The following is a 56,133-nucleotide window of genomic DNA, read 5'->3' on the forward strand; positions in this document are numbered from 1 at the left end:
CCGTAGAACAGCGCGAACATGCCCGACACCGCCATGGTGGGGCGCGGCTTGCGCGAGAAGAGGTACAGGATAAGGAACAGTGCCACGCCTTCCAACGCGAACTGGTAAAGCTGCGACGGATGGCGCGGCAATTGCGCCGGGTCGCTGAACGGCGGGAACACCATGGCCCACGGCACGTCGGTCGGCTTGCCCCATAACTCGGCGTTGATGAAGTTACCGATACGCCCGGCGCCCAGGCCAATCGGCACCATCGGAGCAACGAAGTCCATCAGTTGGAAGAACGACTTGCCGTTGCGGCGGCCAAACCACCAGGCGGCAATCATCACGCCGATGAAGCCACCGTGGAATGCCATGCCGCCCTTCCACACTTCGAAGATCAGCGTGGGGTTGGCGATGTACGCGGAAAGATCGTAGAACAGCACATACCCCAGGCGTCCGCCAACAATCACCCCCATCGACAGCCAGAAGACCATGTCGGAGAGTTTCTCCTTGGTCCAGGTCGGGTCGAAGCGGTTCAGGCGCCGGGAGGCCAGCAACCATGCACCGCCGATGCCGATCAGGTACATCAACCCGTACCAGTGGATTTTCAGCGGACCGATGGCCAGGGCCACCGGGTCGATCTGCGGGTAAGGCAGCATTGCGACTCCTCGTTAATCATTCGTTATTGCGCAGGACCATGCCCGGGCGCGATTAAGACTGTATTACTCAAGTTTTTCAAAGCAAAAAGTTTAGGCCGACACAGAACAACAACCCGGCGAACAACCGCTTGAGCATACGCGGCGACAACCGGTGCGCCAGGCGCGCGCCAAAACGCGCAAACACCATGCTGGTCAGGGCAATGCCCAGCAGCGCCGGCAAATACACGAACCCTAGACTATGAGCGGGCAACAGTGGGTCATGCCAGCCCAGAATCATGAAACTTGATGCACTGGCCAACGCAATTGGCAGGCCACAGGCCGATGAAGTGGCGACCGCCTGCTGCATCGGCACGCTGCGCCAGGTCAAAAACGGTACGGTCAGCGAGCCGCCGCCAATCCCGAAAATCGCCGAGGCCCAGCCAATCACGCTGCCGGCGAGGGTCAGGCCGACCTTGCCCGGCACCGTCCGGCTGGCCTTGGGCTTGACGTCCAGGGCCAATTGCAGGGCCACCAGCAAGGCAAACACTCCGATGATTTTTTGCAGGTGCGGGCCGGAAATCGCCTCGGCGGTCAATGCACCAAAGCCCGCGCCGATCAGGATCCCCAGGGTCATCCACACAAAGATCGGCCAACGCACCGCGCCACGCCGGTGGTGCTCACGCACGGCGTTCACCGAGGTAAAGATGATCGTCGCCAGGGACGTGCCCACGGCCAAGTGGGTCAGCACCTGCGGGTCGAAGCCCTGCAAGGTGAAGCTGAACACCAGCACCGGCACGATGATGATCCCGCCGCCCACGCCAAACAGCCCGGCGAGCACGCCCGCACAGGCGCCAAGCAGCAAATACAGCAGAAATTCCATGGGAGCCCCCGAACCAAGTCCGGCATGTTAACGGATGGAAGGCATGCGACCCAACTGGATACGATGGAACGCCGCTGCGGGTGTGGGTAGAGTGGGGGAAAACACAAAAGGGATCGCCTGATGTGCCTGATTGTTTTCGCCTGGCGGCCGGGCCACGCCCAGCCGTTGATCGTCGCGGCCAACCGCGATGAGTTCTACGCCCGCCCGAGCCTGCCGCTGGCCCAATGGGCGGATGCGCCTCACGTCTACGCCGGTCGCGACCAGGAAGCCGGCGGCACCTGGCTGGGGGTCAGTGCCGAAGGGCGCTTTGCCGCCCTGACCAATATCCGCGACCCTCACCAGCCGCCGGCCCGCAAGTCCCGTGGGGAACTGGTGGCGCGCTTTCTCAGCGGTTCACTGCCGATCGACGAGTATCTGGCCGACGTTAACGGCCGCTCGATTGAATACGCCGGGTTCAACCTGCTAGTGGGCACACGGGATGAGTTGTGGTACTACAACGCCAACCATACCGAACCGACACGGTTGAAGGCCGGGGTGTATGGGTTATCCAATGCAGGGCTGGATACGCCGTGGCCCAAGTTGCTCAAGGCCAAGGCGGCGCTGAGCGAAATACTCGAAAATCCTCAGCCGCACGCCTTGCTGGATATCCTGAGCGATCCCCAGACCGCGCCCTTTGCCGAATTGCCGGATACCGGCGTGGGGTTGGCGACCGAGAGCCTGCTGTCGAGCGTATTCATTGCCAGCCCCAGTTACGGGACTCGGGCGAGCACGGCGTTGATTGTGAATGCGGATGGATCGCGGCGGATGGTGGAACGCAGTTTTGGGCCGCTGGGTGGGCGGTTGGGCGAGGTAGAACTCACGATTTAGCGGTGTTTGGACTGAAGCCATCGCAGGCAAGCCAGCCCCCACATTTGAAATGCATTCCAATGTGGGAGCTGGCGTGCCTGCGATAGCCGCGCCTCGGTCTAGAGGGTTTTTGCCGACCCTGGGTTGATCATCCGCGTCAGCCCCAGGTTCTTCAGCGCCAATTGCAACGAGCTGTGGATGACTTGCGGGTTGTCGATGGTCATCAACTCCGCCAGCAGGTCCTTGGCCATGCTCAGTTCAACCTGGCGCAACATCCACTTCACCTTTGGCAAGTTGGTGGCGTTCATCGACAGGCTGTCAAAGCCCATCGCCATCAACAGCACCGCCGCCGCCGGGTCGCCGGCCATTTCACCGCAGATGCTCACCGGCTTGCCTTCGGCATGGGCGTCGCGCACCACATGTTGCAGCGCTTGCAGCACGGCCGGGTGCAGGTAGTCGTAGAGGTCGGCCACCCGTGGGTTGTTACGGTCCACGGCCAGCAGGTATTGGGTCAGGTCGTTGGAGCCCACCGACAGGAAGTCCACCTGCCGCGCCAGCTCCTTGGCCTGGTAGACCGCCGCCGGGATTTCGATCATCACGCCAATCGGCGGCATCGGCACGTCGGCGCCTTCGTCGCGTACCTCGCCCCAGGCCCGGTGGATCAGGTGCAATGCCTCTTCCAACTCATGGGTGCCGGAGATCATCGGCAGCAGGATGCGCAGGTTGTTCAGGCCTTCGCTGGCCTTGAGCATGGCGCGGGTCTGTACGAGGAAAATTTCAGGATGGTCGAGGGTGACGCGAATACCGCGCCAGCCGAGGAAGGGGTTGTCTTCCTTGATCGGGAAATAAGACAGTGACTTGTCGCCGCCGATGTCCAGGCTGCGCATCGTCACCGGCAACGGGTGGAAGGCTTGCAGTTGCTCGCGATAAATCGCCAGCTGCTCCTTCTCACTCGGGAAACGCTGGTTGATCATGAACGGCACTTCGGTACGGTACAGCCCCACCCCTTCGGCGCCGCGCTGCTGCGCACGGGCGACGTCGGCCAGCAGGCCGGTATTTACCAGCAGCGGCACACGATGGCCGTCGGTGGTCACGCACGGCAGTTCGCGCAATGAGTCGAGGCCCAGCGCCAGTTGCTTCTCTTCTTCAACCACTTCGGCGTACTGCTTGCGCAGCACTTCACTGGGGTTGGTAAACACTTCGCCGCGATGGCCATCGACGATCATGTCGATACCATCCACCTTGGAATACGGCAGGTCCACCAGGCCCATCACCGTCGGGATGCCCATGGCCCGGGCCAGGATCGCGACGTGGGAGTTACCCGAACCCAGTACCGACACCAGGCCGACCAGTTTGCCTTCCGGCACTTCGCCGAGCATGGTGGCGGTCAGTTCTTCACTGATCAGGATGGTGTTGTCGGGGTAGACCAGGTTGGTGGTGCGGTCTTCCTGCAGGTAGGCCAGCAGACGGCGACCGAGGTCACGCACATCCGAGGCACGCTCGCGCAGGTAGGCGTCGTCCATCAGTTCGAATCGGTTGACGTGATCGGTGACCACCTGGCGCAGGGCGCCCTGGGCCCATTGGCCGGTCTTGATCACGGTCTTGACTTCATTACCCAGCGACGCGTCATCCAGCATCATCTGGTACACGTCGAACAGCGCGCGCTCTTCGGGGCGCAGTTGCGTGGCCAGCTTGGTCGACAGGTTGCGCATGTCGGCGCGCACGCCTTCCAGGGCGGTCTTGAACAGTTTGATTTCAGCGTCGATGTCATCGACGGTCTTGTCCGGCACTACATCGAGATCGGCCGGCGGCAGCATGACCACGGCGGTACCGACCGCCGCACCCGGCGAACCCGGCACGCCGACGAACTTGGCTTCCTGGATCCCCTTGCCCTGGCGTCCCAGGCCGCGAATCGAGCCGGTGGCTTCGGCGTGGGCAATAACCCCGGCGAGCTGCGCGCTCATGGTCACGAGGAAGGCTTCTTCACCTTCGTCGAACTGACGGCGCTCTTTTTGCTGGATGACCAACACGCCGACGACGCGGCGGTGGTGAATGATCGGCGCGCCGAGGAACGAGGCGTAACGCTCCTCGCCGGTTTCGGCAAAGTAGCGATAACGCGGGTGATCGGCCGCGTTTTCAAGGTTCAGGGGTTCTTCACGCGTCCCCACCAGGCCCACAAGACCTTCATTGGGCGCCATGCTGACCTTGCCGATGGAGCGCTTGTTCAAGCCCTCGGTGGCCATCAGCACAAAACGGTTGGTCTCGGGGTCCAGCAGGTAAACCGAGCAGACCTGGCTGCCCATGGCTTCCTTGACGCGCAACACAATAATCCCCAACGCCGCCTTGAGATCCTTGGCGGAGTTAACTTCCTGGACGATCTTGCGCAGCGTATTGAGCATGGCTCGGGGTCGAACTCCGTCGTCAGTCGCGCGCTAAAAGGCGCGGGGCAAGCTCTTTGAGAGCGCGACGATAAACCTCGCGCTTGAATGTCACCACCTGGCCCAACGGGTACCAATAGCTGACCCAGCGCCAGCCATCGAACTCCGGTTTACCGGTCAAATCCATCCGCACCCGCTGCTCGTTGGAGATCAGGCGCAGGAGAAACCATTTCTGCTTCTGGCCGATGCACAGCGGTTGGCTGTGGGTACGCACCAGGCGTTGCGGCAAACGATAGCGCAACCAGCCACGGGTACAGGCCAGAATTTGTACATCTTCGCGCTCAAGGCCGACTTCTTCGTTCAACTCACGGTACAAGGCGTCTTCAGGGGTTTCGTCGGGGTTGATTCCACCTTGAGGAAACTGCCAGGCATCTTGGTTGATTCGGCGAGCCCATAGCACCTGTCCGGCATCATTCGTAAGAATAATCCCGACATTAGGACGGAAACCATCGGGGTCGATCACGGCAACAACCTCGCAAACGCATGTCGCCGCATTGTTCCACAAAGGTTGATGAAGCGGCAACGAGGCTTCTTACCTTATGTGCACTCTTGTGAAAAGACCGTATTCTGGACGCCTTTTTACAGACTTTTCAGCGAGTAACTGCAATGCGCCTGGCTTTATTCGACTTGGACAACACCCTTCTCGGCGGTGACAGCGACCACGCCTGGGGCGATTACCTCTGTGAACGCGGGATTCTCGACCCGGTTGCCTACAAGGCCCGCAACGACGAGTTCTATCAGGACTACCTGGCCGGCACGCTGGACAACGCCGCCTACCTGAACTTTTGCCTGGAAATCCTCGGCCGCACCGAGCGGGCCCAACTGGACGAGTGGCACAACGACTACATGCGCGACTGCATCGAGCCGATCATGCTGCCGCTGGCCTTGGAACTGCTGGCCAAGCACCGCGCCGCCGGTGACAAGCTGGTGATCATCACCGCCACCAACCGTTTTGTCACCGCGCCGATTGCGGCACGGCTGGGTGTGGAAACCCTGATCGCCACGGAGTGCGAGATGGAAAACGGCCGCTACACGGGGCGCAGCACCGATGTGCCGTGTTTCCGCGAAGGCAAGGTGACACGCCTGAACCGTTGGCTGGAAGAAACCGGCTACACCCTGGAAGACAGCTACTTCTACAGCGATTCGATGAACGACCTGCCGTTGCTGGAGCAGGTCACCCACCCGGTGGCGGTGGATCCGGACCCGAACCTGCGGGCCGAGGCCGAGAAGCGCGGCTGGCCAGTGATCACGCTGCGCAGCTGATGGCCCTAGCGCAGGCAAGCCAGCGCCCACCTTTGACGGTGTTCACCGTTCAAAATGTGGGCGCTCGCCTGCCTGCGATGAAGCCGACTCGGTCTTGAACCTTAAACCGGCTTGGCCCCCATCAACCCGGCAATCGCCACAAACCCGACGAGGCTGACCACCGCCAGCACCAGGGTAAAATTCAAGCTGCCGCCCTCGCCCTTGCGCAGGCGATTCAGCCGCGCCACCAGCCAGAACCACGCCAGCGCCGCCACGGTATAGAGGATGCTGGAACCCAGGATCCAGGTCTGCCCCAACGGCCAGCCAACCAGATGGACCAGCCACCAGCCGGTAAACGGCATGCTGACCACGCACAGTCCCATCAACAGCCATACAAACACCCACGGGCGTTGCACGGTCACCGCCGGGCCTGCACTGCGTTTGCGCCACGCCAGTAACGCCAGCGCCAGGCCGCTGAGCAGCAACAACACAGTGGCTGCGATGTGGATAACTTTCAGGGTTGCCAGGGTGGAGAGGGTTTCCATGTGTCGTCTTCCTTAAAGGCCGCCCCAATCAGCGTAGTCGCTCAACCGAGGAACAGTTTGTAGGCCGGGTTATCGCTTTCGTCCCAATACGGGTAGCCAATGGCCTCCAGGGCTGCCGGTACCAGGTGGCGCTCGTCCGCCGGCACTTGCAGGCCGGCGACCACACGGCCATCTGCGGCGCCGTGGTTGCGATAGTGGAACATCGAGATGTTCCAGCGCCCGCCCAATTTGTTAAGAAAGTTGAACAGCGCTCCCGGACGTTCCGGGAATTCGAAACGCAATACCACTTCATCGCTGACCTTGGCCGCATGCCCACCGACCATATGACGAATGTGCAACTTGGCCAGTTCGTTCTCGGTCAGGTCCAGCACCGGGAAGCCCTGGCTGGTGAGGCTGGCGATCAAGGCGCTGCGTGGATCGTTTTCCGGGTGGGTCTGCACGCCGACGAAGATGTGCGCCTCGCTGCCAGAGTGGTAGCGGTAGTTGAATTCGGTGATCTGGCGCTTGCCCACGGCCTCGCAGAACGCCTTGAAGCTGCCGGGCTTCTCGGGGATGGTCACGGCAATGATGGCTTCGCGGCCTTCACCCAGCTCGGCGCGCTCGGCGACATGGCGCAGGCGGTCGAAGTTGACGTTGGCACCGGAGTCGATGGCCACCAGGGTCTGCCCGGTCACGCCACGGGTCTCCACGTATTTCTTGATACCCGCCACGCCCAAGGCGCCCGCAGGCTCGGTGATGGAGCGGGTGTCGTCGTAGATGTCCTTGATCGCCGCACAGATTTCATCGGTGCTCACGGTGATCACTTCATCCACGTAGTCCTTGCAGATGTCGAAGGTGTGCTGGCCGATCTGCGCCACCGCCACGCCATCGGCAAACAGGCCTACGGTCGGCAACACCACGCGCTCGCCGGCGGCCATGGCGGCTTGCAGGCAGTTGGAGTCGTCCGGCTCGACGCCGATGACCTTGATCTCCGGGCGCAGGTATTTCACGTACGCCGCAATACCGGCGATCAGCCCGCCGCCGCCCACCGGCACGAAAATCGCGTCCAGCGGCCCCGGGTGCTGGCGCAGGATTTCCATCGCCACGGTGCCCTGCCCGGCAATGGTGTGTGGATCATCGTAGGGGTGGATGTAGACGTAGCCTTTTTCGTCGACCAGTTTCAGCGAGTAGGCGAGGGCTTCCGGGAAGGAATCGCCATGCAGCACCACTTTGCCGCCCCGGGAGCGCACGCCTTCGACCTTGATCTCGGGGGTGGTCTTGGGCATCACGATGGTGGCTTTGACCCCCAGCACCTTCGCCGCCAGGGCCAGGCCCTGGGCATGGTTGCCGGCCGACGCCGTGACGACGCCACGCGCACGCTCTTGCGCAGTCAATTGGGTCAGCTTGTTATAGGCGCCGCGAATCTTGAACGAGAACACCGGCTGCAAGTCTTCACGCTTGAGCCAGACCTTGCTGCCCAGACGCTCCGAGAGCTGGCGGGCGGTCTGCAACGGGGTTTCTACGGCAACGTCGTAAACGCGCGAGGTGAGGATCTTTTTGACGTACTGTTCAAGCATCGGCGGAAATCACTGGGCGAGTTGGGCAGGGCCAAGGAGTCTAACCCAGCGTTTGGGCGGGCGACCACACGAATCCCGAGGTTTTGTTGGGTTATACTCGCGCCCCTCTTTACTCCCCGCCCGTTCCGGAGCCCGCATGACCCAGGATCAACTCAAACAGGCAGTGGCCCAGGCCGCCGTCGATTTAATCCTTCCTAAACTCGACGACAAAAGCATCGTCGGTGTCGGCACCGGCTCCACCGCCAACTGCTTTATCGATGCGCTGGCCCAGCACAAGGGCGCATTCGACGGCGCCGTGGCCAGTTCCGAAGCGACTGCTGCACGGCTCAAGGGGCACGGCATTCCGGTGTACGAGCTCAACACCGTGAGCGACCTGGAGTTCTACGTCGACGGCGCCGATGAGAGCGACGAGCACCTGAACCTGATCAAGGGCGGCGGCGCCGCCCTGACCCGCGAGAAAATCGTCGCGGCCGTGGCCAAGACCTTTATCTGCATCGCCGACGCCAGCAAGTTGGTGCCGGTACTCGGGGCCTTCCCGCTGCCGGTAGAAGTCATTCCGATGGCCCGCAGCCACGTGGCCCGCGAGCTGGTGAAACTGGGCGGCGACCCGGTGTACCGCGAAGGTGTGTTGACCGACAACGGCAACATCATCCTCGACGTGTTCAACATGCAGATCACCAACCCGGTGGCGCTGGAGACTCAGATCAATGCGATCGTCGGCGTGGTCACCAACGGTTTGTTCGCTGCACGCCCGGCTGATGTCCTGCTGCTGGGCACCTCCGAAGGCGTGAAAACCCTCAAGGCTTGATGCACATGCCTGTGTTGCTTCAAGGCGTGGTTTTTTTGAACACGTAGAACAGGTTCGGCTCGCTGACGAGGTACAACGTGCCCTCGTCATCCATGGCGATCCCTTCGGCCTGCGGCACCCGCTTCGTCAGGCCATGGCGCCCGTTGAGCAGTGACAGACTGCTCAACGGGCGACCGTCGATATCCAGCTCCAGCACCAGGAACGACTCATCCGACAGCGCCAGCAAATGCCCGCTGCGCTCATCGTATTGCAGGCTCGACAGGTCACGCACAAACAAGCCGGCATCACGCTTGGGGTTGTTGACCACGTGCACCGAGTAGGTTTTTTCCGGTTTGAAATGCGGGAAGCCGTGGACCTCGTAGATCAGCATCGGGTCGCGCTCCTTGGCCACGAACAGGCGCTTGCCCACCGAGTCATAGGCCAACCCTTCAAACCCCTTGTTGCCACCGACGTGCAGGCCCAGGGTCATTTGCTCCGCATCGGCGGCGTCGAGGAATTGCGTGTCATCGTCCACATGCACCTTGATCAGCCGCTGCTGGCGCTCATCGCTGATGACATAAATGTTGTCGCTGATAAATTCCACCGCCTCGGCATCGCCAAAGCCCACCAAGGGGATACGCCGCAGGATCTTGCCCTGGAGGGACAGTTCGATCAGCTCGGCGTTTTTGTTGGTGACGGTAAACAGGCTTTTGCGCACGGGGTCGTAGGTCAGTGCCGACACATCGTCATCAAGCCCTTCGATGACCTGGGCCTCCAGGGTCACCCGGTAATCCGCCAGGCCGATGGAGCGCTGGTCCATCGGCTGGCGCCACGCCTGCCAGTTGAACCAGGCGCGCTCGAACAGGCGAAAATGCTGTGCAACGGCCCCGACGCTGACCAGGGCGATCAGCACAAGCATAAAGAAGAGCGGTTTGGGGCGGGCTAGTCGTTGCATCGGGCGGGCTCAAAGTCAAAAGTGGCGAATGAATATCACGCCTGTCTGAATTTAAACTTAAACATGCCCTGATGTCTGGCGAATGCCGCTCATGGAGAAATATCCGACGTAATTTGTCTGCTATTTCTGCTTTTCGAACCGATAGAACAGGTTGGGCTCACTGACCATGTACAACGTGCCGTCCTCGTCCATGGTCATTCCTTCGGCACGGGGAATCGTGTCTTTGAGGCCATTGAAGCCGCCAAGCAACGTCATGAAGCTGACTTGCTCGCCCTTCTCGTCCAACTCCAGCAACAGATGGGAGTCGGCCGACAACGCCAGCAGATGCCCAGTGCGCGGGTCGACGGCCAGTGCGGAGAGGTTGCGCATGTCCAGCTCGCTGCTGGCCAGCTTGACCTTATCGCCCACGAGGGTCGGGCCGCCGTCGCTTTTCCAGGTAAACAGCGCCGCTGGGCGCTCTTCGCCCAGGATCAACTGCTGATGACGCTTGTCCCAGGTGATGGCTTCAAAGGCTTTGTTCTGGTCTTTGGACGGGCCCAGGTCATAACTCGAGAAGTCAGCCTTGTTCAATGCCGTGGTAGTCGCGTCGATCTTGATGATCGTCAGGCTGTGCTGGCGCTCGTCGACCACGGCCATCAGGCCGTTTTCCATCACCGTCAGCCCTTCGGGGTTGTTCCAGCCATTGAGTGGCATCTTGCGCAGCACATCGCCTTGCAAGGTCAGCTCGACAAGGAACGGGTTCTTGCCCATGACGGAGAACAGCGTCTTGGTCTGGGGGTTGTACGCCAGGTCCGAGGCTTCGTCCTTTTCCATGCCCGGCAGCAACTTGGCGTCGATGACGGCGTGGTAGTCCGGTAGCCACACGCTTTCCTGGCGTTCGGCGGGCGTCTCAAAACGTTCCAGTACCCACAACATGCCGCGATCATCCCAGTGCATGGCCCAGGCAATGCCATACACAACGGCACCGGCGAGAAACAGCCAGGAATACCAGCGCAAGGCAAAACGGGAACGCAACTTGGGGGTGACGGTAGGCAGGGGCACGGCCATTGGGCACTTTATCCGGGAAATCAGCGTTGGGTGATAGCACAGGTTCCGCGGAACCGCGCGCTCGAGCCCGAAGGATTATCCGGATGGCGTGTGAAAAAAATGCAAAAGCACGGAATTTGCGGCTGCACGTACACCCCTGTGGGAGCCGGGCTTGCCCGCGATGCAGGCAACGCGGTGTGCTATTGACACCCCGCTGCTGCTATCGCAGGCAAGCCAGCCCCCACCTGTGAGCGGCGTGCTGCTTTTAGCGCACGCTGCTTTCGAAGCGGTTCACGCCCGACAGTTCCAGCACCAGCTCATCACCCACATTCAGCGGGCCCACGCCGGCTGGGGTGCCCGTGAGGATCACATCGCCGGCCTGCAGCGAGAAGCAGCCGGCCATGTACTGGATCATCGGGATGATCGGGTTGAGCATGATCGCGCTGTTGCCGTCCTGGCGGACTTCGCCATTGATGGTCAGGCGGATGCCGATGTCAGTGACGTCCGGGAAGGTGCTGCCCACCACAAACGGTGCAATCACCGCCGCGCCGTCGAACGACTTGGCGATTTCCCACGGCAGGCCCTTGGCTTTCAGCTCGGCCTGTTTGTCACGCAGGGTCAGGTCCAGGGCCGGGGCGAAGCCGGAGATGGCATCCAGCACTTCTTCACGGCTGGGCTTGGTCGACAGCGGTTTGCCGATCAACACCGCGATTTCCGCCTCGTAGTGCACCGAACCGCGTTCGGTTGGGATGCTGAAACCGCCTTCCAACGGCACCACGCAACTCCCCGGCTTGATGAACAGCAACGGTTCGTTCGGTACCGGGTTGTCCAGTTCCTTGGCATGTTCGGCGTAGTTACGCCCGATACACACCACTTTACCGACCGGAAAGTGGATGTTGGTGCCGTCGACATACTTGTGCTGGTAGCTCATGGAACGACTCCTTCAGGGGCGATTAAACAGCGAAGATCTTGCCTGGGTTCATGATCCCGTTCGGGTCGAACACCGCTTTAACTGCCTTCATGTATTCGATTTCAACCGGCGAGCGACTGTAGGTCAGGTAATCCCGCTTGGTCATGCCCACGCCGTGTTCAGCCGAGATCGAACCGTTGTACTTCTCGACGGTTTCGAAGACCCACTTGTTCACGGTGGCGCACTTGGCGAAGAACTCGTCCTTGCTCAGGTTTTCCGGCTTGAGGATATTCAGGTGCAGGTTGCCGTCGCCGATGTGGCCGAACCAGACAATTTCGAAATCCGGGTAATGTTCGCCGACGATGGCGTCGATTTCCTTCAAGAACGCCGGCACTTTGGAGACCGTGACCGAAATATCATTCTTGTACGGCGTCCAGTGGGAAATGGTTTCGGAGATGTACTCGCGCAGTTTCCACAGGTTGTGCAGCTGGGTTTCGCTCTGGCTCATCACGCCATCCAGCACCCAGCCCTGCTCGACGCAGTGTTCGAAGGTTTCCAGCGCGTGGTTGGCAACCTCTTCGGTGGTGGCTTCGAATTCCAGCAGCGCGTAGAACGGGCATTCGGTTTCGAACGGCGCCGGCACGTCGCCACGGCCCATGACCTTGGCCAGGGCCTTGTCGGAGAAGAATTCGAAGGCGGTCAGGTCCAGCTTGCTCTGGAACGCATGCAATACCGGCATGATCGAATCAAAGTCGGTAGTGCCCAGCACCATGGCAGTGAGGTTTTTCGGCGCACGGTCCAGGCGCATGGTGGCTTCGACCACAAAGCCCAGGGTGCCTTCGGCGCCGATGAACAGCTGGCGCATGTCGTAGCCGGTAGCGTTCTTGATCAGGTCGCGGTTCAGCTCCAGCACGTCGCCCTTGCCGGTGACGACCTTCATGCCCGCCACCCAGTTGCGGGTCATGCCGTAGCGAATGACCTTGATCCCGCCGGCATTGGTACCGATATTGCCGCCGATCTGGCTGGAACCCGACGAAGCGAAGTCCACCGGGTAGTACAGGCCTTTTTCTTCGGCGACGTTCTGCAATTGCTTGGTGACCACACCCGGCTGGCACACGGCGGTGCGGTCGGTGAGGTTCACGTCGAGGATCTGGTTCATGTAGTCGAACGACACCACCACTTCGCCATTGGCCGCCACCGCGGCTGCCGACAGGCCGGTACGCCCACCGGAGGGCACCAGTGCCACTTTGCGGGCATTGGCCCAGCGCACAATGGCCTGGACCTGCTCAGTGGTCTTGGGGAAGACGATGGCGGTCGGCGCGGGCGCGAAGTGCTTGGTCCAATCCTTGCCGTAAGCCTCCAGTGAGTCCGCATCGGTCAGCACTTTGCCGGGCTCAACCAGGGTCTTTAGCTCATCAATCAGGGCAGGATGGGTCATCGACAGAACTCTCGAACAATTCATGGTCATCCTGAGAACGCTTCACGTCGCAGGAATGAGTGTTAGCGGGGCGCGTATGCTAGCATACCGCCCCCGCAGGACAGAGCCCAAAGGCGTTTCTGCGGTGACGGCTTTCCTGCCGTCCGGGTCAGCTCTGTGCCCTGATTTACCCCTACGTTTGTGTTTGACGAGTGGCTGTTGTCGTCAGGCAAGGCGCCGCGACGACTCATAGCTGGCGCAGCATGACGGCAACAGACGCCGTCAAACGGGAACGGTATGGGTGAATCAGGGCACATCCGGCTATTCGATTCCCTGCCATTTTTCTCCGGGATACAGGTTTACGCAGATGAGCAAGACTTCTCTCGATAAGAGCAAGATCAAGTTCCTTCTTCTGGAAGGCGTCCACCCATCGGCTGTCGACGTTCTGAAAGCCGCCGGGTACACCAGCATTGAGTACATCACCAGTTCTCTGCCGGAAGCCCAGCTAAAGGAAAAGATCGCCGACGCGCACTTTATCGGCATTCGCTCCCGCACTCAGCTGACCGAAGAGATCTTCGATCACGCCAAGAAACTCGTGGCGGTCGGCTGTTTCTGCATCGGCACCAACCAGGTCGACCTCAACGCAGCGCGCGAGCGCGGCATCGCGGTATTCAACGCACCGTACTCCAACACCCGCTCCGTTGCAGAACTGGTGCTGGCCGAGGCGATCCTGTTGTTGCGCGGCATTCCTGAGAAGAACGCTTCCTGCCACCGTGGCGGCTGGATCAAAAGCGCGGCCAACTCCTTCGAAATCCGCGGCAAGAAGCTGGGTATCGTCGGTTACGGCTCGATCGGCACTCAACTGTCGGTCCTGGCTGAAGGCCTTGGCATGCAGGTGTTCTTCTACGACACCCTGACCAAGCTGCCATTGGGCAACGCTACGCAAGTGGCCAGCCTGACCGAGCTGCTGGGCATGTCCGACATCGTGACCCTGCACGTTCCGGAAACCGCCGAGACCCAGTGGATGATCGGCGAGAAGGAAATCCGCGCCATCAAGAAAGGCGGCATCCTGATCAATGCCGCACGCGGCACCGTGGTCGAGCTGGATGCACTGGCCGACGCGATCAAGGACAAGCACCTGATCGGCGCCGCCATCGACGTGTTCCCGGTAGAGCCTCGCTCCAACGACGACATCTTCGAAAGCCCGCTGCGTGGCCTGGACAACGTGATCTTGACCCCCCACATCGGCGGTTCCACCGCTGAGGCACAGGCCAACATTGGCCTGGAAGTGTCGGAGAAGCTGGTCAAGTACAGCGACAACGGTACATCGGTGTCGTCCGTGAACTTCCCGGAAGTGGCCCTGCCGGCTCACCCTGGCAAGCACCGCCTGCTGCACATCCACCAGAACATCCCTGGCGTGATGATGGAAATCAACAAGGTCTTCGCGGAAAACGGCATCAACATCTCCGGTCAGTTCCTGCAGACCAACGAGAAGGTCGGCTACGTGGTCATCGACGTCGACGCCGAGTACTCGGACCTGGCGCAAGAGAAGCTGCAGCACATCAACGGCACCATCCGTAGCCGCGTGTTGTTCTAAGGTTTCGACGCGGCACAAAAAAGGGAGCCCTTCAGGGCTCCCTTTTTTTCATCTGAACAAATCTTACTTAACGTTAACCGTGATCACTTTCGAGGCTACAGTCGGGTTGAACTGCATGTGCAGTTTGTCACCGGCAACCAGCTGCAAGGTGTGCTTGCCTGGGGTGAGGGTCAGTTCGGTTTCGGTCTGGGCCTTGCCGTAGTGAATCACGGTGTCGGTGGCCGGGATAGGCACGCTGGCGTCAGGCAGGGCTTTCTGGTCGATCAGCAGATGGTGGTGACCCGTGCCTGGATCCTGGCTGGTGGCCGGAGCCAATTTCAAGCCTTCCATGCCGAACTTCACGGTGAAGGTTTTATCCACCGTGGCGCCGTCCTTCGGCGAGACGATAAATACTTTGGCATCTGCAGGTGGAGCGCTGCGCGGGATACCGTCCGCGGCGGTAGCCAACATGGAAGCACCCAGCATCAGGGAGGCCAGGGTGACACGGGACAAAAAGGCGTTCATTCACTTCTCCAGTTTTTCTATGAAATCTGTAGGGTTATGACAACTTCGCGACAAATTGCTGTCCAAGGCACTCAACACCATAGCAAAGCGATGCTGAACGGCGCCTCGCACATTCGAATTCTTTAGGAGTGACCATGCGCTTTTCGCCTGGCCTGTTACTGTTGCTTCCCCTTCTGAGCCCCCTGGCTCATGCCGAACTGATCGATGATGTCTTCGACCGTGGCGAACTGCGCATCGCCCTTGAAGCCAACACCCCGCCGTTCAACTTCAAGGAAGGTGACAAACTCACCGGCTTCGAAGTTGACCTCGGCGAGCAACTGGCCAAGGAGATGGATGTGCGACCTTCATTCATCACCACCGATGACACCGACCTGCTGCAAGGCGTGGAAACCGGCAAGTACGACGTGGCCATCAACCATATCGCTATGACTGCCGAGCTGCAGGATCGGTTCGATTTGAGTGAGGCTTACAACGAGAAGCCGGAACTGGTGATCCCGTTCCAAAAGGGCAATCCGGCGTTCAAGGCGAGTTTGGACAAGGCATTGCAGCGCGTGAAGGCTGATGGGCGGTTGAAGGCGTTGGCGCAGAAGTGGCTTGAGACCGAGCCCCCGGTTCCCAAGGCACAGTGATTTTTCGGATTTGACTCAGTCAATGTGGGAGCTGGCTTGCCTGCGATAGCGGTGGACCAGTAACAGAGATGCTAGCTGACACGCTGCCATCGTAGGCAAGCCAGCCTCCCACATTTTGACCTATACAGGTTTCGATAGCTGCGCCAGCGCTACTAACGCCTCAGGCAACTCCAACTCACTGAACACCAGCACCCCATGCTGCTTGAGCAGCGCCGCCGTCACGCCCTCGCCGCGGACCTTCACGCCCGTGAAGGTGCCGTCATAGGTCAGCAGGTTGCCACACGACGGGCTATTGGCCTTGAGCACAGCGATGCGGATGTTGTGACGCTGCACCAGCGCCAAGGCCTGGCGCGCACCGTCGAGGAAGGCGGCGCTGAAGTCCTCGCCCTCGGCGGTCAGCACCTGGGCACGGCCTTCCCACACCGCCATACCCTGCCCGCCCGGAATTTCCGCCGCCGGGCGTGGCGTCGGCAAGCCACCCGATACTTCCGGGCAGATCGCAACCACCCGCCCTTCGGCCTGCCACGCGGCCAATTGGTCGAACGGCCCGCTGGCCCCGCCGTCGTAGCGCACTTTGTGGCCAAGCAGGCAGCGGCTGATCAGAATCTTTTGCATAATTAAAACGGCTCGTTGCCCCGCCGGCGAAACCAGCCAGTCAGGGACAGGCGTTCGCGCGTAGCGGGCAGGACTTCGTGGGGCACTTCGCCCGACAGGAACACCACCAGGCAACCGCCGGTGGGCACCACATCGTATTCGACGCCGTCCTTGAGGTACATGCGCAACTGGCCGCCATGCTCGGGCAGCCAGGCGTCGTTCAAGTAAATCACCGCCGAGACCATGCGTCGGTCATCGTCGCGAAAACGGTCCAGGTGCTTGAGGTAAAACGCCCCTGGCGGGTACATCGCGAAGTGGCTTTCGAAATCTTCCAGGCCCAGGAAGAGGCTGCGGTTCATGGCCAGGCGCAGGCTGTCCATCAAAGCCATATAGGTGTCGCAGACCGCTGCATCGCCCTCTTCCAGCCACTGGATGTGGTCGCCGCGAATGCCTTCACGAATCTCCTGGGCCGGGCCGCGTCCCACCGCTGCCGGGGCCAGCTCACCCTCGGCTGCACGTTTATGGCACTCAGCCGCCAGTTCCAGGGTCAGAGCCTGGGGCAGGAAGCCGTCCTGCCGGGACCAGCCCTTTTCGGCCAGGTCGTCGACAATACGTTGCAGCAAGGGGTGATCGAGGGGTATTTGCATGGCGCGCATAGTATCCATACGCCTGTGAATCCGACAGAGCCGCCGAGCGTCTGAATACACTTTAGTCAGGTGACTGATAGGACTTCTCGACAAATCCTACGCCCGACACGGACAATAGTGGCCGACTGACAGGAGTCCATATGCGTCGTTTGTTTTTTTCCTTGCTGATGTTCTGCGTTTTGCCCGCCTGGGCAGACGGCCATGACCAGTTGTACAAGGTCGCCGGCTGGGCCGAACAACGTGCGCATTTCAATGACGCCCTCAGTGCCGCCCAGCAACGCTACCGCAATAGCCTGCCGCCAGCAGTGTTCCAGGCGCTGGTAGACAACAGCAACAAACGCTTTGCCGCCCAGGCCGTGGACCTACGCGCCGAGGCGCAATTGCGCAAGAACCTGGCGGACCCGAAGCCTGCCCTGGCATTTTTCCAATCGCCCCTGGGCCGCAAGATTGTGGCCGCCGAGTTGCTGGCCACCCGCCGCGACCAACTGGCGAAGAACGCTCAGGGCCTGCCGAAAATCGAGGCCGACGCCACCCGCAGCCTGATCATCGGCCACCTGGCGCAGGCGCTGCCCGCTCGTGAAGCCGGTGCGGAAGTCAGCCTGGCGATTGCCGGCGTGGCGGCTGACAGCCTGAGCCAGATGATCCCCGGCCTGTTGGGCGGCGGTCAGGCCCAGGGCATGCTGAATGGCCAGCGCGAGCGGCTGATGCAGCAGATCGATAAGGACCTGAATAACACGCTGCTGTATGTCTATCGGGATCTGTCCGACCCGGAGCTGGAAGAATTCGCTACGTTTGCTGAGTCGCCGGAAGGCAAGGCGTATTACCAGGCAGCGCTGGCGGCAATCCGCGCCGGCCTGGCGGTCGGCCAAAGCACCTCAAGCCTGGCGCAGTAGAAAATGTGGGCGCGGGCTTGCTCGCTGCCACATCTGGACGGCGTTACTTCAGTTGATCCGTGAGGAAACTGAAGTACTCAGCGCGAATCTGCGGAATCTCATTTGCCAAATGATGCCTGCCCCGCGGCAGCATCAACACCTGCGGCTGGTCGAACTTGCTCCGTAGCACCTGCAGGTTGTGCTGCCAGTCCACCGTCATGTCTTCCTCGCCCTGCACGATCACCGGCCGCCTCGGGCTGCGCGGTGCGGCTTCGATGCGTTTGATCCAGCGCGCCAAGGCCCCCACCCACGCGGTAGGCAGTTGGCGCGGCTGCAGCGGGTCGGCCTCAAGGAAGGGTTTGAACGCCGGATCGTTGGTGTTCTCGCTGAACCGCCGTGCAATGCCTTTGACGAATGGACGCAGCAGGTAATAACTGACTTGCGACCAGCCCCAGGCCCGTGGCCGCACCAAGGGTGAAAGCAGGAAGGTCTTGCCCTGGGCCGGGCTGTCGGCCCCCTGGTTAAGCAAGTGGTCCACCACCACCGCCCCGCCGGTGCTTTGCCCGAACAGATGCCAGGGTTGCGGCAATTGCAGGGCTTCGGCCTGCGTAAACAGCGCCTGCACCACATGCTGGTACACCGCAAAATCATCGATGCTGGCGCGCGCGCCGCTGGACAGGCCGTGCCCGGGCAAATCGCAGGCGATCACCACGAAGCCCTGGTCCAACGCCCAGTCCACCACATGGCGATACAACCCCATGTGGTCGTAGAAGCCATGGAACATGAACATCGTTGCCACCGGCACGGGCGGCCACCACACCTGCGCGACCACCTTGAACCCGTCCACCTCGAAGCAACCCAGGCGACTCACCACCGGGGTTTTACGCGCCGCCAGGTCCAGCCCATAAAAACGCTGGTAGACCCGAGCCTCGGCGCTGAGCGGTTGCGCATCCACCAGGGGCCGCAAGCTTTCGCGCAGATGATCGGGGTCAAAGGTGACAGGCATAAAGGGTTCCAGACTGACGGTGAAGATGAATATCGAGCTGCGATATTCATCTGTCAGGACAAGCATGGCAAGCTACGCGACCTTCGAGGATACATCTGAATGCGACAGCCCTACCGCACCGCCCTGTTCGCCAGCCTGATCCTGGTTATCTGCGCCGGCGTGCTGTGGGCGGCCTATGACTGGTTCCAGGGGCGCTACCTGCGCGCCTTCAGCGAACACACGGCGGTGTTTTCCGGCGACCTCTTAACACTGCCTGCGGACCTCGCCGGGCCCGGCCCGATTCGCCTGGTGCACTTCTGGGACCCGGCCTGCCCCTGCAACGTCGGCAACCAGCAGCACCTGGGTGAGCTGATCGAGCACTATGCGCCCCGGGGCGTCGAGTTCTATGCCCTGCAAAAACCCGGCAGCCACGGCCAATTGCCCGATAACCTGCGCAGGATGAAATCCCTCGCTACCCTGCCCGGCGCCGACCAGGTTCCGGCCAGCCCGGCCGTGGGTATCTGGGACCGCAGCGGCAAGCTCGCGTATTTCGGCCCCTACAGCGAAGGCCTCACGTGCAATTCCAGCAACAGCTTTATTGAGCCGATCTTGAAGGCCCTTGAAGCGGGACGCGCGGTGAATGCCACGCACACCCTCGCGGTGGGCTGCTATTGTTCGTGGCCAAAAGGCTTGTAACTCGCCACCCCACTCTTGGTAAGGAATGTTCATGAAGCGCGTCTTGCAGGTTCTCGCGGTTCTGGTGGTGCTGGTCGCCCTTGGCGCCAGCTGGTACGTCTACAGCAAGCAACCCACCCGCCAGGGCACGGTGACACTGGCCAACCTGCAAGGCTCGGTCACGGTCCGCTACGACGACCGGGGCGTGCCGCACATTCGTGCCGAGAATGAAACCGACCTGTACCGCGCCCTGGGCTACGTGCACGCCCAGGACCGCCTGTTCCAGATGGAAATCATGCGCCGCCTGGCCCGTGGCGAACTGGCCGAGGTGCTGGGGCCCAAGGTGCTGGAGACCGACAAGCTGTTCCGCAGCCTGCGCATCCGCGACCGCGCGGCCACCTATGTGGCGCAACTGGACCATGAGTCGGCGCACTGGAAGGCCCTGCAAGCCTATCTGGACGGGATCAACCAGTATCAGGACAGCCACGCCCGCCCGATGGAGTTCGACGTACTGGGTATCCCCAAGCGGCCGTTTACCGCCGAAGACACCATCAGCGTCGCCGGGTATATGGCCTACAGCTTTGCCGCCGCGTTTCGTACCGAACCCCTGCTGACTTACATCCGCGACCAGTTGGGCAGCGATTACCTGAAAGTCTTCGACCTCGACTGGCAACCCAAGGGTGCCCTCAACCTGGCTGCCAGCGATTGGCAGACCCTCGGCGCCATCGCGTCCCTGAGCGAACAGGCCTTGGCCGACAACGGCCTGCCGCAGTTCGAAGGCAGCAACGCCTGGGCCATCAGCGGCAACCGCACCAAGAGCGGCAAACCGTTGCTGGCCGGTGACCCGCATATCCGTTTCTCGGTGCCGTCGGTGTGGTACGAAGCGCAGCTGTCGGCGCCAGGGTTTGAGTTGTACGGCTACCACAATGCACTGGTGCCGGTGGCGTTCCTGGGGCACAACCTGGACTTCGGCTGGAGCCTGACCATGTTCCAGAACGATGACCTCGACCTGATCGCCGAGAAGGTCAACCCGGACAACGCCAACCAGGTCTGGTACCACGGCCAATGGGTCGACATGACCCGCACCGAGCAGCAGATTGCGGTGAAGGGCCAGGCGCCGGTGACGTTGACCCTGCGCCAATCACCCCACGGCCCGATCATCAACGATGTGCTGGGCGAAAACGCCGGCAAGACACCGATTGCCATGTGGTGGGCGTTCCTCGACACCCAGAACCCGATCCTCGAAGGTTTCTACCAGCTCAACCGCGCCGACACCCTGGTCAAGGCGCGCGCGGCGGCCGCCAAGGTGTCCGCGCCGGGGCTGAACATCGTGTGGGCGAATGCCAAGGGCGATATCGGCTGGTGGGCAGCGGCGCAGTTGCCGATTCGTCCGGCCGGGGTCAACGCCGGGTTTATCCTCGACGGCAGCAGCGCCCAGGCCGACAAGCTCGGCTTCTACCCCTTCAGCGCCAACCCGCAGGAAGAGAACCCCGCGCGGGGTTATGTGGTATCGGCCAACGCCCAACCCGTGTCGCCCACTGGCATGGAGATCCCCGGCTATTACAACCTGGCCGACCGTGGCCAGCAGTTGAACGCCCAATTGAGCGACAAGAGCGTGAAGTGGGACGTGAACAACAGCCAGGCGTTGCAACTGGGCACCACCACCGCCTTCGGCCCACGCCTGCTGGCGCCGCTGCTGCCGGTGCTGCGTGAGGGGGTCAGGGACCCGGCGCAGTTGAGACTGGTGGAGCAACTGGCCGCCTGGAAAGGCGACTACCCGCTGGACTCGACCAGCGCCACGCTGTTCAACCAGTTCCTGTTCAACCTGGCTGAAGCCGCGTTCCACCCCAAGCTCGGCGATGGCATGTTCAAGACCCTGCTCAGCACCCGCGTCATTGACGCCGCCCTGCCGCGCCTGGCCGCCACACCGGATTCGCCGTGGTGGGGCGGTAAGCGCGCCGACACCGTCAAGCTCGCCTGGGACAACAGCCTCGCGCACCTCAAGGCCACGTTGGGTGATGACCCAAGCCAATGGCAATGGGGCAAGGCCCACACCCTCACCCACGGCCACCCACTGGGCTCGCAGAAGCCGTTGGACCTGATCGTCAATGTCGGCCCGTTCCCGGCGCCCGGCACCCATGAAGTGCCGAACAACCAGTCCGCCAACATCGGTCCGGCGCCCTGGCCCGTCACCTACGGGCCGTCTACCCGCCGCCTGATCGACTTCGCCGATGTGGCTCACGCGCTGACCATCAACCCGGTCGGGCAAAGTGGTGTGCCGTTCGACCGGCACTATGCCGACCAGGCGGAGACTTATATCGAGGGCGGCTACGAACAAGCGCACTTCACCGATGAGGAAGTGACGGCCAATACGCGCGGGACGCTCAAACTGTTGCCTGCCCGATAGCCGCTTGGAACTCGGTCAATCAGGTGGGCGCGGGCTTGATCTGTGTTGTGACAACTACCTGGCGCGCAAACGCCCTGGCGCCTCGCCATAGGTGTCCTTGAACTTCTTGCTGAACGCCGCCTGGGACTGGTAACCCACCTGGGCGGCGATATCCAGCAGGCTCAGGCGCGACTGACGCACCAGGTTGAACGCCAGCTCCATGCGCAACTGAGTCAGCAACACCCACGGCGATACGCCCGCCACCTTCACAAACGCGCGCATGAACGTGGCACGCGACATCGTCGCGGCAGCTGCCAGGCTGTCGATGGTCCACTCATGCCCCGGATCGGCCAGCATCACTTGCCAGGCCTTGCCCAGCCGCTTGTCGGCAAGCAGTGCAAAGGTGCCGGCAACCGGTGCCTGGCGAGTCAGCCAGGTGCGCAGGATCAGGGTGAACAGTGCCGACGACAGTGCATCGATAAACGAGCGGGCGCCCAGTTGCTGGCCGTCCGCCTCGCTGCGCAATAACGCGATCAACGCCGCCAACTGCCCGTCACCCTGCCACTCGCGGCTGGACACCACCAGGTACTCTGGCAACGCGCCGAACAGCAACGACTGCCGGTTGTAATGAAAACTGCCGCAGAGCATGTCCAGATCCGGGCGGTCGCCGCCCAGGCGATGCACCGTGAGCACACCGCCTTCGATCACCCTGGGTTGCATCGCCCGAGCCCGCGCGCCGTGGCTGCGCAGCAAGTGCGCGGCACCGCCCGGCATCAGCAGGATATCGCCCTCCTCCAGGCTCACCTGCTGCCCGCCCGACAACTCGGCACGGCAGGTGCCGCTGAGCACGATGTGATAAGGCGCCACACCGAAATCTTCCGGGGCGTGGTCCAAGGCCCACTCGCCCTGGAGCTGGCAACGCAAATCCAGACTGCCGCGCAGGTTGGCCAACGCGATAAGCGTGTCGATCGAATTCATTTGCGAGCATCGGTCAAAAAGATGAGCGGATTGAACAATAACGACGCCCCCGAACGGAAGAGACTGGCTTCACACCCCCCACCTGTTCAGGAGTTACCGCAATGTTCAATAACTGGTCCGACTTGCTGCCTACCGTGAAGAAAGCCTTTGGCGCACTGGGCAAGAGCAACCCGAAGATGGTCAAAGCGTACATGGCACTGGGCGAAGCTGCCGAGGAAAACAACGTCCTCGACGCCAAGACCCGTGAGCTGATTTCCATCGCCGTGGCCATCACCACCCGCTGCGACGGTTGCATCGGCGTGCACGCTGACGCGGCGATCAAGGCCGGCGCCACCCGCGAGGAAGTCGCTGCAACACTGGCGACCGCGATCTCCCTGAATGCCGGCGCGGCGTATATCTACTCGCTGCGCGCGCTGGAAGCCTACGACACCCTCAAACCAGTGCCGCAAAGTTGAGTCGGAACTGTTGCGGCGTCACGCCCAGCCGGCGATTGAACACACTGCGCATGTGCTGGGCATCGCGAAAGCCGCATTGATAGGCCACGGTCTTGAGCGGCGCGGGGCTGCTTTCGAGCATGACCCGCGCCGCGTCCACCCGCGCCCGCTCGACAAACTCCGCCGGCGTGATCCGCGCCTCACGGGCAAACACCCGGGAGAAATTGCGCGCGCTCATATTGGCCGCCTTGGCCAGGTCGGCAATGGTCAGGTCGCCGGTCAGGTTGGCCAACACATACAGCTGCACCAGCGCCACCGCTGACGTGGTCTCGGCGTGGGGGGTCAGAAACGGGCTGAACTGCGACTGCCCGCCCGAACGCTGGGTAAACACCACCAGGCGCTTGGCCACGCTCAAGGCAACTTCAGGGCCGTGATCCTGGGCCAGCAAATACAGCGACAGATCGATGCCCGCCGTGACCCCGGCCGAGGTGTAGAGGTTGCCGTCCTGCACGTAGAGGCGGTCGGCCTCGACCTGGGCGGTGGGGCACAGGCGCGCCAGATCTGCGGCATCGTTCCAATGGGTGGTGACGGTTTTCCCGTCCAGCAGCCCGGCCCGGGCCAGCATGAAGGCGCCGTTGCAGATCGAACCGAAGCGTCGTGCCCGCGCGGTGGCGCCACGCAGCCAATCGTCGAACTGGGCGCCGAAGTCCTCGAAGGGTAACCGCGGCCCGCCGGCGACCAGCAGCAGGTCATAGGCTTGCAGGGCTTCGCTGTAATGCCGGTGGGCCTGCAATGACAGGCCGTTGGAGGCAGCCATGTTGCCGTGGCCGAAGCCGATGACGTCCAGCTGGTAGTGATCCTGGGGCGACAAAAAGCGGTTGGCTTCGCAGAACACGTCCATGGGGCCAGTCACGTCGAGTGACTGGACGCCGGGGAAGATCAGGATGGCGACGGTTTTTTGCATGGGTACACCTTTATGTCCGGGCGAACGCAAACCCTGTGGGAGCTGGCTTGCCTGCGATGCAAGCGACTCGGCCCATCAGGTATACCGAGGGGATGATATCGCAGCGATGCGGCGATCCGACAAGCCAGCTCTTACATTTGACCGAGCACACCCTTGGCGCGATATGGCGGCACATTGGCCGGGATCGCCTCCTCGCCGCGATAGCCCCTTCGCGGGGGCGCGACCAGACTGGACACCTCGGCGCCACCCCCGGCGCTTTCTTGAGGAGAACGACCATGAGTACCACCATCGCCGGCATCAAGATCCCGGACAGCGCCCTGGCCAAGGCCACCACCGAATACGTGCGCGACATCGAGTCCGACCTGCTCTACCACCATTCCCGCCGGGTATTTCTGTTCGGCGCATTGAGCGGCGAACGCAAGCAACTCGCGTACAACCCGGAACTGCTCTACGTCGGCGCGATGTTCCATGACCTGGGCCTGGTGGAAGGCCATCGCAGTGACGACGAGCGCTTCGAAGTCGACGGCGCCAACGCCGCCGCCGCGTTCCTCAAGCCCTACGGGCTGAGCGATGACGATATCGAACAGGTGTGGTTGTCCATCGCCCTGCACACTACGCCAGGCGTGCCGCAGCACCTGCGCCCGACCGTTGCACTGGTGACCGCGGGTGTCGAAATGGACGTGCTGGGCATGGACTACGCTGCGTTCAGCAACGTACAGCGCGAAGCCGTGGTGCATGCGCATCCACGCGGAGAAGGGTTCAAGGAGTGCATCATCTGCGCGTTTGCCGACGGCTTGCGCCATCGTCCGCAGACCACGTTTGGCAACGTGAAAACGGATGTACTGGTGGATCAGGAGCCGGGGTTCAAGCCGATGAACTTTGTGGAGGTCATCCGCAAATCGCCGTGGACTGCGTAGTCGACCTGAAATGCAATCAACTGTGGGAGCGGGCTTGCCTGCGATGAGGCTCTGCCAGTCGACTCATCTGTCGACTGATAGACCGCTATCGCAGGCAAGCCCGCTCCCACATTTTTTACCGCGTTCCTTCAGTCAGACCGGTGCAGGCGCCCGACGCTTGTCCGGCTGCTGCCAGCCATCGGCAGCGGCTTCTTCAATCGCTTGCTGGATGGCTTTCTTGCGATGCTCTTCGGCACGGCGGCTGAAGAACCACACCAGGAACGTCACCAGCGACACCGCCAGCAGAATCAGGCTGGCCACGGCATTGATCTCGGGTTTAACCCCAAGGCGCACCGCCGAGAACACTTCCATCGGCAAGGTCGTCGACCCCGGCCCCGACACGAAACTCGCCAGTACCAGGTCATCCAGCGACAACGCGAACGACATCATGCCGCCCGCCGCCAACGACGGCGCGATCATGGGGATGGTGATCAGGAAGAACACCTTCCACGGCCGTGCGCCCAGGTCCATCGCCGCTTCTTCGATCGACAGGTCCAGCTCACGCAAGCGCGCCGACACCACCACCGCCACATACGCCGCACAGAACGTGGTGTGGGCGATCCAGATGGTGACAATGCCACGCTCCTGGGGCCAGCCAATCATCTGCGCCATGGCCACGAACAGCAGCAACAGCGACAGACCCGTGATCACTTCCGGCATCACCAACGGCGCGGTCACCAAGCCGCCGAACAGAGTACGGCCCTTGAACTGGCTGATGCGCGTCAGCACGAATGCCGCCAACGTACCCAATGCCACCGCGGCCACCGCCGTATAGCAGGCGATTTCCAGGGACCGGGCTACCGAGCCCATCAACTGGGTGTTGTCCAGCAGGCCCACGTACCACTTGATCGACCAACCGCCCCATACCGTTACCAGTTTGGATTCGTTGAACGAGTAGATCACCAGGATCAGCATCGGCAGGTAGATGAACAACAACCCCGCCACCAGCATAAAGCTGGAGAATCTGAAGCGCTTCATATCTTGCCCTCCATCTCTTTGGCTTGGCTGCGGTTGAACAGGATGATCGGCACGATCAGGATCGCCAGCATCACCACCGCCAAGGCAGAGGCCACCGGCCAGTCACGGTTATTGAAGAATTCTTGCCACAACACTTTACCGATCATCAGGGTTTCCGGGCCGCCGAGCAGTTCCGGGATCACGAACTCACCCACCACCGGGATAAACACCAGCATACAGCCGGCGATGATGCCGTTCTTGGACAACGGCACGGTGATCTTCCAGAAGCTGTTGAAGGTGCTTGAGCCCAGGTCCGACGCGGCCTCCAGAAGGCTCTGGTCGTGCTTCACCAAGTTGGCATACAACGGCAGGATCATGAACGGCAGGTACGAATAGACCACGCCGATATACACCGCGATGTTGGTGTTGAGGATCTGCAGCGGCTCGTTGATCAACCCGATGGACATCAGGAAGCCATTGAGCAAGCCGTTGTTGCTCAGAATGCCCATCCACGCATACACGCGGATCAGGATCGCGGTCCAGGTCGGCATCATGATCAGCAGCACCAGCACGGTCTGCATCTCTTTGCGTGCAGTCGCGATGGCATAGGCCATCGGATAGCCGATCAGCAGGCACAGCACTGTGCTGAAGAACGCCATTTTCAGCGAGCCCAGGTACGCGGCGATGTATAGCTCGTCGTCGCCGAGCATCGCGTAGTTGGCCAGGTTCAGCACCAACTGCAGTTTCTGCTCAACGAAGGTGTAGATCTCGGTGTATGGCGGGATCGCCACGTCGGCTTCGGCAAAGCTGATCTTCAGTACGATAAAGAACGGCAAGGCGAAGAACAGGAACAACCAGAGGAATGGAATCCCGATGACCACCTGTTTGCCATTGGGGACGATGCGTTGCAGCCGCCGCTTCAGTTTCCTCGTGTTCATGAGCGAAGTACCACGCCGCTGTCGTCTTCCCACCAGACGTAGACCTGGTCACCCCAGGTCGGACGCTGGCCACGGCGTTCGGCGTTGGCGACGAAGGATTGCACCAGCTTGCCGCTCGGCAGCTCCACGTAGAACACCGAATGGCCGCCCAGGTAGGCGATGTCGTGCACCTTGCCACTGGACCAGTTGTGCTCGCAGGTCGGCATTTCGGTGGTGACCAGCAGCTTTTCCGGGCGGATGGCGTAGGTCACCGACTTGTCTTCCACCGAGGTGGCGATGCCGTAGCCCACGTAGATGTCGCGGTCCAGGTCAGCGCACTTGAGCACCGCATGGCCTTCGGCGTCATCCACCACTTGGGTGTCGAAGATGTTGACGTTGCCGATGAATTCGCACACCAGGCGGCTGGTAGGCGTTTCGTAGATGTCGATCGGGCTGCCGATCTGGGCGATCCAGCCCAGGTGCATGATCGCGATGCGCTCGGCCATGGTCATGGCCTCTTCCTGGTCGTGGGTCACCATCACGCAGGTCACGCCTACACGCTCGATGATCTCCACCAGCTCCAGTTGCATCTGCGAGCGCAGCTTCTTGTCGAGGGCGCCCATCGGCTCATCGAGCAACAGAAGTTTCGGGCGCTTGGCCAGGGAACGCGCCAGCGCCACACGCTGGCGCTGACCACCGGACAACTGGTGCGGCTTGCGCTTGGCGTACTGGCTCATTTGCACCAGCTTGAGCATCTCGGCCACGCGGGCATCGACCTCGGCCTTGGGGATCTTGTCCTGTTGCAGGCCGAACGCGATGTTCTGCGCCACGGTCATGTGCGGGAACAGGGCGTAGGACTGGAACATCATGTTGATCGGCCGCTCGTAGGGCGGCATGTCAGTGATGTCTTCTCCGTCGAGGTAGATACGCCCCTCGGTCGGGCGCTCAAAACCTGCGAGCATACGCAGCAAGGTGGACTTGCCCGAACCCGAACCGCCGAGCAGGGCGAAGATCTCGCCCTTCTTGATTTCCAGGGACACATCGTCCACGGCAATCGTCTCGTCGAACTTCTTCGTGACCCGGTCGATTTTGACCAGCACCTTTTTCGGTGTCTGGTCGCCCTCGAGGGCTTTCTTATAGGCGCCGGAGGCAACTGCCATTTACGAAACTCCCCAAAAAAAGAGTGCAGTTCGCCCGAGGCGGGCGAACCCAGGATAGTTTGAGCTTTAAGCCTTACTTGCCCGTCTTGACCTTGGTCCAGCTACGGGTCATCAAACGCTGCACTTTCGGGGGTAGCTCGAAGTTGACGAATGTCCTGTCGAGCACCGCCTGCGGTGGGTAAACCGCTTCGTCCGTGCGTATCGATTGCTTCATCAGTTTGTCCGCCCCTGGGTTAGGGTTGGCGTAACCGACGTAATCACTGACCTGAGCGATCACCTCAGGTTGCAGCAAATAGTTGATGAAGGCGTGGGCCTCTTTGACGTTGGTCGCATCCTTGGGGATGGCCAGCACGTCAAACCACAGGTTGCCGCCTTCTTTCGGAATCGCGTAGGCGATGTTCACGCCCTTGCCCGCCTCGGCCGCGCGGGCCTTGGCCTGGAACACATCACCGGAGAAGCCTGCCGCCACGCAGATATTGCCGTTGGCCAGGTCCGAGATGTATTTGGAAGAATGGAAATAGGTCACGTAGGGCCGCACTTTGAGCAGCTTCTCCTCGGCCTTCTTGTAGTCTTCAGGGTTGGTGCTGTTGGGGTTGAGGCCCATGTAGTTGAGCACCGCCGGCAGCATTTCATCCGCCGAATCCATGAATGACACACCGCAGGTAGCCAGCTTCTTCATGTTTTCCGGCTCGAACAGCACGGCCCAGGAGTCGATATGGTCGACGCCCAGCACTTCCTTCACTTTATCGACGTTGTACCCGATGCCATTGGTGCCCCACAGGTACGGCACGGCGTACTGGTTGCCCGGGTCGTTCTTTTCCAGGCGCTTGAGCAGCACCGGATCGAGGTTGGCATAGTGGGTCAGCAACGACTTGTCGAGCTTCTGGAACGCCCCGGCCTTGATCTGCTTGCCAAGGAAATGGTTGGACGGCACCACCACGTCGTAACCGGTACGCCCGGCCAGCAACTTGCCTTCCAGGGTTTCGTTGGAGTCAAACACGTCATACACGGGCTTGATGCCGCTGGCCTTTTCGAAGTTGGCCAGGGTGTCGGCGCCGATGTAATCGGACCAGTTATAAATATGCACAGTCGGTGCGGCCTGCACGCTGACGGCCAGCGTGATACCTGCACCCACCAGCATGGCTTTGCGAAATAAAGAAATTGGCAAGTGGAGGTCCTCTTAAATAGTTGGGCCTTACAGTTGTTGCCCGACAACAAAACCGGCGCGCAACTTACCCTCGATAAACCGATCCGGCAAAACTTTCTGTCATTTAATTTGTGGGAGCCGGTTTTGGTGGGGACGGGCTTGCTCGCGAAAGCGGTGTATCAGTTGATACATAGGCTGGCTGACACACCGCCTTCGCGAACAAGCCCGTTCCCACACAAGCCCCCTCCCACAGGTTTTAAGGCTTATTTGCCCGATTTGATCTTGGTCCAGCTGCGTGTCATCTCACGCTGGGTTGCAGCCGGCAAATCCGCAATGGCGTAGAGCTTGGCTTGCACATCCGCTGGCGGGTAGATGCCTGGATCGTTGGTGATGTCTTTGTCGACCAGCGCGGTGGCTTTCGCGTTACCGTTCGGGAACCGTACGCTGTTGGTGATCGATGCCATGACTTCAGGCTTCAACAGGTAGTTCATGAACGCGTAGGCAGCGTCGACGTTTTCGGCATCTTTAGGGATGGCAACCATGTCGAAGAAGCTACCTGCGCCTTCTTTCGGAATGTCGTAGGCCACCTTGACCTTGCCACCGGCTTCAGCCGCGCGAGACTTGGCCTGCTGGATGTCACCCGAGTAACCCACGGCCACGCAGATGTTGCCGTTGGCCAGGTCGGAGATGTACTTGGACGAATGGAAGTAGCCGATCGAAGGACGGATCTTGAGGAACAGGGCTTCGGCCTGCTTGAGGTCGTCTTTCTTCTGGCTGTCGGTCGGCAGGCCCAGGTAATGCAACGCCACCGGGAGCATTTCGGTTGGCGAATCGAGGAAGCTCACGCCGCAGCTTTTCAGCTTGGCAATGTTTTCAGGCTTGAGCAGCACGTCCCACGAATCGATCTTGTCCACGCCCAGTGCGGCCTTGACCTTCTCCGGGTTGTAGCCGATGCCGATCGAGCCCCACATGTATGGGAAAGCGTGCTTGTTGTCCGGGTCGCTGACCGACACGGCCTTGAGCAGCGATTTGTTCAGGTTGTCGTAGTTGGACAGCTTGGACTTGTCCAGCTCCTGGTAGACACCCGCCTTGATCTGCTTGGCGAGGAAGTTGTTCGACGGTACGACGATGTCGTAGCCGGACTTGCCTGCCAGCAACTTGGCTTCCAGGGTTTCGTTGCTGTCAAAAACGTCGTACACCACTTTGATGCCCGACTCTTTTTCAAAGTTGGCGATGGTGTCCGGTGCAATGTAGTCGGACCAGTTGTAGACGTGCAGCACTTTATCGTCGGCCTGGGCCGCGCCCGCCATTGCGCCCATCAGGGACAAGGCGAGGAGGGTCTTGCCAGCGTTCTTCAAACCTAATGCCTTCATTTGGTGATGCTCCAATTTTTCTTTTTTGGGCCACAAGCTTTTTATGTTTTGCGGCCCAGCCAAAGGGCAACAAAACAGGGCGACAGTCTGGCAAGTTCCGAGGCCGGCTTTCAACCAAAGCCTCATTTATAACCGCTCAGAAGGCAGCGCCCGAAAGCCGCTGCGTCCTGAGCCTAGCACTTAGCCCTGCAATGCCGCCAAAGTCAGGTCCAGGCACTGCCGCGCCTTGGTGACCAGTTCGTCGATTTCAGCCTTGCTGATCACCAGCGGCGGCGAAATGATCATGGTGTCGCCCACGGCGCGCATGATCAGGCCATTCTCGAAGCAGAAGGTGCGGCAGATCATGCCAACGCCCTTGCCTTCATACCGCTTGCGCGTCGCTTTGTCCTGGACCAGCTCGATCGCACCGAGCATGCCGACACCACGCACTTCACCCACCAGAGGGTGATCAGCCAGTTCCCTCAGACGTTTCTGCAAATAGGGTGCCGTTTCGTCGTGCACACGTTTAACAATTTGTTCATCGCGCATGATGCGGATGTTTTCCAGCGCCACCGCAGCGGCTACCGGGTGACCGGAGTAGGTGAAGCCGTGGTTGAAGTCACCGCCTTCGTTGAGGACCTTTACCACCTCATCGCGCACGATCAGGCCACCCATCGGGATGTAACCCGAGGTCAGGCCCTTGGCGATGGTCATCATGTGTGGCTTGAGGTCGTAGAAGTCGCTACCGAACCACTCACCGGTACGGCCGAAACCGCAGATCACTTCGTCGGCGATAAACAGAATGTCGTACTTGGCGAGGATTTCCTTGATGCGCGGCCAGTAGGTGGCGGGCGGTACGATCACGCCACCGGCACCCTGGATCGGTTCGGCAATAAAGGCACCGACGTTGTCCACGCCCAGTTCCAGGATCTTCTCTTCCAACTGGTTGGCAGCCCACACGCCGAATTCTTCGGGGCTCATGTCGCCGCCTTCGCCAAACCAGTACGGCTGGGCAATGTGGGTGATGCCCGGGATCGGCAAGTCGCCCTGCTCGTGCATATAAGTCATGCCGCCCAAGCTGGCGCCGGCTACGGTGGAGCCGTGGTAGCCATTCTTGCGGCTGATGATGGTTTTCTTGTTCGGCTGGCCCTTGATCGCCCAGTAGTGGCGGACCATGCGCAGCATCGTGTCGTTGCCTTCGGAGCCGGAGCCGGTGAAGAACACGTGGTTCATGCCGGCAGGCGCGATGTCGGAAATGGCCTTGGCCAGTTCCAGCACCGGCGGGTGAGCGGTCTGGAAGAACAGGTTGTAGTACGGCAGTTCTTTCATCTGCTTGGCGGCGGCGTCGGCCAGTTCATCGCGACCGTAACCGATCGCCACGCACCAGAGGCCGGCCATGCCGTCAAGGATCTTGTTGCCTTCGCTGTCCCACAGGTAGACACCGTGGGCTTTGGTGATGATCCGTGGGCCTTTCTCTTTCAATTGCTTGAAGTCACTGAACGGCGCCAGGTGGTGATCGCTGCTCAAGGCTTGCCATTCACGGGTTTGCGGGTTGTTGCTGGACATACCAATCTCCTAGACTTTTCAGTGAAGGGCGCGCCGTTTCAACCGGCGCGCCCGGCGCATCAGACGGCAAAGAGCAGGAATTCCCGCTCCCACGAACTGATCACGCGCTTGAAGTTTTCATGCTCGGCCCGCTTGACCGCGACGTAGCCTGTAATGAATTTTTGACCCAGGTATTTCTCGATGGTCTTGCTGTTTTCCATGCGCTCGAGGGCGTCCTCGATGGTCAACGGCAGGCGCAGGTTGCGCCGCTCGTAACCACGACCCACCACCGGCGCGCTCGGGTTATGGCCTTCGACCATGCCGATGTAGCCACACAGCAGGCTGGCGGCAATCGCCAGGTACGGGTTGGCATCGGCGCCCGGCAGGCGGTTCTCGACACGGCGGTTCTGCGGGCCGGCATCCGGTACGCGCAGGCCGACTGTGCGGTTCTCTTCGCCCCACTCCACGTTGACCGGCGCCGAGGTGTCGGGCAGGAAGCGGCGGAACGAGTTCACATTGGGAGCAAACAATGGCAGCAGTTCAGGGATGAATTTCTGCAGGCCGCCAATGTGGTTGAGGAACAGATTGCTCATGGTCCCGTCTTCATTGGAGAAGACGTTCTTGCCAGTGGCGATGTCGATGATGCTCTGGTGCAGGTGCATCGCGCTGCCAGGCTCGCCGGTCATCGGCTTGGCCATGAAGGTGGCGGCCACGTTGTGCTTGAGCGCGGCTTCACGCATGGTGCGCTTGAACACCAGGATCTGGTCGGCGAGCGACAGCGCATCGCCGTGACGGAAGTTGATTTCCATCTGCGCCGTGCCGTCTTCGTGGATCAGGGTGTCGAGGTCCAGCTCCTGCAGTTCGCACCAGTCGTAGACGTCTTCGAACAACGGGTCGAATTCGTTGGCCGCTTCTATAGAGAAGGACTGGCGACCGGTTTCAGGGCGGCCGGAACGGCCAATCGGCGGTTGCAACGGGAAGTCCGGGTCTTCGCAACGCTTGGTCAGGTAGAACTCCATCTCCGGTGCCACGATGGGCTGCCAGCCTTTGTCGGCGTAGAGCTTGAGGACTTTCTTGAGCACGTTGCGCGGCGACAGCTCGATCGGGTTGCCTTGCTTGTCGTAGGTGTCGTGGATCACCTGGGCGGTCGGCTCTATGGCCCACGGCACCAGGAATACGGCGTTCTGGTCGGGACGGCAGATCATGTCGATGTCGGCCGGGTCGAGCAATTCGTAATAGATGTCGTCTTCGACATAGTCCCCGGTCACGGTCTGCAACAGCACGCTCTCGGGCAAGCGCATGCCTTTTTCGGCGATGAACTTGTTGGTCGGCGAGATCTTGCCCCGGGTGATGCCGGTGAGGTCGCCAATCATGCATTCGACTTCTGTGATCTTGTGGTCTTTCAACCAATCGGTGAGCTGGTCGAGGTTGTTACTCATAAATGCCTCTGGGCTGGGTTTCCTGACATCCATTAAAAGGTCAGGCGTTGTTTGACGCAGCATCCGCGTCGTCTCTTCGTTCAGGGTAGGAGCTTACCTGCCATTTGCTGCAGCGTTGCATTCCTCACGCCAAAGTCGTGCAGAATCATGAGCAGCACCTCGCGCGGGCGCCGTTCTGGGACATCGTCGAGGGCAGTGCAAGGGCAAAGAAGAGGTCCGCCCGAGCGTCAAAAATATTGGCCGGGGCGCAGGTGTTCACGCAGGACGAGTGAACGGATGACACAGCCTGTCTGAAGCAGGCCAAGACGCCAAGTGGCGGCAGGAGACACATGAAGCACCCCGGTATTATTGCTGTTATGGGTTTGAATCGAGCTTAGCCTTGTTCATTTTTTTACACAACACCCCCGTAAAAAATACAACACGGCCCGCTCAAGCCTGCTAGTCCCAAGCCCTTCAAACCCAAAAAACCGCCCCAAAAAGCCCCGAAAAAGCCTCCATGGCGCTTTTTTAGGGCAAAAAAGGCCTCGCTTGACTTCGGCATGCCGTTCGGGTTGACTGAAACCAGAAAAGATCAATGATTGATATTTTTAACAACAAAGGTGTTGCATCATGTCGGTACCCCCGCGTGCCGTTCAGCTTAACGAAGCGAACGCGTTCCTTAAGGATCATCCTGAGGTTCTGTACGTAGACCTTCTAATTGCGGATATGAATGGTGTGGTGCGCGGCAAGCGCATCGAACGCACCAGCCTCCACAAGGTTTACGAGAAGGGCATTAACCTGCCTGCCTCTTTATTTGCCCTGGATATCAACGGCTCTACGGTGGAAAGCACCGGCTTGGGCCTGGACATCGGTGATGCTGACCGAATCTGTTATCCAATCCCCGACACCCTGTGCAATGAACCCTGGCAAAAGCGCCCAACCGCGCAACTGCTGATGACCATGCACGAACTTGAAGGTGAACCTTTCTTCGCCGACCCGCGCGAAGTGCTCCGCCAAGTTGTAAGCAAATTTGACGACCTTGGCCTGACGATCTGCGCCGCCTTCGAGCTTGAGTTCTACCTGATCGACCAGGAGAACGTGAACGGCCGCCCACAACCGCCCCGCTCGCCGATCTCCGGCAAACGCCCGCACTCGACACAGGTCTACCTGATCGACGACCTCGACGAGTACGTCGACTGCCTCCAGGACATCCTGGAAGGTGCGAAGGAGCAAGGCATCCCGGCTGACGCCATCGTCAAGGAAAGTGCCCCGGCGCAGTTCGAAGTGAACCTGCACCACGTGGCCGACCCGATCAAGGCTTGCGACTACGCCGTACTGCTCAAGCGCCTGATCAAGAACATCGCCTACGACCATGAGATGGACACCACCTTCATGGCCAAGCCTTACCCAGGCCAGGCAGGCAATGGTTTGCACGTACACATTTCGATCCTGGACAAAGACGGCAAGAACATCTTTGCCAGCGAGGATCCCGAGCAGAACGCCGCATTGCGTCACGCGATCGGCGGTGTGCTCGAGACCCTACCCGCTCAAATGGCGTTCCTGTGCCCCAACGTCAACTCCTACCGCCGATTCGGCGCACAGTTCTACGTGCCGAACTCGCCGTGCTGGGGCCTGGACAACCGCACCGTGGCGATTCGCGTACCGACTGGCTCGTCCGATGCCGTCCGTATCGAACACCGCGTGGCCGGTGCCGACGCCAACCCTTACCTGCTGATGGCTTCGGTCCTGGCAGGCGTGCACCACGGCCTGACCAACAAGATCGAGCCTAATGCACCGGTGGAAGGCAACAGCTACGAGCAGAACGAGCAAAGCCTGCCGAACAACCTGCGCGATGCCCTGCGCGAATTGGACGACAGCGAGGTTATGGCCAAGTACATCGATCCCAAGTACATCGATATCTTCGTCGCCTGTAAGGAAAGTGAGCTGGAAGAGTTCGAACACTCCATCTCCGACCTTGAGTACAACTGGTACCTGCATACCGTCTAAATGGCGGCAGCGATAAAAAACGCCGCAGGCTTTATGACCTGCGGTTTTTTTTGGTTTTTTTCCAGGAACACCGAGGTGGATTCATCCCAGGCAAGCCAGCGCCCACATGTTGATTTGTGAACACATTCAAAGATGGGACCAGGCTCGCCTGCGATGGCGCCCTGGAAGACAACACACACGCCTGCTCTTACAATGCCCGCTGCCTTGTAGGAGACGTCCATGACCACCCGCCCCGCCGCCCCTCGCAAACCCCGTGCCCGCAGCCAGGCCCGGATCGATGCGATTCTTGACGCCGCCCGCACCTTGCTGGCAGCCGAAGGCGTGGCGAGTTTGTCGATCTACAGCGTGGCCGAGCGTGCGCAGATCCCACCGTCATCGGTGTATCACTTCTTCGCCAGCGTACCCGCGCTGCTGGAGGCACTGACTGCAGACGTCCACGCAGCCTTCCGGGCGGCGATCCAGGCGCCCATCGAGCACGACGCTCTCAAGCACTGGCGTGACCTGTCCTGCATCGTCGAGCAACGCATGCTCACCATCTACGAACACGACGCCGCCGCACGCCAGTTGATCCTGGCACAGCACGGGCTGGCCGAAGTGACCCAGGCGGACCGCCAGCATGACCTCGAGTTGGGGGATCTGATGCTGGACGTGTTCAATCGTCACTTCGAAGTGCCGACACTGCCCAGTGATGTGGATGTGTTTGCGCTGGCGTTGGAGCTGAGCGACCGCGTGTATGCGCGCTCGGTGCATCAGCACGGGCTGATCACCCCGCGCATGGCCGAGGAAGGCATGCGGGTGTTCGATGCATATGTAGGGCTTTACCTGCCGCCCTATCTGCCTAAGCGGATGGCTGCTCGCTGATTTCCCGGCTGCCTGTGCACGCCCCATCGCAGACAAGCCAGCTCCCACCTTTGACGGTGTTCACACATCAAAATGTAGGCGCAGGCTTGCGCGCGATGAGGGCCCAAGGGCAGCGCTGATCACAACTTGGCGATCGACACCTCGGTGGACTTCACGAAGGCAATCACTTCGCTGCCAATCACCAGTTCCAGCTCTTTGACCGAGCGGGTGGTGATCACGGAAGTGACGATCCCGGATGCGGTCTGCACGTCGATTTCCGACAGCACGTCGCCTTCGACGATTTCCTTGATGGTGCCTTTGAATTGGTTGCGCACGTTGATGGCTTTAATAGTCATGGTGTTCTTCCTTCATGGGACAAGTGAGTTATTGAGCCCAACGCAATTGCGTAGGCAGCGGTGAAACGGGTTCGGGTTCTGGCGGCGTGCCGGGCAACGACAACACACGGTTGAGCACTTCGGCTTCCAGCGCGGCCAGGCGATGTGAGCCCCGGGCGCGTGGGCGCGGCAGGTCGACGATGAGGTCAAGGCCGATTTCGCCGTCTTCGATCAGGATGACGCGGTCGGCAATCGCCACGGCTTCGCTGACGTCATGGGTCACCAGCAACACGGTGAAACCGTGCTTCTGCCACAGGTTTTCGATCAGTTGCTGCATTTCGATGCGGGTCAGCGCATCCAGCGCGCCCAACGGCTCGTCCAGCAGCAGCAAGCGCGGTTGGTGGATCAGCGCACGGGCCAGGGCCACGCGTTGCTTCTGCCCACCGGACAGCGCCGCCGGCCATTCATTGGCCCGTTCGGCCAGGCCAACCGCCTCCAGGGCTTGCAGCGCGTTGGGGCGCCAGTTGCCTTTAAGGCCTAGGCCCACGTTGTCGATAATCTTTTTCCACGGCAGCAGGCGTGCTTCCTGGAACATCAGCCGCGTGTCTTCAATCGCTTCGCTCAGCGGTGCGGAACCGGCCAGCAGCTCGCCACCGCTGGCTTTGTCCAGCCCCGCCAGCAGGCGCAGCAAGGTACTTTTACCGCAACCACTGCGACCGACCACCGCGACGAATTGGCCGGCAGGAATGTGCAGGTCGATGTCCTTGAGCACTTCGCGCGCGCCGAAGGCCTTGCGCAACTTGCGTACCGCCAGGGGAATGCCCTTCAGCAGGCGCGGGGGTTGTTGAGCTGTCATGCCGCACCTCCTTTATTCACTTGATAGGCCGGGTGCCAGCGCAGCCACACACGCTCCAGACCGCGAGCGGCAAGGTCGGCAAGCTTGCCGAGGATGGCGTACATGACGATGGCCAGCACCACCACGTCGGTTTGCAGGAATTCACGGGCATTCATCGCCAGGTAGCCGATACCCGAGCTGGCGGAGATGGTTTCCGCCACGATCAGCGTCAACCACATGAAGCCCAGGGCAAAGCGCACGCCCACCAGGATCGACGGCAGCGCGCCCGGCAGGATCACCTGGCGGAACAGGCTGAACCCGGACAAGCCATAGCTGCGCGACATCTCCACCAGCGCCGGGTCGACGTTGCGGATGCCGTGGTACGTGTTGAGGTAGATCGGGAACAGCGTGCCAAGGGCGACCAGGAAAATCTTCGCCGTCTCGTCGATGCCGAACCACAGGATCACCAGCGGAATCAGCGCCAAATGCGGCACGTTGCGGATCATCTGCACCGAGCTGTCCAGCAGGCGTTCGCCCCACTTCGACAGGCCGGTGATAAAGCCCAGGGCCAGGCCGATGCTGCCGCCGATCACAAAACCCAGGCCGGCACGCCAGCCGCTGATAGCCAGGTGGGTCCAGATTTCACCGCTGGCGACCAGCTTGATACCGGCTTCAATTACCGCGCTCGGGGCCGGCAGGATACGGGTCGACAACCAACCCGCCGACACCGACAACTGCCACACCGCCAGCAATAGAACCGGCAGTATCCATGGCGCCACACGGTGGCTCAGTTTTTCATAGTTCATGGCGCCGCCTCAGCTCTGTGACGCAGCTTTGGGAAGGATGTCGTTGGCGACCATTTCGCCGAACGGGCTCACGTAGCCGGCGCTTTTCGGCAGCTCGGGACGTTCGATATCCAGGTGAGGGAACAGCAGTTCTGCGACGCGATACGACTCTTCCAGGTGGGGATAACCGGAGAAGATAAACGTGTCGATACCCAGCGCTGCGTACTCCTTCACGCGTGCCGCGACGGTTGGGCCATCGCCCACCAGCGCGGTGCCCGCACCGCCACGCACCAGCCCGACGCCGGCCCACAGGTTGGGGCTGACTTCGAGGTTTTCGCGGTTACCGCCATGCAAGGCCGCCATGCGTTGCTGGCCGACGGAGTCGAAGCGCGCCAGGGAGGCCTGGGCACGGGCGATGGTGTCGTCGTCCAGGTGAGAGATCAGTTTGTCGGCGGCTTTCCATGCTTCGTCGTTGGTTTCACGCACAATCACATGCAGGCGAATACCGAAGCGCACGGTGCGCCCAAGCTTCGCGGCCTTGGCCCTAACCTGTTCGATTTTTTCTGCAACGGCCGCCGGCGGCTCGCCCCAGGTCAGGACCATTTCCACCTGTTCGGCTGCCAGGTCCTGGGCCGCTTCGGAAGAACCACCGAAGTACAGCGGCGGACGTGGTTGCTGGATCGGCGGGTACAGCAACTTGGCGCCTTTGACGCTGATGTGCTCGCCGTCGTAGTCCACGGTTTCGCCTTCCAGCACACGGCGCCAGATGCGGGTGAATTCCACTGAGGCCTGGTAGCGCTCTTCGTGGCTGAGGAACAAGCCATCGCCGGCCAATTCTTCCGGGTCACCACCGGTGACCAGGTTGAACAACGCCCGGCCACCGGACAGGCGGTCCAGGGTCGCGGCCTGACGCGCCGCTACCGTCGGCGAAATGATCCCGGGGCGCAACGCGACAAGGAATTTCAAACGCTGGGTCACCGGGATCAGTGATGCGGCCACCAGCCACGAATCTTCGCAAGAGCGTCCGGTGGGAATCAGTACCCCGCCGAAACCCAGGCGGTCAGCGGCTTGGGCCACTTGCTGCAGGTAACCGTGGTCAACGGCGCGAGCGCCTTCGGCGGTGCCAAGGTAATGGCCGTCGCCGTGAGTAGGCAGGAACCAGAAAATATTGAGGCTCATGGAGTTGTCTCCTGAAGAAGTCGGATTACGGCGCTTTGGCCACGGTGGCGGGTGGCGTCCAGATCACGTCCTTGATGTTCAAGGGCTTGGGGATCAGTTTGAGTTGGTAGAAGCTGTCGGCGATCTTCTGCTGGGCCACCACCACTTCAGGGGTCAGGAACAGTGCGCCGTAGCCTTGGCGTTTCACCGAGGTCAGGGTGATGTCAGCCGGCAGGCCGAGCAGCGGCGCCACTTGTTCAGTCACTTCCTGTGGGTTGGCCTTGGACCATTCGCCCACGGCGCGCACCTCTTCGATCAGGGCCTTGATCACCTGCGGGTGATGTTCGGCGTACGGCTTGGTGGCCAGGTAGAACTGATGGTTGTCGGCGATGCCGGTGCCGTCACGCAGGGTGCGGGCTTGCAGCTGTTTCTCGGCGGCGGCCTGGTACGGGTCCCAGATCACCCAGGCGTCCACGCTGCCACGTTCGAACGCGGCACGCGCGTCGGCAGGTGGCAGGAAAACAGTCTGCACGTCGGTGTATTTCAGGCCGGCGTCCTCCAGGGCACGGACCAGCAGGTAGTGCACGTTGGAGCCTTTGTTGAGCACGATTTTCTTGCCCTTGAGCTCGGCCACGGAGTTGATCGGTGAATCCTTTGGCACCAGGATCGCCTCGCTGGTCGGCGCTGGCGGTTCATAGGCCACGTAGAGCAAGTCGGCCCCGGCTGCCTGGGCGAAGACCGGTGGGGTTTCACCGGTCACGCCAAAATCGATAGAGCCGACGTTCAGGCCCTCCAGCAATTGCGGGCCGCCGGGAAACTCGGTCCATTGCACGTTCACACCCTGGGCCGCGAGGCGTTTTTCCAGGGTGCCCTTGGCCTTGAGCAGGACCAGCGTGCCGTACTTCTGATAACCGATACGCAGGGTCTCGGCCGCGTGAGCTTGAACAATGGCGCCGAAGGACACAGCCGCAGCAAACAGTGCGACCAGACCACGACGCAAGATGACAGTGCGCATGGCGCTCTCTCCAAATAATGCGATGAGGGGGTTGGCTGCACCTGCTTGGCCGTTGGCGGCTGAGTAAGGTGGGTACTACAAAATGCGGTAAGGCTCAGATGCTCCAGCGAGCACTCAACAAACGTTCATTCAACACATGGGGGTCCAGCGGTTTCGGGCGACGGGCCATGGCGTCGTAAAGCGTCTCCAGTGCCTGGTGCAGACGGTGTTCGAGCACCGGCACCAATTGCGCCTGGGCGCTGCCTTCGCCATAAGCGATCTGGCTGTCCTCGGCAAAGATGCCGTGGAGCAATTCCTGGGCCTTCAGCGCCGACAGCACAGGCTTCAAGGCGTAGTCCACCGCCAGCATGTGGGCAATGCTGCCGCCGGTGGCCATCGGCAACACGACCTTATGGGCCAGGGCACGCTCGGGCAGCAGGTCCAGCAGGGTTTTCAGCGCGCCGGAGAACGAGGCCTTGTACACCGGGGTCGCGATCACCAAGCCATCCGCGTTAGCCACTTGTTGCAGCAGGTCAATGACCTTGGGGCTGTCGAAGCGCGCGTGCAGCAGGTCTTCAGCCGGGAAGTCCCGTATCTGGTAACTCACCACTTCTACGCCTTTGTCTTGCAACCACTGACGGGTTTTATCCAGCAACACCCCGGAGCGGGAACGCTGGCTGGGACTGCCTCCAAGTGTTACGACCAACATGCAGGAATTCCTTGAGCAGGTGTCGACGGTTCGCTGTGTGGCGATGGCGCCAAGATGGAACAGACCTTATCAGCAGATTTATATATCTTTAAATCTTATTTTTTCATGTGTTTATTCTTTAAATGCATATACGACAGATCAAAACGCAGGCGAAAAAAAAGGCCGTCAAAACGGCCTGAAAACCCCTGCTATGTGATTGGGTTCTGGCTCAATAGAGGTAGTGGCCATCGCGCGCAAGCCCGGCTCCCACAGGGGAATGCGCAGCCGGGCTCGCCCGCGATGGCGCTATCAGCCTCAGCGATTGGGCTGTGGGGTCAACCGCAGGTACGGCTTGACCGCCCGGTAACCCTTGGGAAAGCGCTTCTTGATCTCGTCCTCATCCTTGAGCGACGGCACGATCACCACCTCATCACCGTCCTGCCAGTTGGCGGGCGTGGCGACCTTGTGGTTGTCGGTCAGCTGCAGCGAATCGATGACCCGCAGGATTTCATGGAAGTTGCGCCCGGTGCTGGCCGGGTAGGTGATGGTGAGGCGGATCTTCTTGTTCGGATCGATCACGAACAGGGAACGCACGGTGAGGGTGTCACTGGCATTGGGATGGATCAGGTCATAGAGGTCCGAGACCTTACGGTCGGCGTCCGCCAGGATCGGGAAATTGACGACGGTGTGCTGGGTCTCGTTGATGTCTTCGATCCACTTGTGGTGCGAGTCCACCGGGTCTACCGACAGGGCGATAGCCTTGACGCCACGCTTGGCGAATTCGTCCTTGAGCTTGGCGGTGAAACCCAGTTCGGTGGTGCACACCGGGGTGAAGTCCGCCGGATGGGAAAACAGCACACCCCAGCTATCGCCCAGCCATTCGTGGAAACGAATCTTGCCGGCGCTGGAATCCTGTTCGAAGTCGGGGGCGATATCGCCCAGTCTTAGGCTCATGGTGTGGCTCCTGGTGAGTGCTTATGGAGCCCACTGTGCATGGATTGTGGATTATTTAAAAAGAATAAATATCGATCTATCTAGACGATAAGGGAATATTAAAAATCTGTTCATTGGACGCGGACACAGGCGAGGAGCAACATCGCATCCAAGGTTCGAGAAGGCCTTGAGACGCTGTACACAGAGGGATTCGGGAAGGGCCTGCGGGGGTTTGGCCCGACTTGAAAGCAAGACACCTTGCCCGGCGTTGCGCCGGGCAAGGTTTTACAGACTTACAACAGCTTCACGCTACTAGAACAGTGGCAGCGAGTAGCTGACGATCAGGCGGTTTTCGTCCTGATTGCGCTGGCCGGCAATGTCGTTGCGCCACATGGCGTTTTTCCAGGCCACGCCGACGTTCTTCAGTGGGCCTTCTGGTACGACGTAGGCAACAGTGATGTCACGTTCCCACTCGTTAGCGCCATTGGAGTTTGTAGCCCGTTGCGGCGTGCCGGTGTTACCACGGGTGTCGATATTGTCGCCACGCAGGTAAACCACACCAGCGGTCAGGCCTGGTACGCCGATTTTGGCAAAGTCGTAAGCGTAGCGAGCTTGCCAAGTACGTTCGCCAGCACGGGCGAATTTGGCGATCTGAGAGTCAGTAGTCAGGTAAGCCGACGAACCGTCACCCTGGTTCAACCAAGGGAAGTCGCTGTTGCCGTTGCTGACTTGGTAACCACCACCGAAAGTGTGACCGGCAACGGTGTACAGGAACAAGCCGCTGTACAGGTTGTTATCAACTTTACCCTTGGTGATGGTGGCACCCGCGGCGTTAGTGCCGTAGTCACCCGTGGTGTAATAGTTCGCGTTGTTGCCGTTGGCACCGTCATCGCGGCTATTGAAGTAGCGCAAATCGGTTTTCAACACGCCAGGACCAATTGCCCAGTTGTGCAGCAGGCCCAAGAAGTGTTGCTTGTAGAACTGGTCTAGATTGCCGTAGTAGTACTGGGCAGTCAGGTCCTTGGTGATTTTGTAGTCACCACCGGCGTAGTAGAACTTGTTGCTATCGCGGCCAGCGGCTGTACGGCCGTTGGCACCTGCGATGGACAGGTTCTCAACGTTGCTGGAGTTACGACCCTTGGCCTTTTCGATCTGACCGGCAACCAGTGTCAGGTCTTTGATGTCGCCCGAAGTGATCTGGCCACCCTGGAAAGTCTGAGGCAACAGACGACCATCGTTGGTAACGATAACTGGCAGCTTGGGTTGCAGAGTACCCAGCTTCAGTTCGGTTTGGGAGATCTTGGCTTTAGCGGTCAGGCCCAGGCTGGAGTAGTTATCCACGGCTTCGCCATTGGACTTGCTCGGGAAAACCGTGCCGCCGTAAGAGCCAGCGTTGCCGTTCGAACGAGCGGTAGCGCCGTTGGTACCGCCGCCCGAATCCAGACGCACGCCCAGCAGGCCGATAGCGTCAAGACCGAAACCAACGGTACCTTGGGTGTAACCCGAGATGAAACGCAGGTCGAAGGCTTGGCCCCACTCTTCTTGCTTGTTTTGCGCGCCGGCCGCTTTGGTAGCGTCGTCACGGTTATCGGTGTTGATGTAAAAGTTACGCAGCCCCAGTGTTGCCTTGCTGTCTTCGATGAAACCGGCAGCGCCTGCTTGCTGAGCGATTGCGCCCAGGGCCACAGCGAGTGCCAAGGTGGACTTCTTCATGTACCGCTCCTCTCATTTCTAATTTTTGTATTTCTTTGGTCTCGGGTCTGACGCCCTCGATCCACAGATGCGCGATTAGCGCCAGATAGTGACTACCAAGTCAATCGTAACCTTGTATGTCTACTACCTTCGTCTAACCGCAGTTGATTTGGTCCCTGCAGGGTAATGAGTTTTTCATACACCCAAAAAGAATTGTTTCATTCTTTTTCATACGATTTGGGAATAAGCCTTTCGATGACGCGGGGAAGTCGGGTAGACGAACCGCTCCATAAGCTAATTCCTAAACGGTATTTATTAGCGCTTTTTTAGATCGAATAGTGTGACCGTACTGCTGCATACGTCACCCACGATCAAAAAGGCGACGCCATCATGGCCAAACGCACATCCTCCCGTCAATTTGTTACAGTTTTTGTGTCACTAATACTTTCTTTTGGTGTCAAAGCGGCCGATTTGACCATCGGCTACCAAACTGGCATCGATCCCAGCAAAGTCCCACAGGCCGATGGCCTATACGAAAAGGCCATTGGCGAGAAGATCGCCTGGCGCCGGTTCAACAGTGGGCCGGAAGTCGTAACGGCTATCGCCTCCGGCGATGTGCAAATCGGCAACCTCGGTTCCAGCCCCCTCGCTGCGGCGGCCTCGCGCAATCTGCCCATCGTCGCGTTTATCGTATCGGCCCAGATCAACACTTCTGAAGCCTTGGTGGTGCGTAACGGCAGCGGCATCGAAAAACCCGAAGACCTGGTCGGCAAGACCATCGCCACGCCTTTTGTCTCCACCTCTCATTACAGCCTGCTCGGCGCACTGAGGCACTGGGGCCTGGACACCAGGCAAGTCAAGGTAGTGAACCTGCAGCCGGCCGAAATTGCCGCCGCGTGGAAACGTGGCGACATCGACGGTGCATTCGTGTGGTCGCCGGCCCTGGGCGAAATCCGCAAGACCGGCAAGACCCTGACAGACGCGGCCCAGGTGGGTCAGTGGGGCGCGCCGACGTTTGAAGTGTGGGTGGCGCGCAAGGATTTTGCGCAAAAACATCCTGACGTAGTGGCCAAGTTTGCCAAGGTCACGCTGGACGCTTTCGCCGACTATGCCGCCCATAAAGAGCAATGGACAGTGGATTCGGAGCCGGTGCAGAAAATCGCGAAACTGACAGGTTCAAACGCCGCCGATATCCCAGAGCTGTTGGCCGGTACCACGTTCCCGGATGCGCAGGCACAGCAAACTGGCGCGCTGCTAAAGGGCGGCACGGCGAAGGCGATTGGGGAGACGGCGAAGTTCTTGAAGGAACAAGGAAAGGTTGAGGCAGTGTTGCCAGACTATTCAGGGTACGTGACCGATAAATTCGTCAAACCCTGAACCCTGTAGGAGCCGGCTTGCCGGCGATGCTAGCGACTCGGTCTTGCACATAACCGAGGCGATGCAATCGCAGGCAAGCCAGCTCCCACAAGAGCCGGCCTTGCGGTAAGTCAGAGAGCCTTCTCGAAAATCTTCGAATTACGCTGATAGTTGTACAGCGAAGCCCGCGCCGACGGCAAACGGTCCACACTGCTCGGCACAAAACCCCGCTCACGGAACCAGTGGGCGGTGCGTGTGGTGAGGACAAACAGAGTCTTCAACCCTTGGGCCCTGGCACGTGATTCGATACGCTCCAGCAACACATCACCGCGCGCGCCGTGGCGATATTCCGGGTTCACTGCCAGGCACGCCAGCTCGCCCGCATCCGAATCCGCGATCTGGTACAGCGCCGCGCAGGCGATGATCATGCCTTCGCGCTCCACCACGCTGAATTGCTCGATCTCGCGCTCCAATACTTCCCGCGAACGGCGCACCAGGATGCCCTGCTCTTCCAACGGGCTGATCAGGTCGAGCAAACCACCAACGTCTTCAATCGCTGCTTCGCGCACCAGTTCGAATTGCTCCTGGGCCACCAACGTGCCGCCGCCGTCGCGGGTGAACAGTTCGGTGAGCAACGCGCCGTCTTCGGCGTAGCTGACAATATGACTGCGCCCTACTCCGCCACGGCAGGCCTCGGCGGCCGCATCCAACAACTCAGCCTGGTAGTTGCTGCTGCCCAGGCGCTGCAGGTGCGCAGGCACTTGTTGCGGGCGCAGTTCGCGCACCAGGCGACCGTTTTCATCGATCAGGCCCATGTCTGCGCCAAACAGCAGCAGCTTGTCGGCACCCAGGTCGATGGCAGCGCGGGTGGCGACGTCCTCGCAGGCCAGGTTGAAGATCTCACCCGTGGGTGAATACCCCAGCGGCGAAAGCAGCACGATGGAGCGCTCGTCCAGCAGGCGATTGATACCCTTGCGGTCGACGCGGCGCACTTCGCCGGTGTGGTGGTAGTCCACGCCTTCCAATACGCCGATAGGACGCGCGGTCACCAGGTTGCCACTGGCCACCCGCAGGCGCGAACCCTGCATTGGCGACGACGCCATGTCCATGGAAAGGCGCGCTTCAATGGCGATACGCAGTTGGCCGACCGCGTCGATCACACACTCCAGCGTGGCTGCATCAGTGATGCGCAAGCCTTCGTGGTAAGCCGGGGTCAGGCCACGCGCTTCAAGGCGTGCCTCGATCTGTGGGCGCGAGCCGTGGACCAGCACCAGTCGCACACCGAGGCTGTGGAGCAACACCAGGTCGTGGACGATATTGCCGAAGTTGGGATGCTCCACGCCATCGCCAGGCAGCATGACAACGAAGGTGCAGTCCCGGTGGGCGTTGATGTACGGCGAAGCGTGACGAAGCCAATTAACGTAGTCGGGCATTGAACCTGGGCCTGTAATAAAAAGCAGCCGAAAAAGGATGAGTCGTGAAAACGCACAGCTGGCTGATGGTTATCGTCGGAACAGGCTTGGCGACACGCTCACTCTCCTTCTATGTACGAACAGGCAGGGGTTAATTTATGCAGGCTTCAGGCAGTAATGTTCGATCAGTTCCCGCAATAGACGCACTGTAGGCGTCAAGCGTGACATTTCGAGGTACTCGCCCGGCTGGTGGGCGCATGCGATGTCGCCGGGGCCCAGCACCAGGGTTTCACAACCCAGGCGCTGAAGATAAGGCGCTTCGGTGCCGAACGCTACTGCTTCGGCACGATGGCCGGTCAATCGTTCCGCAACCCGCACCAGTTCGGCATCTTCCGGTTGCTCGAAAGGGGGGACCGCGGGGAACAGTGGCGCGTAGTCAATCTTGACCTGATGGCGCTCGGCGAGCGGTTCAAGCTTCTGCCGGATCGCGGCGCGCAGCACCTCGGGATCCATGCCCGGCAAAGGCCGCAGATCAAACTCCAGGGAGCACTGGCCGCAAATGCGGTTGGGGTTGTCACCACCGTGGATACAGCCAAAGTTCATGGTTGGCTGCGGCACGCTGAATTGCGGGTTACGGTACTCGCGCTGCCAGGCCAGGCGCAGGCCGCGCAATTCGCCGATGGCGTCGTGCATGGCTTCGAGCGCACTGTGGCCCAGGCTTGGGTCCGACGAATGGCCACTTTGGCCAAGGATGTCGATGCGTTCCATCATCACACCTTTATGCAGGCGAATCGGCCTGAGCCCGGTCGGCTCGCCGATCACCGCTGCGCGGCCCAGCGGGCGCCCCGCCTCGGCCAGCGCACGCGCACCGGACATGGAGCTCTCTTCATCGCAGGTCGCGAGGATCAGCAGCGGCTGCTTGAATGGCTGTTCCAGCAGCGGTAGCACGGCGTCGATGACCAGGGCGAAAAAACCCTTCATGTCGCAACTGCCCAACCCTACCCAGCGGCCGTCAACTTCTGTCAGCTTGAGCGGATCGGTCTTCCACAGCGCGGCGTCATAGGGAACGGTGTCGCTGTGGCCCGCCAGCACCAGGCCACCAGGACCACTGCCGAAGCTGGCCAGCAGGTTGAACTTGCCGGGGCTGACGGTCTGGATGTCGATGGAGAACCCCAAGTCGCCCAGCCAAGTGGCGAGCAAATCGATGACCGGGCGGTTGGTCTGGTCGAGAGACGCTTGGGTGCAACTGACCGAAGGCGCGGCAATCAATGCGGCGAACTGCTCTTTCATGGACGGTAACGGCATGCGCGGTCTCTCAACTTCCCGGATGAGCCTCACTATAGAACCATCTGCACGACACAATAAACCGTTGCGGCACGTTGCCGGGCTCAGTCCTGTACACTGCACGACCTTGGCAGCCACTCTTTTCCCCGGCTGCGCTCCCGATCCTGGATTTTCCGGCCATGCAGAAAGAAACCGAAATCAAGCTCCGTGTCAGCCGCGAGACCCTCGCCGCGCTGCGTGAGCACCCGCTCCTGAAAAAACGCAACAAAAGTGGCTGGGAACGCCGTGAGTTGATGAACCAGTACTTTGACACCCCCGAACGCGACCTGGCCCAGGCCAAAGTCGCCCTGCGCCTGCGCAAGGACGGTGACGACATCATCCAGACCCTCAAGACCCGTGGCCAAAGCGTCGCCGGCTTGTCGGAACGTAACGAGTACAACTGGGAATTGCCCAAAGCCAAGCTGGATGTGAAGAAGCTCGACGGCGAATGCTGGCCCGAGCAACTGGCCGAGCTGGACAAAAAAACCCTCAAGCCGATCTTCACCACCGATTTCGTGCGTGAACGCGCCGAAATCGCTTGGGGCCGTGGCAAGGCCAAGGTGGTGATCGAAGCGGCCCTGGACCTGGGCCATGTGGTGGTCGGCAAGCAGAAGGAAGAAATCTGCGAGCTGGAACTGGAACTGCGCGAAGGCGAACCCGCCGCATTGCTGGAACTGGCCGCCGAACTGGCCGCGACCCTTGCGCTGATGCCATGCGACATCAGCAAAGCCGAACGCGGCTACCGCTTGTACGACGCCAGCAGCTACTCCCTGAGCCTACCGGCGCCGCAGTTGCACGCCGAAATGCCATTGGACGATGCCTTTGCCGCAATCATGTGGCACCTGCTGGGCAGCAGCCAGCGCCTGGCCGAGCAATACCGCTTCAACGGCCACTGGCGCCTGCTGCAAGACTGGGTCGACAACCTCGGCGAACTGCGCGCTCTGGTCGGCAGCCTCGGCCAGGCCGCACCGCGTCAATCCACCAGCGAACTGCGCAGCGCCCTCGATGCCCTGCTGGAAGACTGGCGCCCCCTGGTGCAGGCCGGCGACGACGATGAAGACATTCGCAAAGCCGCCCCCGAACAGTTCATCGACGAACTGAATGACGTGCGCTGGGGCCTGTTCTCACTGAATGCTTCGCGCTGGCTGCTGGCCCGCACCTGGACCGCTGACCGCAACGTACGTGGCAACCGCCAGGGCGCCGCGCAAATCACCAACTGGCTGCCACGCCTGCTGGCCGACGACGCCGTTGCCCTGCAACTGTCGCGCTACCAGCAACAGCCGGAAGACCTGGCTGAACAGTTGCCGCGCATCGAACGCATCCAGGCTTGGCTGCACCATGCGCGTCAGGTGGTCGACATCCCGGAACTGGACCGTCTGTATGGCGAGCTGAACAAGTTGGCGCAACTGGCCAACCAGCCGATCACCGATGAGTCGCTGGATGCGCGGATGCATCAGGCGATTGCGGTGTATCAGAACCGCGCGTGGAAGACATTGCTGCGTCTGTGATATCGCTATCGCGGGCAAGCCCGCTCCCACAGTGGCATGCATTGCCCTGTGGGAGCCGGGCTTACCCGCGAGACGCCAACTCGGTCAGCGCAATACTGGCAGGCTGGTGGTGGACTTGATCTCGGACAACGCCACAATCGAGTTGACCTCCTGAATCCCCGGCACCATCGACAGCTTCTCAAAGAAAAACCGCTCATACGCCTCAATGTCCGAGGTGACGATGCGCAGCAGAAAATCCACCGCCCCCATCAGCACATAACACTCCAACACTTCCGGAAACCCACGAATTGCGTCGGTGAACTCGTTGAAGTTGGAACGGCCGTGGGCGTTGAGTTTTACCTCGGCGAAAATCTGCGTATTGAGGCCGATCTTCTTGCGGTCCAGCAAGGTGACCTGGCCGCGAATCACGCCCTCTTCCTTGAGCCGCTGGATCCGCCGCCAGCACGGCGACTGAGACAGGCCCACCTGTTCGGCGACCTGCGCGCTGGAGAGCGAGGCATCTTCTTGCAACAGGGCCAGGATACGGCGGTCATAGACGTCCAACTCACTGTGCATACAAATACCCTCTATCGCGCCAATATTGAATTGAATGATTCGATTAATCGACAATACGGCTCATCTTAGATAAGAAATCTCCCGGCACGCATGTGAAAATTTCTCCCATCAAGTTTGGAGAGCCCGCATGCACGCCGTCGACACCACCCACCCGGCTACCCGCGTTGATGCGTGGGCCGTCAACAGCGCCCATTGCCAGGCGCACTACGAGATCCTCGCCGAGGCGGAGCCGGACGTGTTGTGCCGGGTGCTCAACTTTTTCGCCCTGCAATTCCTCACGCCGCAACAGGTCACGGTGAACCGGGAAGACGACCTGCTGCACATCGACATCGTCATGGATGGCTTGAGCTGGCACCGCGCGCAGGTGATAGGTGAAAAGATTCGAAACCTGATCAGCGTTTGTACAGTGGACGTGTGGTCGGCTGATTCCATGGGGCCTCAGGCGGTGGTGGCCGTTGCCCAGTAAAAACCTGCAATACACGCTGGGAGGAGGATATTCAGCGGCTGGCTAGCCTGTGATTTGTACCCACTGCTACCCAGGAAAACCTGCATGCCTGTCGACCAACGATTGGAACTGCATCAGCTGTTGCCGGCTTTGGTCGAAGGGCGACTCATCCCCCCCGACATTGCGCAACGCTTGCTGGCGTTACCGGCCAGCAACACCCAGCATCCGCTGGAGACCATCGCAGCCCATGGCCCCGACCTGGAAACCCTGACCGCATGGCTCGCCCAGCATGCCGGGCAACCTTATCTGCGCATCGACCCGTTGAAGATCGATGTGGCCGCGGTGGTGCCGTTGATGTCCCACGCGTTCGCCCAACGCCATGCCATCCTCGCGGTGGCGGTAGACGCCCACACGGTTACCGTCGCGAGCGCCCAGCCCCTTGTCTCCAGTTGGGAAGCCGGGCTCGCGCAGGTGCTCAAGCGTTCGATCAAGCGCGTAGTCGCCAACCCCCAGGACATTGCGCGCTGTATCAGCGAGTTCTACCGTTTGGCCAAGTCCGTCAGCGGTGCCGACCAAAAGGTCGCGGCGCCTGGCAATGTCGAATGGCTCAACCTCGGCGCCGGCGAGCAAGAGCCGGATGCCAATGACGCGCATATCGTCAATATCGTCGACTGGTTGTTGCAGTACGCCTTCGGCCAGCGCGCCAGTGATATCCACATCGAGCCGGGCCGTGAACAGGGCCGCGTGCGCTTTCGCATTGATGGGTTGCTGCATGACGTCTATCAGTTTCCGCCCCAGGTCACCATGGCGGTGGTCAGCCGCCTGAAAAGCCTGGGCCGCATGAACGTAGCGGAAAAACGCAGGCCCCAGGATGGCCGCATCAAGACTAAAAGCCCTGCGGGGGCGGAGGTAGAGCTACGCCTGTCAACCTTGCCCACGGCGTTTGGCGAAAAACTGGTGATGCGGATTTTCGACCCGCAGGTGCTGCTCAAAGGCTTTGACCAACTGGGCTTGTCGGTGGATGACCAACAGCGCTGGCACGCAATGACGAGCCAGACCAACGGTATCATTCTGGTCACTGGCCCGACCGGTTCGGGCAAGACCAGCACCCTCTACAGCACGCTCAGGCAATTGGCGACCCGGGAGGTCAACCTGTGCACAGTTGAAGACCCGGTCGAGATGGTCGAGCCGGCGTTCAACCAGATGCAGGTGCAGCACAACATCGACCTGACCTTTGCGGCCGGCATCCGCGCCCTGCTACGCCAGGACCCGGACATCATCATGGTCGGCGAGATTCGCGACCAGGAGACCGCCGAAATGGCGATCCAGGCCGCGTTGACCGGGCACCTGGTGCTGTCGACCCTGCATACCAACGATGCACCCAGCGCGATCAGTCGCTTGCAGGAATTGGGCATCGCTCATTATTTGATCAAAGCGACGTTGCTGGGCGTGATGGCGCAGCGATTGGTGCGGGTGTTGTGCCCTCACTGCAAGCGTGCACGGGGTGACGTCCACGAGGCCGTCGGATGTGTCGAATGTCGACACAGTGGTTACCGCGGGCGGGCCGGCGTTCACGAAATCATGGTGTTGAACGATGCGATCAAGGCACTGATCACGCCGGGTGCCGACGTGCAGGCCCTGCGCCAGGCGGCAATCGCCCAAGGCATGTGCAGCCTGCGCAGGGCTGGCCTGCAAAAAGTCGAGGCGGGGCTGACCACGATGTCGGAAGTAGTGCGCGTGACACCCGGGGATTCAGTAACAAATCCTTTGTTTGTTACTCGGTGAAACCGTTCTTATCGATGACAACACCGTTACAATCGGCCGACGTCGTTTCACTGACACCATCAGATAGGGAATCGCTATGCAGATCGGAACCGTACTGCTTCTTTTCGTGGGCTTGGCCATCGCCATCCTGTTCATGGGCTTCAAGGTCGTCCCCCAGGGTTATCAATGGACGGTCGAGCGTTTCGGCCGCTACACCAACACCCTGAAGCCTGGCCTGAACATCATCATCCCAGTCATGGATCGCATCGGTCGCAAGATCAACGTGATGGAAAGCGTGCTGGATATTCCGCCCCAGGAAGTCATCACCGCCGACAACGCCACTGTGCAGATCGACGCCGTGTGCTTCTTCCAGGTCGTCAACACTGCCCAGGCGGCCTATGAGGTCAACAACCTCGAACACGCCATCCGCAACCTGCTGCAAACCAACATCCGTACCGTGCTCGGCTCCATGGAGCTGGATGCGATGCTCAGCCAGCGTGACGGTATCAACGAAAAACTGCTGAAAACCGTGGACGAAGCGACCGCGCCGTGGGGCATCAAGATCACCCGTATCGAGATCAAGGACATCAGCCCGCCCGCCGACCTGATGGCCGCCATGTCCGGCCAGATGAAAGCCGAACGGATCAAGCGTGCGCAAATCCTCGAAGCCGAAGGCCTGCGCGCCTCGGCGATCCTGACCGCCGAGGGTAAAAAGCAGGCGCAGATCCTTGAGGCGGAAGGTAGCCGGCAGGCAGCGTTCCTTGAATCCGAAGCCCGTGAGCGCCAGGCCGAAGCAGAAGCGCGTGCGACACAGGTGGTGTCGGAGGCGATTGCGTCAGGCAACGTGCAGGCGGTCAACTACTTCGTCGCGCAAAAATACATCGACGCACTGGGCAAGCTGGCCTCGGCCAACAACAGCAAGGTCATCCTGATGCCGCTGGAAGCGAGCCAAGTCATCGGCGCGGTCGGCGGTATTGGCGAGATCGTCAAGGCAACGTTCGACAACAAGAAAGGCTGAGGCCAGCGCCATGTGGGATTTCCTGCAGCATTTGTCGTTCTGGGATTGGCTGGCACTGGGTACCGTGCTGTTGATTCTCGAGGTATTTGGCGCTGGCGGTTACCTGTTGTGGATGGGTATCGCAGCGGCCGCCGTAGGCGTGATCAAGTTCCTGGTGCCGCCCTTGGGGCTGGAATGGCAGCTCCTGCTGTTCGCCGTGTTGTCGATCCTGACAGCGGTGTACTGGTGGAAGCGCCAGCGCAGCAGCGCCAAGGCCAGCGACCAACCGGGGCTGAACGAGCGGGGCTCGGAGCTGATCGGCCGCACCTTCATGGTGCACCAGGCCATCGTCGATGGGCGGGGCAAGGTAAAAGTCGGCGATGGCGTGTGGATGGTGACCGGCCCGGACAGCCCTGTAGGCGCTCAAGTCCGGGTGGTTGGCCAGGAGGGCGTGGTTTTGAAGGTAGAAACTGTTTAGTCAGTGATGGAACTCGGTTGGCTTATCTACAATCATAAAGTACAGATAACCCACCCGGAGTCACCCATCATGCGTCTCAAATATGCTGTCGCAACCCTTGCTGTGCTTTCACTCCCTGTCGGTTCAGCCATGGCCGACAGCTTCTGGCGCAATGTCATCTCGTCGGGTGCCACTACCGGCTCGACGTACCTGACCTTCAAGGACCACAAGCTGGTGGTCGCCGCGCAAGACGACGCAGGCAGCTTCGTTGCCAGCGACGGCGGCATCCGTGGCCCGTACCTGGAAGCCGCGATGCAGAAAGTCCGCGCCGACAACCCTGGCCTGCAGGCCACGGATATGGAACTGGCCAACGCCATCCTTGCGAAAAACGCAGTGACCGAATAACCGTTACCGAATATCACCAGCCCCAAGAAAAATGCCGCTTCACAGCGGCATTTTTTTGTCCGAAGGGCGACGATTCATTCACAGGCGACAGGCTATATTCAGTCAAGCCGTGCAACCATGCCGGTACTGATACCTTGCTTACTCATCGCCAATCTGAAACGGATGCCTTCGTCGTCATGAGCCAACAGCCCTTCCTGCCGTTTTCCAAACCCACCATTGATGAAGCCACCATTTCGGCAGTAGGCGACGTATTACGCTCAGGCTGGATCACCAGCGGGCCGAAAGTGCAGGCCTTCGAGGCACAGCTGTCGGAATACTTTGGCGGCCGGCCGGTGCGCACCTTCAACTCGGGCACTTGCACCATGGAGATTGCCTTGCGCATCGCCGGTATCGGCCCGGGTGATGAAGTCATCACCACGCCGATCTCTTGGGTTGCCACAGCCAACGTCATTCTGGAAGTGGGTGCTACGCCCGTATTTGCCGATATCGACCCGGTGACGCGCAATATCGACCTGGCCCAGGTAGAAGCTGCCATTACCCCGCGCACCAAGGCGATCATCCCGGTATACCTGGCCGGCCTGCCGCTGGACATGCCGATGCTGTATGCCCTGGCGAACAAGTACAACCTGCGCATCGTCGAGGATGCTGCCCAGGCGCTGGGTTCCAGTTGGGATGGCGAGCGTATCGGCGCCACTGGCGATTTTGTCTCGTTCAGCTTCCAGGCCAACAAGAACATCACGTCTTCCGAGGGCGGTTGCCTGGTATTGAACAATGCCGAAGAAGCGCGGCTGGCCGAGAAATATCGCCTGCAAGGCGTTACCCGCACCGGCTTCGACGGCCTGGACGTGGACGTGCTGGGCGGCAAGTTCAACATGACCGACATCGCCGCAGCCATCGGCCTGGGGCAATTTGCCCATATCGAGAAGATCACCGCGCATCGCCAGAACCTGGCGCGACACTATTTCAAATGCTTTGGCGGTGACTTTGAAGAACAATACGGCGCACAGTTGCCGCCGGCTGATTTCGAAAACAGCAACTGGCACCTGTTCCAGCTCGTGCTGCCGGAGCGTCAGGACGGCCTGCCTGCCCGCGCGACCTTCATGGAGCAGATGCAGGCTCATGGCGTAGGCATTGGCTATCACTACCCGCCGATCCACCTGCTGAGCCTTTATCGGGCACAGGGGTTCAAGGAAGGCATGTTCCCGGTGGCGGAGAGGGTTGGGCGTTTGATCGTGTCGCTGCCGATGTTTACGGCGATGACAGAGGCGGATGTGGAGCGATCGGTAGCGGCAGTCAAAGCGGTGCTCAAGGCCGGCTAACCACAACCAACTGTGGGAGCTGGCTCGCCTGCGATTGCGTCACCTGGGTATCACTGATACACCAAGGTGCCCGCAACGCAGGCGAGCCAGCTCCCACATTGTTTTGAGCCGTTGTAGCCCTTGGCGTTTACTCGCCGATGGCGGCTTTGTAGCCAGCGGCATCCAGCAGTTTTTCCAGGTCAGCCGGGTTGCTTGGCTTGAGCTTGAAGATCCACGCGCCGTACGGGTCGGAGTTCAGCAGCTCAGGGCTACCACCCAGCTCTTCGTTGACGGCGATCACTTCGCCTGCAACCGGGGCGTAGATATCCGAAGCGGCCTTGACCGACTCAACCACACCCGCCTGATCTGTCGCGCCAAACTGGGCGCCAACTTCGGCCAACTCAACGAAT

56 protein-coding genes (2 of these 56 running past the window's edge) are annotated in these 56,133 nt (G+C 60.6%); 20 read left to right on the top strand and 36 right to left on the bottom strand.

Annotated features, from left to right (window positions below):
- Positions 1-638, bottom strand: the 5' portion of a protein-coding gene (gene lgt, locus ATH90_RS27155; RefSeq protein WP_034110028.1) for a prolipoprotein diacylglyceryl transferase. It extends 175 nt beyond the left edge of the window; 638 of the gene's 813 nt are visible here — the first part of the coding sequence; the start codon lies at positions 636-638; the stop codon falls past the left edge of the window.
- 76 nt (positions 639-714) lie between these two features.
- Complete coding sequence (locus tag ATH90_RS27160; protein WP_034110030.1) at positions 715-1,497, bottom strand: sulfite exporter TauE/SafE family protein; 783 nt, start codon at positions 1,495-1,497, stop codon at positions 715-717.
- A 120-nt stretch (positions 1,498-1,617) separates the two neighbouring features.
- Here ATH90_RS27160 and ATH90_RS27165 point away from each other — a divergent pair, with 120 nt between their 5' ends.
- Entirely contained in the window at positions 1,618-2,364 is a 747-nt protein-coding gene (locus ATH90_RS27165) for an NRDE family protein (RefSeq protein ID WP_098467529.1), read from the top strand.
- 98 nt (positions 2,365-2,462) lie between these two features.
- Here the strand turns inward: ATH90_RS27165 and ptsP are convergent, their stop codons facing one another.
- Positions 2,463-4,742 carry a phosphoenolpyruvate--protein phosphotransferase gene (gene ptsP, locus ATH90_RS27170; protein ID WP_034110035.1) on the bottom strand — a complete coding sequence of 760 codons (2,280 nt, stop codon included), beginning with the start codon at positions 4,740-4,742 and terminating at the stop codon, positions 2,463-2,465.
- Between the two features lie 22 nt (positions 4,743-4,764).
- Positions 4,765-5,244 (bottom strand): RNA pyrophosphohydrolase, encoded by a 480-nt coding sequence (locus ATH90_RS27175; RefSeq protein ID WP_003176750.1) that lies wholly within the window; start codon positions 5,242-5,244, stop codon positions 4,765-4,767.
- Positions 5,245-5,387: 143 nt separating this feature from the next.
- Here ATH90_RS27175 and ATH90_RS27180 point away from each other — a divergent pair, with 143 nt between their 5' ends.
- Positions 5,388-6,044, top strand: coding sequence for a histidinol-phosphatase (locus ATH90_RS27180; RefSeq protein WP_069078501.1), 657 nt, complete (start codon positions 5,388-5,390; stop codon positions 6,042-6,044).
- A gap of 101 nt (positions 6,045-6,145) precedes the next feature.
- Here the strand turns inward: ATH90_RS27180 and ATH90_RS27185 are convergent, their stop codons facing one another.
- Positions 6,146-6,568, bottom strand: coding sequence for a DUF2269 family protein (locus ATH90_RS27185; protein ID WP_034110039.1), 423 nt, complete (start codon positions 6,566-6,568; stop codon positions 6,146-6,148).
- Positions 6,569-6,609: 41 nt separating this feature from the next.
- The gene (gene ilvA / locus ATH90_RS27190; RefSeq protein ID WP_098467530.1) at positions 6,610-8,124 is read right to left on the bottom strand and encodes a threonine ammonia-lyase, biosynthetic; all 1,515 of its coding nucleotides are present in this window, start codon (positions 8,122-8,124) and stop codon (positions 6,610-6,612) included.
- Between the two features lie 136 nt (positions 8,125-8,260).
- On the opposite strand from ilvA, the gene rpiA reads away from it, so the two are divergent.
- Positions 8,261-8,932, top strand: coding sequence for a ribose-5-phosphate isomerase RpiA (rpiA, locus tag ATH90_RS27195; RefSeq protein ID WP_034110042.1), 672 nt, complete (start codon positions 8,261-8,263; stop codon positions 8,930-8,932).
- A gap of 19 nt (positions 8,933-8,951) precedes the next feature.
- Here the strand turns inward: rpiA and ATH90_RS27200 are convergent, their stop codons facing one another.
- From ATH90_RS27200 to ATH90_RS27215, 4 genes are all read right to left on the bottom strand, one after another.
- Positions 8,952-9,866, bottom strand: coding sequence for an SdiA-regulated domain-containing protein (locus tag ATH90_RS27200; protein ID WP_069078502.1), 915 nt, complete (start codon positions 9,864-9,866; stop codon positions 8,952-8,954).
- Positions 9,867-9,986: 120 nt separating this feature from the next.
- On the bottom strand, positions 9,987-10,913 hold the full coding sequence (locus ATH90_RS27205; RefSeq protein ID WP_098467531.1) for an SdiA-regulated domain-containing protein: 927 nt from the start codon (positions 10,911-10,913) through the stop codon (positions 9,987-9,989).
- A gap of 244 nt (positions 10,914-11,157) precedes the next feature.
- Positions 11,158-11,823, bottom strand: coding sequence for a fumarylacetoacetate hydrolase family protein (locus ATH90_RS27210; protein ID WP_098467532.1), 666 nt, complete (start codon positions 11,821-11,823; stop codon positions 11,158-11,160).
- Between the two features lie 22 nt (positions 11,824-11,845).
- Positions 11,846-13,240, bottom strand: coding sequence for an FAD-binding oxidoreductase (locus ATH90_RS27215; protein ID WP_034110050.1), 1,395 nt, complete (start codon positions 13,238-13,240; stop codon positions 11,846-11,848).
- A 346-nt stretch (positions 13,241-13,586) separates the two neighbouring features.
- Between ATH90_RS27215 and serA the strand changes: the two genes are divergently transcribed.
- Positions 13,587-14,816, top strand: a complete 1,230-nt coding sequence (gene serA, locus ATH90_RS27220; RefSeq protein ID WP_003195214.1) for a phosphoglycerate dehydrogenase — start codon at positions 13,587-13,589, stop codon at positions 14,814-14,816.
- A 63-nt stretch (positions 14,817-14,879) separates the two neighbouring features.
- Here the strand turns inward: serA and ATH90_RS27225 are convergent, their stop codons facing one another.
- Positions 14,880-15,320 (bottom strand): DUF4399 domain-containing protein, encoded by a 441-nt coding sequence (locus ATH90_RS27225; RefSeq protein ID WP_034110052.1) that lies wholly within the window; start codon positions 15,318-15,320, stop codon positions 14,880-14,882.
- Positions 15,321-15,454: 134 nt separating this feature from the next.
- Between ATH90_RS27225 and ATH90_RS27230 the strand changes: the two genes are divergently transcribed.
- A complete protein-coding gene (locus ATH90_RS27230) occupies positions 15,455-15,949 on the top strand; it encodes a transporter substrate-binding domain-containing protein (RefSeq protein WP_034110055.1) in 495 nt (164 codons plus the stop codon).
- Positions 15,950-16,069: 120 nt separating this feature from the next.
- On the opposite strand, the gene ATH90_RS27235 is transcribed toward ATH90_RS27230, so the two are convergent.
- Positions 16,070-16,564 (bottom strand): 2-thiouracil desulfurase family protein, encoded by a 495-nt coding sequence (locus ATH90_RS27235; protein ID WP_069078504.1) that lies wholly within the window; start codon positions 16,562-16,564, stop codon positions 16,070-16,072.
- Positions 16,565-16,566: 2 nt separating this feature from the next.
- Entirely contained in the window at positions 16,567-17,199 is a 633-nt protein-coding gene (locus ATH90_RS27240; RefSeq protein WP_069078505.1) for a 2OG-Fe(II) oxygenase, read from the bottom strand.
- A gap of 131 nt (positions 17,200-17,330) precedes the next feature.
- Between ATH90_RS27240 and ATH90_RS27245 the strand changes: the two genes are divergently transcribed.
- Complete coding sequence (locus tag ATH90_RS27245) at positions 17,331-18,083, top strand: DUF2059 domain-containing protein (protein WP_098467533.1); 753 nt, start codon at positions 17,331-17,333, stop codon at positions 18,081-18,083.
- 43 nt (positions 18,084-18,126) lie between these two features.
- On the opposite strand, the gene bipL is transcribed toward ATH90_RS27245, so the two are convergent.
- Entirely contained in the window at positions 18,127-19,068 is a 942-nt protein-coding gene (bipL, locus tag ATH90_RS27250; RefSeq protein ID WP_098467534.1) for a phospholipase BipL, read from the bottom strand.
- 99 nt (positions 19,069-19,167) lie between these two features.
- Here bipL and ATH90_RS27255 point away from each other — a divergent pair, with 99 nt between their 5' ends.
- Entirely contained in the window at positions 19,168-19,743 is a 576-nt protein-coding gene (locus tag ATH90_RS27255; protein ID WP_098467535.1) for a DUF6436 domain-containing protein, read from the top strand.
- A gap of 31 nt (positions 19,744-19,774) precedes the next feature.
- Complete coding sequence (locus tag ATH90_RS27260; RefSeq protein ID WP_098467536.1) at positions 19,775-22,129, top strand: penicillin acylase family protein; 2,355 nt, start codon at positions 19,775-19,777, stop codon at positions 22,127-22,129.
- A gap of 54 nt (positions 22,130-22,183) precedes the next feature.
- Here ATH90_RS27260 and ATH90_RS27265 read toward each other — a convergent pair whose 3' ends face one another.
- Positions 22,184-23,086, bottom strand: a complete 903-nt coding sequence (locus ATH90_RS27265) for an AraC family transcriptional regulator (protein WP_098467537.1) — start codon at positions 23,084-23,086, stop codon at positions 22,184-22,186.
- Between the two features lie 101 nt (positions 23,087-23,187).
- On the opposite strand from ATH90_RS27265, the gene ATH90_RS27270 reads away from it, so the two are divergent.
- Positions 23,188-23,541, top strand: a complete 354-nt coding sequence (locus tag ATH90_RS27270; protein WP_034110071.1) for a carboxymuconolactone decarboxylase family protein — start codon at positions 23,188-23,190, stop codon at positions 23,539-23,541.
- Here the strand turns inward: ATH90_RS27270 and ATH90_RS27275 are convergent.
- Entirely contained in the window at positions 23,519-24,484 is a 966-nt protein-coding gene (locus ATH90_RS27275; protein ID WP_069078510.1) for a GlxA family transcriptional regulator, read from the bottom strand. The two genes, ATH90_RS27270 and ATH90_RS27275, sit on opposite strands and share 23 nt — an antisense overlap.
- 275 nt (positions 24,485-24,759) lie before the next feature.
- On the opposite strand from ATH90_RS27275, the gene ATH90_RS27280 reads away from it, so the two are divergent.
- On the top strand, positions 24,760-25,401 hold the full coding sequence (locus ATH90_RS27280) for an HD domain-containing protein (protein ID WP_034110076.1): 642 nt from the start codon (positions 24,760-24,762) through the stop codon (positions 25,399-25,401).
- 132 nt (positions 25,402-25,533) lie between these two features.
- Here the strand turns inward: ATH90_RS27280 and ATH90_RS27285 are convergent, their stop codons facing one another.
- The 7 genes from ATH90_RS27285 to ATH90_RS27315 all read right to left on the bottom strand — a co-directional run bounded on the left by ATH90_RS27285 (position 25,534) and on the right by ATH90_RS27315 (position 33,957).
- Entirely contained in the window at positions 25,534-26,418 is an 885-nt protein-coding gene (locus ATH90_RS27285; RefSeq protein ID WP_003195236.1) for an ABC transporter permease subunit, read from the bottom strand.
- A complete protein-coding gene (locus tag ATH90_RS27290; protein WP_034110078.1) occupies positions 26,415-27,335 on the bottom strand; it encodes an ABC transporter permease subunit in 921 nt (306 codons plus the stop codon). The genes ATH90_RS27285 and ATH90_RS27290 overlap by 4 nt, the downstream gene beginning before the upstream one ends.
- Positions 27,332-28,474: an ABC transporter ATP-binding protein gene (locus ATH90_RS27295; protein ID WP_033897564.1), complete on the bottom strand. Its 1,143-nt coding sequence runs from the start codon at positions 28,472-28,474 to the stop codon at positions 27,332-27,334. The genes ATH90_RS27290 and ATH90_RS27295 overlap by 4 nt, the downstream gene beginning before the upstream one ends.
- Before the next feature lie 73 nt (positions 28,475-28,547).
- The gene (locus ATH90_RS27300) at positions 28,548-29,642 is read right to left on the bottom strand and encodes a polyamine ABC transporter substrate-binding protein (protein ID WP_034110080.1); all 1,095 of its coding nucleotides are present in this window, start codon (positions 29,640-29,642) and stop codon (positions 28,548-28,550) included.
- A 242-nt stretch (positions 29,643-29,884) separates the two neighbouring features.
- Positions 29,885-30,979, bottom strand: coding sequence for a polyamine ABC transporter substrate-binding protein (locus tag ATH90_RS27305; protein WP_098467722.1), 1,095 nt, complete (start codon positions 30,977-30,979; stop codon positions 29,885-29,887).
- Between the two features lie 195 nt (positions 30,980-31,174).
- Positions 31,175-32,539, bottom strand: a complete 1,365-nt coding sequence (locus ATH90_RS27310) for an aspartate aminotransferase family protein (protein WP_034110083.1) — start codon at positions 32,537-32,539, stop codon at positions 31,175-31,177.
- A gap of 59 nt (positions 32,540-32,598) precedes the next feature.
- The gene (locus ATH90_RS27315) at positions 32,599-33,957 is read right to left on the bottom strand and encodes a glutamine synthetase family protein (RefSeq protein WP_034110085.1); all 1,359 of its coding nucleotides are present in this window, start codon (positions 33,955-33,957) and stop codon (positions 32,599-32,601) included.
- A 609-nt stretch (positions 33,958-34,566) separates the two neighbouring features.
- Here ATH90_RS27315 and ATH90_RS27320 point away from each other — a divergent pair.
- Entirely contained in the window at positions 34,567-35,943 is a 1,377-nt protein-coding gene (locus ATH90_RS27320) for a glutamine synthetase family protein (protein ID WP_010207341.1), read from the top strand.
- Here ATH90_RS27320 and ATH90_RS27325 read toward each other — a convergent pair.
- Positions 35,940-36,164 carry a hypothetical protein gene (locus ATH90_RS27325; protein ID WP_098467538.1) on the bottom strand — a complete coding sequence of 75 codons (225 nt, stop codon included), beginning with the start codon at positions 36,162-36,164 and terminating at the stop codon, positions 35,940-35,942. The two genes, ATH90_RS27320 and ATH90_RS27325, sit on opposite strands and share 4 nt — an antisense overlap.
- Here ATH90_RS27325 and ATH90_RS27330 point away from each other — a divergent pair.
- Positions 36,163-36,804, top strand: coding sequence for a TetR/AcrR family transcriptional regulator (locus tag ATH90_RS27330; RefSeq protein ID WP_034110090.1), 642 nt, complete (start codon positions 36,163-36,165; stop codon positions 36,802-36,804). The genes ATH90_RS27325 and ATH90_RS27330 overlap by 2 nt on opposite strands.
- 119 nt (positions 36,805-36,923) lie before the next feature.
- On the opposite strand, the gene ATH90_RS27335 is transcribed toward ATH90_RS27330, so the two are convergent.
- The 8 genes from ATH90_RS27335 to ATH90_RS27370 all read right to left on the bottom strand — a co-directional run bounded on the left by ATH90_RS27335 (position 36,924) and on the right by ATH90_RS27370 (position 44,224).
- Positions 36,924-37,139 (bottom strand): TOBE domain-containing protein, encoded by a 216-nt coding sequence (locus ATH90_RS27335; protein WP_003213899.1) that lies wholly within the window; start codon positions 37,137-37,139, stop codon positions 36,924-36,926.
- Between the two features lie 28 nt (positions 37,140-37,167).
- The gene (gene ssuB / locus ATH90_RS27340) at positions 37,168-37,974 is read right to left on the bottom strand and encodes an aliphatic sulfonates ABC transporter ATP-binding protein (protein WP_034110092.1); all 807 of its coding nucleotides are present in this window, start codon (positions 37,972-37,974) and stop codon (positions 37,168-37,170) included.
- The gene (gene ssuC / locus ATH90_RS27345; protein ID WP_034110094.1) at positions 37,971-38,759 is read right to left on the bottom strand and encodes an aliphatic sulfonate ABC transporter permease SsuC; all 789 of its coding nucleotides are present in this window, start codon (positions 38,757-38,759) and stop codon (positions 37,971-37,973) included. The genes ssuB and ssuC overlap by 4 nt, the downstream gene beginning before the upstream one ends.
- A gap of 9 nt (positions 38,760-38,768) precedes the next feature.
- Entirely contained in the window at positions 38,769-39,917 is a 1,149-nt protein-coding gene (gene ssuD, locus ATH90_RS27350) for an FMNH2-dependent alkanesulfonate monooxygenase (RefSeq protein WP_098467539.1), read from the bottom strand.
- Between the two features lie 25 nt (positions 39,918-39,942).
- Positions 39,943-40,911 carry a sulfonate ABC transporter substrate-binding protein gene (locus ATH90_RS27355; RefSeq protein ID WP_098467540.1) on the bottom strand — a complete coding sequence of 323 codons (969 nt, stop codon included), beginning with the start codon at positions 40,909-40,911 and terminating at the stop codon, positions 39,943-39,945.
- 94 nt (positions 40,912-41,005) lie between these two features.
- Positions 41,006-41,599: an NADPH-dependent FMN reductase gene (gene ssuE, locus ATH90_RS27360; protein ID WP_098467541.1), complete on the bottom strand. Its 594-nt coding sequence runs from the start codon at positions 41,597-41,599 to the stop codon at positions 41,006-41,008.
- A 294-nt stretch (positions 41,600-41,893) separates the two neighbouring features.
- Positions 41,894-42,532: a peroxiredoxin gene (locus ATH90_RS27365; RefSeq protein WP_034110101.1), complete on the bottom strand. Its 639-nt coding sequence runs from the start codon at positions 42,530-42,532 to the stop codon at positions 41,894-41,896.
- A gap of 291 nt (positions 42,533-42,823) precedes the next feature.
- Positions 42,824-44,224, bottom strand: coding sequence for an OprD family porin (locus ATH90_RS27370; protein ID WP_069078514.1), 1,401 nt, complete (start codon positions 44,222-44,224; stop codon positions 42,824-42,826).
- Positions 44,225-44,593: 369 nt separating this feature from the next.
- Here ATH90_RS27370 and tauA point away from each other — a divergent pair, with 369 nt between their 5' ends.
- Positions 44,594-45,580, top strand: coding sequence for a taurine ABC transporter substrate-binding protein (tauA, locus tag ATH90_RS27375; protein ID WP_034110103.1), 987 nt, complete (start codon positions 44,594-44,596; stop codon positions 45,578-45,580).
- 110 nt (positions 45,581-45,690) lie between these two features.
- Here tauA and argA read toward each other — a convergent pair whose 3' ends face one another.
- Positions 45,691-46,992, bottom strand: coding sequence for an amino-acid N-acetyltransferase (argA, locus tag ATH90_RS27380; RefSeq protein WP_034110104.1), 1,302 nt, complete (start codon positions 46,990-46,992; stop codon positions 45,691-45,693).
- A gap of 135 nt (positions 46,993-47,127) precedes the next feature.
- A complete protein-coding gene (argE, locus tag ATH90_RS27385; protein ID WP_098467542.1) occupies positions 47,128-48,276 on the bottom strand; it encodes an acetylornithine deacetylase in 1,149 nt (382 codons plus the stop codon).
- A gap of 158 nt (positions 48,277-48,434) precedes the next feature.
- Here argE and ATH90_RS27390 point away from each other — a divergent pair, with 158 nt between their 5' ends.
- Positions 48,435-49,802 carry a CYTH domain-containing protein gene (locus ATH90_RS27390; RefSeq protein WP_098467543.1) on the top strand — a complete coding sequence of 456 codons (1,368 nt, stop codon included), beginning with the start codon at positions 48,435-48,437 and terminating at the stop codon, positions 49,800-49,802.
- Positions 49,803-49,886: 84 nt separating this feature from the next.
- On the opposite strand, the gene ATH90_RS27395 is transcribed toward ATH90_RS27390, so the two are convergent.
- Positions 49,887-50,357 (bottom strand): Lrp/AsnC family transcriptional regulator, encoded by a 471-nt coding sequence (locus tag ATH90_RS27395; RefSeq protein ID WP_098467544.1) that lies wholly within the window; start codon positions 50,355-50,357, stop codon positions 49,887-49,889.
- Positions 50,358-50,484: 127 nt separating this feature from the next.
- Between ATH90_RS27395 and ATH90_RS27400 the strand changes: the two genes are divergently transcribed.
- From ATH90_RS27400 to ATH90_RS27425, 6 genes are all read left to right on the top strand, one after another.
- Positions 50,485-50,823, top strand: coding sequence for a hypothetical protein (locus ATH90_RS27400; RefSeq protein ID WP_098467545.1), 339 nt, complete (start codon positions 50,485-50,487; stop codon positions 50,821-50,823).
- Between the two features lie 84 nt (positions 50,824-50,907).
- Entirely contained in the window at positions 50,908-52,587 is a 1,680-nt protein-coding gene (locus tag ATH90_RS27405) for a GspE/PulE family protein (RefSeq protein ID WP_098467546.1), read from the top strand.
- A 76-nt stretch (positions 52,588-52,663) separates the two neighbouring features.
- A complete protein-coding gene (locus ATH90_RS27410; protein ID WP_010207363.1) occupies positions 52,664-53,584 on the top strand; it encodes an SPFH domain-containing protein in 921 nt (306 codons plus the stop codon).
- 10 nt (positions 53,585-53,594) lie between these two features.
- Positions 53,595-54,041 (top strand): NfeD family protein, encoded by a 447-nt coding sequence (locus ATH90_RS27415; protein ID WP_034110117.1) that lies wholly within the window; start codon positions 53,595-53,597, stop codon positions 54,039-54,041.
- A gap of 69 nt (positions 54,042-54,110) precedes the next feature.
- Entirely contained in the window at positions 54,111-54,425 is a 315-nt protein-coding gene (locus ATH90_RS27420) for a DUF2388 domain-containing protein (RefSeq protein WP_003176799.1), read from the top strand.
- 176 nt (positions 54,426-54,601) lie between these two features.
- Positions 54,602-55,744 (top strand): DegT/DnrJ/EryC1/StrS family aminotransferase, encoded by a 1,143-nt coding sequence (locus tag ATH90_RS27425; RefSeq protein WP_069078521.1) that lies wholly within the window; start codon positions 54,602-54,604, stop codon positions 55,742-55,744.
- 127 nt (positions 55,745-55,871) lie between these two features.
- Here ATH90_RS27425 and gcvH read toward each other — a convergent pair whose 3' ends face one another.
- Positions 55,872-56,133 carry the 3' portion of a glycine cleavage system protein GcvH gene (gene gcvH, locus ATH90_RS27430; protein WP_034110119.1) on the bottom strand. 122 nt of this gene lie beyond the right edge of the window, so 262 of the gene's 384 nt are visible here — the last part of the coding sequence; its start codon lies beyond the right edge, outside the window; its stop codon occupies positions 55,872-55,874.

Source organism: Pseudomonas lurida (genome assembly GCF_002563895.1).
Taxonomy (GTDB): domain Bacteria; phylum Pseudomonadota; class Gammaproteobacteria; order Pseudomonadales; family Pseudomonadaceae; genus Aquipseudomonas; species Aquipseudomonas lurida.

Bases quoted from the DNA above. Each gene is read 5' to 3' on its own strand.
- ATH90_RS27160 (WP_034110030.1), bottom strand. From the start codon at position 1,497: ATGGAATTTCTGCTGTATTTGCTGCTTGGCGCCTGTGCGGGCGTGCTC.
- ATH90_RS27165 (WP_098467529.1), top strand. From the start codon at position 1,618: ATGTGCCTGATTGTTTTCGCCTGGCGGCCGGGCCACGCCCAGCCGTTG.
- ptsP (WP_034110035.1), bottom strand. From the start codon at position 4,742: ATGCTCAATACGCTGCGCAAGATCGTCCAGGAAGTTAACTCCGCCAAG.
- ATH90_RS27180 (WP_069078501.1), top strand. From the start codon at position 5,388: ATGCGCCTGGCTTTATTCGACTTGGACAACACCCTTCTCGGCGGTGAC.
- ATH90_RS27185 (WP_034110039.1), bottom strand. From the start codon at position 6,568: ATGGAAACCCTCTCCACCCTGGCAACCCTGAAAGTTATCCACATCGCA.
- ilvA (WP_098467530.1), bottom strand. From the start codon at position 8,124: ATGCTTGAACAGTACGTCAAAAAGATCCTCACCTCGCGCGTTTACGAC.
- rpiA (WP_034110042.1), top strand. From the start codon at position 8,261: ATGACCCAGGATCAACTCAAACAGGCAGTGGCCCAGGCCGCCGTCGAT.
- ATH90_RS27200 (WP_069078502.1), bottom strand. From the start codon at position 9,866: ATGCAACGACTAGCCCGCCCCAAACCGCTCTTCTTTATGCTTGTGCTG.
- ATH90_RS27205 (WP_098467531.1), bottom strand. From the start codon at position 10,913: ATGGCCGTGCCCCTGCCTACCGTCACCCCCAAGTTGCGTTCCCGTTTT.
- ATH90_RS27210 (WP_098467532.1), bottom strand. From the start codon at position 11,823: ATGAGCTACCAGCACAAGTATGTCGACGGCACCAACATCCACTTTCCG.
- ATH90_RS27215 (WP_034110050.1), bottom strand. From the start codon at position 13,240: ATGACCCATCCTGCCCTGATTGATGAGCTAAAGACCCTGGTTGAGCCC.
- serA (WP_003195214.1), top strand. From the start codon at position 13,587: ATGAGCAAGACTTCTCTCGATAAGAGCAAGATCAAGTTCCTTCTTCTG.
- ATH90_RS27225 (WP_034110052.1), bottom strand. From the start codon at position 15,320: ATGAACGCCTTTTTGTCCCGTGTCACCCTGGCCTCCCTGATGCTGGGT.
- ATH90_RS27230 (WP_034110055.1), top strand. From the start codon at position 15,455: ATGCGCTTTTCGCCTGGCCTGTTACTGTTGCTTCCCCTTCTGAGCCCC.
- ATH90_RS27235 (WP_069078504.1), bottom strand. From the start codon at position 16,564: ATGCAAAAGATTCTGATCAGCCGCTGCCTGCTTGGCCACAAAGTGCGC.
- ATH90_RS27240 (WP_069078505.1), bottom strand. From the start codon at position 17,199: ATGCGCGCCATGCAAATACCCCTCGATCACCCCTTGCTGCAACGTATT.
- ATH90_RS27245 (WP_098467533.1), top strand. From the start codon at position 17,331: ATGCGTCGTTTGTTTTTTTCCTTGCTGATGTTCTGCGTTTTGCCCGCC.
- bipL (WP_098467534.1), bottom strand. From the start codon at position 19,068: ATGCCTGTCACCTTTGACCCCGATCATCTGCGCGAAAGCTTGCGGCCC.
- ATH90_RS27255 (WP_098467535.1), top strand. From the start codon at position 19,168: ATGCGACAGCCCTACCGCACCGCCCTGTTCGCCAGCCTGATCCTGGTT.
- ATH90_RS27260 (WP_098467536.1), top strand. From the start codon at position 19,775: ATGAAGCGCGTCTTGCAGGTTCTCGCGGTTCTGGTGGTGCTGGTCGCC.
- ATH90_RS27265 (WP_098467537.1), bottom strand. From the start codon at position 23,086: ATGAATTCGATCGACACGCTTATCGCGTTGGCCAACCTGCGCGGCAGT.
- ATH90_RS27270 (WP_034110071.1), top strand. From the start codon at position 23,188: ATGTTCAATAACTGGTCCGACTTGCTGCCTACCGTGAAGAAAGCCTTT.
- ATH90_RS27275 (WP_069078510.1), bottom strand. From the start codon at position 24,484: ATGCAAAAAACCGTCGCCATCCTGATCTTCCCCGGCGTCCAGTCACTC.
- ATH90_RS27280 (WP_034110076.1), top strand. From the start codon at position 24,760: ATGAGTACCACCATCGCCGGCATCAAGATCCCGGACAGCGCCCTGGCC.
- ATH90_RS27285 (WP_003195236.1), bottom strand. From the start codon at position 26,418: ATGAAGCGCTTCAGATTCTCCAGCTTTATGCTGGTGGCGGGGTTGTTG.
- ATH90_RS27290 (WP_034110078.1), bottom strand. From the start codon at position 27,335: ATGAACACGAGGAAACTGAAGCGGCGGCTGCAACGCATCGTCCCCAAT.
- ATH90_RS27295 (WP_033897564.1), bottom strand. From the start codon at position 28,474: ATGGCAGTTGCCTCCGGCGCCTATAAGAAAGCCCTCGAGGGCGACCAG.
- ATH90_RS27310 (WP_034110083.1), bottom strand. From the start codon at position 32,539: ATGTCCAGCAACAACCCGCAAACCCGTGAATGGCAAGCCTTGAGCAGC.
- ATH90_RS27315 (WP_034110085.1), bottom strand. From the start codon at position 33,957: ATGAGTAACAACCTCGACCAGCTCACCGATTGGTTGAAAGACCACAAG.
- ATH90_RS27320 (WP_010207341.1), top strand. From the start codon at position 34,567: ATGTCGGTACCCCCGCGTGCCGTTCAGCTTAACGAAGCGAACGCGTTC.
- ATH90_RS27330 (WP_034110090.1), top strand. From the start codon at position 36,163: ATGACCACCCGCCCCGCCGCCCCTCGCAAACCCCGTGCCCGCAGCCAG.
- ATH90_RS27325 (WP_098467538.1), bottom strand. From the start codon at position 36,164: ATGGACGTCTCCTACAAGGCAGCGGGCATTGTAAGAGCAGGCGTGTGT.
- ATH90_RS27335 (WP_003213899.1), bottom strand. From the start codon at position 37,139: ATGACTATTAAAGCCATCAACGTGCGCAACCAATTCAAAGGCACCATC.
- ssuB (WP_034110092.1), bottom strand. From the start codon at position 37,974: ATGACAGCTCAACAACCCCCGCGCCTGCTGAAGGGCATTCCCCTGGCG.
- ssuC (WP_034110094.1), bottom strand. From the start codon at position 38,759: ATGAACTATGAAAAACTGAGCCACCGTGTGGCGCCATGGATACTGCCG.
- ssuD (WP_098467539.1), bottom strand. From the start codon at position 39,917: ATGAGCCTCAATATTTTCTGGTTCCTGCCTACTCACGGCGACGGCCAT.
- ATH90_RS27355 (WP_098467540.1), bottom strand. From the start codon at position 40,911: ATGCGCACTGTCATCTTGCGTCGTGGTCTGGTCGCACTGTTTGCTGCG.
- ssuE (WP_098467541.1), bottom strand. From the start codon at position 41,599: ATGTTGGTCGTAACACTTGGAGGCAGTCCCAGCCAGCGTTCCCGCTCC.
- ATH90_RS27365 (WP_034110101.1), bottom strand. From the start codon at position 42,532: ATGAGCCTAAGACTGGGCGATATCGCCCCCGACTTCGAACAGGATTCC.
- ATH90_RS27370 (WP_069078514.1), bottom strand. From the start codon at position 44,224: ATGAAGAAGTCCACCTTGGCACTCGCTGTGGCCCTGGGCGCAATCGCT.
- tauA (WP_034110103.1), top strand. From the start codon at position 44,594: ATGGCCAAACGCACATCCTCCCGTCAATTTGTTACAGTTTTTGTGTCA.
- argA (WP_034110104.1), bottom strand. From the start codon at position 46,992: ATGCCCGACTACGTTAATTGGCTTCGTCACGCTTCGCCGTACATCAAC.
- argE (WP_098467542.1), bottom strand. From the start codon at position 48,276: ATGCCGTTACCGTCCATGAAAGAGCAGTTCGCCGCATTGATTGCCGCG.
- ATH90_RS27390 (WP_098467543.1), top strand. From the start codon at position 48,435: ATGCAGAAAGAAACCGAAATCAAGCTCCGTGTCAGCCGCGAGACCCTC.
- ATH90_RS27395 (WP_098467544.1), bottom strand. From the start codon at position 50,357: ATGCACAGTGAGTTGGACGTCTATGACCGCCGTATCCTGGCCCTGTTG.
- ATH90_RS27400 (WP_098467545.1), top strand. From the start codon at position 50,485: ATGCACGCCGTCGACACCACCCACCCGGCTACCCGCGTTGATGCGTGG.
- ATH90_RS27405 (WP_098467546.1), top strand. From the start codon at position 50,908: ATGCCTGTCGACCAACGATTGGAACTGCATCAGCTGTTGCCGGCTTTG.
- ATH90_RS27410 (WP_010207363.1), top strand. From the start codon at position 52,664: ATGCAGATCGGAACCGTACTGCTTCTTTTCGTGGGCTTGGCCATCGCC.
- ATH90_RS27415 (WP_034110117.1), top strand. From the start codon at position 53,595: ATGTGGGATTTCCTGCAGCATTTGTCGTTCTGGGATTGGCTGGCACTG.
- ATH90_RS27420 (WP_003176799.1), top strand. From the start codon at position 54,111: ATGCGTCTCAAATATGCTGTCGCAACCCTTGCTGTGCTTTCACTCCCT.
- ATH90_RS27425 (WP_069078521.1), top strand. From the start codon at position 54,602: ATGAGCCAACAGCCCTTCCTGCCGTTTTCCAAACCCACCATTGATGAA.